We start from the raw sequence: 57,671 nt of genomic DNA, 5'->3' as shown, positions 1-57,671 counted from the left end.
TAAAAATCTTTAATTCCAGTATCAAAGTCCTGTAAAAAGTGTAAAAACCCTTCATCTCCTTGATATGGAATTACTAATTTAGCACCTGGGAAGAACAGAGTAATCTCAGTTGGGCCACAACTTTCTAATTGCCAGTTAGGAATTTTTTGTTGTGACGGGTAATTATAGTTTTCCAGGCTGTATTCTTTTTCCTTACACTCAACATGTAATACCGTTTTATAAGGCAGTACTGTTGCTTTCACATCTAGGTTTGTAGGTTGAGCATAAATCATTAAATTAACCGGGGAGCGCTCTTCAGGTTTTTGTTTCAAATGGCCTAATGCTTCCAGATCTTCATTAATTCTCATTCCAAAGGTTAACAACTGGTAATACTGCTCTTTAAACGGAAATTCATGACCTAAAATGTATCTGGGTAAGAAATGGGTTCCAATTTGTTTCATGAAAGGAAGGGCATATTTGTCATTAAAGATCCAGACAAGGCCACCTTTGGCAAATAAAGTTTGATTTAACTCTTCACCACTTAAAGCAATCGTTCGGAGATATACTTCATCGAGCCACTTTTGTTGGATATAGCATGATGCAAAACGATTTGTATAGTCAATGTAATAGTCCAATGGACCACGCATCAGTGTCCAAAAAGGATTAGAAGCGTCGAGTTGGTCAAAATGTTCAAGAGCTCTTCTCATATCAACTAAAGCCTGATATGCCTGCATAACTAATGAAGATTGCCTGTCGACTTCAATTTGACTTAAATACAACTCTCGAGCATTCGTATAAGCCTTAACTGATTGTACGTAAGGCTCCTTATAAAGTTGCTTTAATAAATCACGATATCTCATATAAGACTTGGCCGCATTCACTTGAGTGTTGAAATTTAACTTGTTAGCAACGCTCGGCGGTCTGTTATAAATATTACTCGGACTATCGGTTTTCCACTGAGAGGGCTTTTCCTGGAGTTTTTTCATCCAATCTGAAATCAGATCGGATAGCTGCTTAAATTCTATTCCCTGTTCGCTATTATGGCTGTACACCATGAGGTCGGAAAACTGTAAAACAAGTTGAATCCAACGAGGCTTGGCGAAGGGAAGGTTGCCCTGAAATTCCGATGCTAAATCTTGCAAGAAGGCATTATAAGGGCTGGTGGTTTGCAACATATCATTGAAGGTTTGATCCCATTCATATTGAAAGGCCAGAGTTTTAGTGCCTTTATAGAAATTAAGTGCAAAGTTTTTCCATACATTTAGACGGGTTTCGGCATACCATACATCAAAGCTGCCTTTGGATCGGCTCATATCGATGTATAGAGGTAGAGCATGGTTAATTTGAACTAATAACGACTGAATGGCTGCAAATCCTGCTTTTGTGTATGCAGGGGCAATGAGGTAATCCTTGACAATATTGGAGCCTATCCAGAAGCTGTTTAATCCAAGCTCAGATGCATTGTCTTGAGTATTCGCCCATGCAAGCAGCCAACGCAAATCCGATGCCAAGAGATGTGATTGATCAAGCCAGAGTGTTAATTTACCGGCCTCACCGCGTAGTTGCTCGGAATTTGAATTCCAAATGACATAATCCTTGTATAAGGGGCCAAAGGTATTGAGAAAACGCTCCGGTAATCGATTGTATCCCAAGTATTTTATTTGTGGATCTGGCATCTGCATTAGGGTAGTGGGGCTTACACCGCTAATTATTTTGGCCTGGATTAAATTAATCCGACTCACCATATTCTGGACCAAATAGGCTTTCTGTGTGTCAGTAAGACCTCCATGAGTAAGCATTTGCTCCATTCGCTTATCAAGAAGCGCTAAGATGTATTGTTTAAAATGATTTACATATTGCTCACTGTAATAAGCATATAATCGATTTAAACCGCCTCGGTAAGGTAATATTTTAATTTGCAACTGATTTCTAAAAAGATCAAGCTGACCCATCAAAACATGATAATCGCCAAACTGCAGTAAATTTTGTTCCAATTGATCCGAGAAGGATTCTTTTTTGGGTAAGGGCTTTATTAATTCAACTAAACGATTTGATGTAGCGTTATAGACATAAATTAGATAACCTGCAGCAATAGCACCCGCAAAATACCAAACACCTAGATACTCCCATCTCCGCTTATTACGTTGTTTAATTTCGGAGTTTAATAAAGACATGGGTCGGATGAGAGAGAGTTGTATTTGATCTATAAAATCATAATAAAAAACACTTTCTTCTTTGCCATTGTGCTGATATTCACCCAGCAAATAAACCCCATGCAGTACTGCGGGCTCTGTATAGGGTGAGGAAGCAAAAAATAAACTGGTAAATCTTGAATAGTTTTCTTCAAGTTTTCTTAAAGTTGAGGGAAAGTTAAATACCGTTACATCGATTGGCTTTTGAGTATCAAATAAAACAATATCAATCACCTCATCCGCACGATTGCTGATGTAATTAAGTGGCTCTACTGAAGTTGAATCTTTTAATGGATTGGTAACAATATAACCCATGGCTTGACTCCACAAGTTGTCAGGCATGAGTTCTACGTATTCATCAAAGCCGTTCAAGTCATTGCATTGGGTAATGCAAAAAAGTACTTGCTGGCGATAACCAGTCATAAGACTGACTTGATCCACTCTATCTTTCAATGTTCGAGCATGATGGGCAATATCTGATTTATCGTCATTTAAGAGCTTGGTGGCGGGTAGTTCGATAACAATTTGATCAATAGGTGTAATTGTTTTCTTTTGACTCTTAATGTACTTAAGGAAATCAAGCCATTGTTTTTCTACTTTCTTTGATGTGTTGGATTCTAGGAGTTCTGCATCAACACACCATATGGCAAAATTATCGAGAACATAAACTTGATTGCGTTGCAGGGCTTCGTCTTCAGCATCACCTACCATAAAGTGGGTATGTAATTTCAATCCATTAGAAAGAAGAATTGTTGTTTTACCAAAAAAAATAATCCAGGGCATTTGCCAAAAACGCTTTGCTCCACCGGCGATATGATTTGTTTCTATATGATTCAGCGCATTTTCCAGGGTTAAGCGTAATCCTTCCGTCTCAATTTTTTCGCCGCTTTCTTTTGCTTTCGTAGCTTTTCTATTTTTATACCATTTTCTAATAGCCCAGGTAATGCTATCGAGTATTATAAATCCCAAAAGCATTGCCAAGAAAATGAGTACTCCTACCCAAATTGGATAATCAAGATGAAATGTTATAAAAGTGGCATAGGCCCCCAAAATAACCACAAGCAAGATCCAAAAAATGATATGTCCTAATCGTCCCATTTGACTCTCTTGCTTACTTAATTAAATGTAAATAATTAGTTACTGTATTATTAATTACAAAATAAAAAAAGAAATAAATGATTAAAATCACTGGAATAGGTAACAACCACCAAAGTACACTTCGATACTGATCTAATTTTGGAGGGATAATTTGTAAATTATCATTCTTATAAGCCAAAGGAAATGCAACAAATTCAGAAGGGTAGTTTGTCATGTTTAACCCATGACTTAGTTGTTCTAATGCAAAATTTTTATATTTTAATAAATCAGGTTTATCCAGGGGTTTATGATAAACACCTTCAAATCCTAGGACCAAACATCGGTAATAAATTCTAACCAGGTCTTCTTGTTTGCTTGGGATCTTGCTTAAGCGGACAAAAAACTCCTCCCCGGCGCTTGTTGTATTAAAATACTCAGCTTGTAATAATTTGTCTTGCCACTGTCTAACACCGGACCAACTTGTTTTTTGTACCAATTCATCAATCCAGGCACAAACCGCAAATAAAGCGGAATTCAGATTATGCTTATCAACTTCATTTTCTTTTAATTTAATCTGAGCAATTAAAGAAGTAACTTTGCCCCTGAATTCATCATAGCTCACTGTCGCGAACTGATTTGTATTTAAACCCCAGACGTATTTAAATAATTCATAAAAAATAGTTTGAAGATTCACCTTACCCTCCTACCGCGACAATATCGATCACGATGTCTACAGGTGTTTTTCCAAGGTAAAAGGCAACTTTGCGTTCCAACTCGATTTTGGACCACATTACCGAATTATGATCAATATGATAATAAAGGCAGTTCGCACCTTTAGGTACTCCCTCTGGAGCTGAGATAAGTCTGGAAATCGGTGCTCCAGGTAAAGCAAAGTCTATATAATTTTCAATTTCTGAATGAGCACATAACTTACCAAAATCTTTTATCATTTCAGCAATTTCCTCTTGATCATTTTGTGCATACATAACTAAGAAATAATTTCTGTTTTTTTGGATAAAATTATTACCCAGATCGGCCCAATAATGATTTTTCTCTTTAACCATGCGTCGGATGCGATCGGGATCAGCCGTAATGGCGATTAATAGCTTATTCATTAACTCGATAATCAGGTTAAAACTTTTACTCAAATTACTGTGATCGTAGATAGGTATAGCCGATACATTACCACTCCCACCTTCGAAAAAGTTAATCTCCGTAGAATAAAAACTTAATTCACCAATCATATGCTGAAGCAGACCGAACACTTGCCATGGGTGAACCGTTTTGGCATTGAGATAATGTTCCATAACCGGGACATTTCGTAATAAAGAACGTAAAGAAAATAAACGTCCGAAGTTACTTTTATCTACTTGGGTACTGTATGAATCAAGTGGCTGTTTAAATTTTTCTAATTTACTCGTTGTCTTAACTAAATCACTTAGAAGATGATTCATTAATGAATTGAGATTTTTGTGTGCGGTGAGACTGACACAGGAAGGATAAAAATTAGGATCATAAACAACTTCATCTTTTGTTGTGCGTCTCAATTCTGCTACTTGGATGATCGAGTAATTATGGGTATTTTCAATTTCGAATTCCCAAAATAATTTGACAACATAGTATAAGCATCTCAGATGAGCTTGTGCTCCTTGATGATAGTAGTCTGGAAGTTCATCACCCGCATTCCAACTAATAAAACGAGTATTCACATTGCTTAAATTGTCCAGATTCTCTACAACAGTTACGTTGCCTATATTTTTCGAAAGCTCTTTCACACCGATATACACTTTCAGTGAGTTTGCATTCGCTGGCCATTCCGACATAAAAGAACGAGGTAAAAATTTAGCATTAACATCAATTTCGACAAACTCGCCAGAGGGTAAAAAAAAGGCCATTTTTTCCACGTCGAAAATGCCGCTCTTTAGTGATTTTTCATTAACTACTAAATCAGTAAATCCCCAAAAAAAGGGGGTTATATAGCGTAAAAATTGAGAGTGTATATAATGTTGATTGAGTTCAGTATATTGAAAATGTTGGGGCTGTAAAAAAAGTCCATGTTCCCAATCAATTGGTGTATTCCAAATCATATTTATTTATCCCAATATTTTTTTAAGGATTCACGATTCTTCTGTTTCGTGATTATTGTCTTTTTCGAAGAACTTTCAGTATAGTTAATTCCTTGTGACCCAAATTCAAGATAAATGGCAATTCGTCCCATTTGTTTTGTTTTTTTCCAAAAAGTAAGTGGATTCCATTTTTTAAATACAGGAATTTCATAGACGCGTACTGCATTTGCAGGAGTTAGGTTGAAGTATCCTGCAACAACAACAATTTTCTTGACCGCTGCCATGCGAGCAAGTGTAAAGGTTTGTGTCATACCTGGCGCAATAAAAAAGGTTTGAATATGGACTTTCTTGTTCGTTTGCGTGCTGTTATCTGCTTCCGTATCACCATCAAGCAATTGGCTGATACCTTCGGCATTCACTATTTGATTTTGTACATCTTCTATTTTCTCGACCTGGACTACAGCAAACTTCAACGTGTGCTTTCTATGGTCATACTGGTTCAAGTCCTTACTGGCTACAGCCCGAATAAGGATGGCATTATCTTGGTAGCTGCTTGCTAACTGCGGCTCTTTTTCCTTTCCACCTGTAGTGCATCCACCGATCATCAGAAATAAAATACAAAATATTATTCTTAGCATGACGTTAATTTTATTATCCTTAACATAAGATGAGCGTTAATTAGTAACAAAATGAATATTTATTCCATAGTATCAGAACTCTATAGGAAACAATAGATCCTCTATACGCTTTCCCAAAGTGAAAAAATTATAATTCAATCAATGCAATGAAATCATATATTACAATTCTAAGTTTGATTATTTTAGCCAGTAACGTATTTTAAACATGTCTATTTCTTTCTGTGGTGACAACCAACTGACAACCCCTAAAATACTTGTGGTTTCACAGGTCAACCGTATTGGTTTGAAGCAACCTTTATCTAAAATGACTTCAATAAAATAAGAGAATGGTTCTTTCACATAGAGCTGCAGGAGTAATTTTAATCGAGTTATATTTTCGGTATTTGCTAAAAATGTAGGAAAAATATCCGCGCTTAACGGACCTATAGAAATGAGTAGACTATTACTGTTCGATTTATACTGACTACCTAGATATGCTGTTTTGCTTAAGCAATGATTTTCTTTACCTATAAGACAATATTGCTCTTCAGGTATATCTTGCATTGACCGGAAAAATGAATAGACATTGAATGGTACTTTGAAGTAATCAGTTAATAGATTCTGTAAACTCCAAATTGACTTGGTATCAGAAACCCAATGACTGGCATACCGTAATAGGTAATTGTAATCAGGTATTTTTTCGCGTACCTCTTTGACTGCTAATCCAATAAATCCATAAAGTGCGTCTTTATAGAATTCATTATTTTGTTCAGAAAACTGTTCGAATAATCTGTTTTTTGACCATGCATCGTACAGCAGCTTGTAAAGTCTTTTATGAAGAATATCTAGTAAGCATTTCATTTCATCAGAATCCAGATCATTATCTTGGATTAATTGTTCCGTATAAAATGTAGGTAAGGGAGAGGTTGTTCCATAAAGACTAAAAAAAGTGGCTGTCAGTGTAAATTGATTATCTTTTTGATTTTTTTGGATCTCATGAATATCTGTTTTAGGGAAGGCTAAACTTAATAAAGGAATGATATCTAATGATCCTTTAAGCCCTTTTTTCGCTTCATAAGCCAAGAGATGGCTAATTAAGCGAATTGCCTGGTAAAAATTAAAACTTTTAGGCTCAGTGAGTAGTTTATCTAAGATATTAAGCTCGGGTTGTTCAACCTCGGTTGCCATTTCCATACCTCTTTAGTTCTTGCATTTTGCAAATGTAGTAGAGTAAATGTGTTGAAAGGCGCATTTGATCCAAAAAAAGCATCCATAATGCAGCCAAATAAATACATATCTCCAATGCATCTAAAGCAATCAGGGTCACAGATTAGGGTAATATGTGATCCTGGGATCATTTCTCCATAATAGAGGCGACGTGCTTTATCAACAATTATATTTTCGATCCCTTTTATCCGGCTCATATTCAGTTGATAATTTTCTCCTTTTTCATAGATGTATAAATTAAAAATATGCTTCAGGTGATTTTTATCTAAGAGTTGAAGTAAATTAAGCGCCAATAGGGACTGAAAGTTCCAGATTAAACCGCGATCATAAGTTGGGACCAAAAACGATGATGGCGGAATAAGATTGGTGTAAGTCAGATTCTCAGGTGAGCTGTCCGTAGGTAATATAATATCACCTTTATCCAGGAGCCTGGTTAAAGCGCCATTACTACATACGAGTTCAATTGATAGAGTTTCATCAACAGGAAACTCCTTCTCAAAATCATAAAAAAAACTAATATAGGTATTTCGACCCGGCCCAGTAACAGAAGGTCTGTGGTGATAAATATATTTATAATTTAGATTGAGTTCTTGATTAAAATTTAATAAGTGATCGTATTCGATCCGTTTCCTTTCCTGTTGGCGATAACCGGTAACCTGCTTTACATCATAGACTGAATAGTTTTCATTGAAATCATTACTGGGAATAATTTGATAGTCGGGCTGCTTATGATCAAGGTAAATGGGTTCTGCATGATGAGAAAACAAATTAATTATGGGTACGGCATGCAAGACCAATTGAAAATTATCTAAATTAGCCGCCCATGGAGGCGCTTCGCCTAACTCAAAGTTGATTTTAAAATCAAACCCATCCGTTTCTTTTTGCCATTGTTCCAAGCCGATTAAACGAAGAAATAGAAATTTATAGGGTTGATGGAGATACTCATATAAAACCCGATGAGGATGATGAATGTTAGGAGGTGCTGGGTATAAAGTTTCTTCATTTTCGAATGCACACGGTTGTAGATGCTCAGGTGATAAAACCAGTTTATCTTCTCCAGGTGCTTCAATGGTAATTCTGCGTACATATCGCTGAAGTAAATAAAAGGTATTGCTGGCATCATGCCAATTCTGATTAATAAAAAAGCGTAGGGAAGATGCTTGCCAATTTTTCAAGGTGATGCCGCAAAGATGACAATTAATTTCGATCTGACTTACGCCACTTATTGTGTCTTGAAAATTAATGTCTGTAATTATTACAGGTTCAACGGTGATGGGTACTGCAGTGCGAAAGAGGCACTTTACATCATTAATCGGGATTGATGCTAACTCAGTCCCTTTAGGCACCATGAGGGCCTCTCCCAAGTTGGCCTTAGGAATAAACTGGATCACTGACGTGCTTGGTACTGGTTTTGAGTACTGAGAAAAAAATAACTGTGTTAAATCATCTACCATGCCTGGTAGTTTTTCATCAATTACCATCCGTACCTGGCTCGTAAGAAAAGCAACTCCTTCCAGGATGCGTTCAACATCGGGATCAGTACTTTGCTCTCTGAGCAGAGGGGCAATTGCAGGATAATGCTCGGCATATTCTCTGGCGAGCTTTCTTATTTTATTTAATTCATTCTGGTAGTAATCGATTATCATGTCTCTACCTTGATTTACAACGTAACAAGTACGCGACCTTTACTTGTTAAAATAGTAGTAAAGAAAACCTTGAGGCCATCATATGACTTGTTCAAATGCGCTAAAATATCACAGGTAATGATTTGCTTGCCTGGATCAATTAAGATTTTAGACACTTGTACAGACTCCAGGCGCGGTTCATAACGAAGAATGGTTTCCTCCAAATGAGTCCTCAGCTCTTCTTGATAAGCAAACGAATAATCCTCAACTAGAGTTGGTAATTCGGATAATCCATATTCCCTGTCAATCGGGGCACTACCTTGTCTCGTAGATAGTATTTTTTCAATATGGTCGCGTATGGATTCAAGTAATATCGATGAATCCATTTTGGCTGACAAAGGAGATCCTTGACGAGCATAACGACGTACTCGTTCAGTTAAACGCTCTGCTCTCATTAACCAACCCGCATTAATTTAGTTAAATCCCAACCGAATTCTTGATTATTCTTTTTATCCATTACTTTATAAATTGTTGGACGCATGTCCACAATAAATAATGGGCCTGCTGGATGCGAGTAGGCATAATCTACCTCGAGTACTTTGGCATTTTCCAAGGTGATCTCGACAGCTACTTCAACCTCGCCTGAAGCACTGGAACGCAGGCAATGGATGAGGGCTGTATTTATATTTTCACCTGTGAATATACTTTGAGTATGAGGAACAACGCCTGCTTGATCCCATAATCCAGTAAGGCGAAAATATTTGCAATCGGGAACGCCGATCAGTTGGTTTTGCGCATCGAATGCTCGAGTGATGCGTTGTTTGAAGTCCAGGAGAGCGACCCAACCCTCATATCCTTTTACAGTACTGCCTCCTTTGACAACGCCTGAGGCTTGAGTGGTTATTTTTGCCATTAACTTATACTGAGTTCTGGCAACTTCACTGTCTGGGAGTATAGGTAACATGGCTATGTCATGTCCATCACTTTCTCTTGAAGCCACTTTTATTCTCCTTGTATAAGATCTAGACTACCAGTTAATTGGAGTGTGATATACGCCCCCATGAATTTGAAATGAGGACGAACAATTAATACACATTTATACCATCCAGGTTCGCCAGGAACATCCTCTACATTGACTTTGGCAAGCCTCAATGGTTTTTTTGCTCTGACTTCGGGGACTGGATTATCCATATCAACAACATAACCATTAATCCAGGTATTCAATTCACGTTCTATATCATCACGTTCTTTGGCTAGACCAATTTTTTCACGTTGTATTACTTTTAAGTAATGAGCAAGTCGGCAAATTATAAACATATAAGGAAATTGGGTTCCTAAACTATAATTCGTTTGTGCTGTTTTACCTTCAGGGGTATCTGGAAAATGCTTTGCTTTTTGGATTGAGTTAGCAGAGAAAAATGCAGCATTATCTGCACCCTTACGCATGGTGAGTGGAATAAATCCTTGTTCAGACAATTCATATTCACGTCGTTCTGAAATGAGTAATTCTGTTGGGATTTTTAATTGAATTTCACCCATTGCTTCAAAAAAGTATGAAGGTAAATTCTCAACAGCCCCTCCGCCTTGGGGACCAATAATATTGACGCACCAACGATATTTAGCGAAACTCTGAGATAAGCATCCAGCAAAAGCAAAAGCACTGTTTCCCCAACAAAAAGCATTTTCACCGGAACTTACATTTTCCTCGTAATTAAACGTACGAACACCATAAGTGTCTTTACCATAAGGCATCCGCAACATAAACCGAGGTAGAACCAGACCTATATAACGAGCATCTTCAGATTCACGCAGGCTGTGCCAGGGAATGTAAACAGGGCTTTCAAATATTGCTTCAATGTCATTCAAATGTGGCAACTCAGACATAGATTTGATGTTGAAAAACTCCGGGCTTGCTGCGGCAATAAAAGGAGCATGTGCCATGGCGCAAACTGCAGCGATATTTCTGAGTAAGGTTACATCTTTGTAACTTGGGCCAAATGAATAATTTCCGATGATGGCACCATAAGGCCTACCACCAAACTGTCCATACTCTTTCGTATAAACTTGTTTATATAAGCCGGACTTAGGTATTTCAGGTGCATCAATAAAATCATCAAAAAGCTCATCTTTTGATACATGAATGAACTCCACCAGGCTGTTTTCGCGGAAATCTGTGCGATCAACCAAGTACTTCAAGCTACGCCATGTTGATTCAAGTTTTTGAAATTCGGGATTATGGAGAATCTCATCCATTTGAGCAGATAACTGTTTATCCAGACTTGCGATAATGTCATCAACCAAAGCAGGAGTTACTGTTTCATCAGTAAGTTTGCTTTCGACAATATTGTCTATAAAAGCGAGCAATCCTTTCTGAGTGAGGGCATACTGTTCCTCATCATCAGTAATATTCGTTCCAGCAAATAATTTTTGCAGAGATTTTTCTTCTTTCTTCTTAGCGTTATCTTGTGCATCAGCCATGGCTGTCTCCTTGATTCAGCGACTCGATACTGCTTATTTTTTGTCTTTAATTTCTTTGACCAGTTCTTCGCGTGCTGCGGAATCTTTAACGATCGCATCCAATCTGCGTCGAAATTCTGGAATATTACCAAGAGGTCCCTTCAGTGCTTTTAGCGCTTCGCGTATCTCAAACAGTTTTTGTAACTGAGGGACTTGATGTAGAATCCCATCCGGATCGAAATCTCTCATCGTTTCAAACTTAAGATCAACACTTACGGTGTCGTCTTTGTTTTTACTAAAACGATTCGGTACGCGAACGGATAATTTGATGTTGTGTTCTTTTAGCACATCATTAAAATTATCTTTATTGATATTTACTGTTCGTCGTTTTTCTAAAGGGGTATTTATTCCACCAGGATAGAACTCTCCCAGAACGAGTTGGCGTAAAGGAAGTTCAATTTCCTCTTCAACACCTTCAATGAGGGCTTTATAAACAATATTAATGCGTTCTTTAGGAGCGACAGACTGTTCCTTATTAGTCATTTTTTATTTCCTTATCAAAGGGATGATAAAATAAAAAAAACTTCTCATATATAATTTAAGCTAGCATAAATCCCCAAATTTGCAAAATTATTCGATGTAATTATTAATTAAGTGGCTGAAATTGATAATAAATCTCGAGCATGTCAAATAGGTCCTTACATATCTATTAGTCCTCGTCATATTTAGCTTCATATTTAGGGATTGACATTCCTTGGCCTAATAGTTGGTACTTCGCCGCCAATGATGTAAAATAACCCCCATAAGATATTGTTGGGTAAATAGCCGATTGTTTTGCTATCGCTATGCCTCCCTTGACTTTCCCCACCCCGGTCTTTATTTTCTCAGTTATGGGCTCCGTTTTCTCAACTAAGGAAGATGCTTTGCCAATGAGTGGCTCTATTTCTGATTTAAATGCGCTACCCATGTCAACAAACGCGTCCGCTGCCGCTGTAAATCCTTGTTTGGCAGAACTCCATGTGGCTATCCCCGCCGCGTATAGAGGCGAACTTTTTGCTGCCTTCATAGCTGCATCTGCCATAACTTGAGCCATTGCGACAGCTTTTAAGGGGCCTGCAGGTTCTCCACCTGTAGCACCTAATTCCATCATAGGGCCACCCGATATATTGCCCAATATATTGACGTCAGCACTTGCTAAATTTATTGTCGCGTTAGTAGCCAACGTGATCGCCGCTTCTGATACAAGATCAATAGTAGGGGCGGTGATGGTAATTCCCTCTTCAGTGATGGTAATTGAAGAGGCTCCCACGGTAAGTGAAATAGATACCTCTGCTTCCTGCATAATATCGGGTGCTGTTTTCAAACTTGTCGAGGTATCTTGTTCATATCGCCAACCACCGCCTAATTTTACTTGAAAACCCGATGTAGAGTCGATTATTGCACCAGTTCTTGAAACAAAATCGAGTCCAAGCACGGAAACGGAACGAGCGCCATAGCAAGAGTAATAGTCAGCGCCATAAATGGTGTTCGACGAGGTGCCCGAAACACTCATCATATGATCTCCCCCAACACTCACCGCGTGATGATTAGCTATATCAGTAACCGAGTTTTTTCCAATACTCTGATATATGTTATTGTCTGTTCTGAGACAATAGCCGGCATCTAATTGTGAGTTAAATACATTATCAGTACCGAGTACCATCGTCGTATTATTGTTCGTTGTGGAAAATTGTATTCCTTTTGTCTTACCATCCTGTTCGTTTATGATGAATACATTGTTTTCTTTTGTGTACAGCCCCATATAATTTTGGCTATTAGAGGTAATGATGTTTCGATGAGTGGAGTTGCTCACTGCCCCAAGTATAATCGGCAAGTCTGGATTACCAAATTGAAAACCGATTACCACCTCATCGCCTTTACGAAGCGGCATATCAAATGCGTATTGATCGCCAATGTATGACTCCATTTTCCGCACCCAGGCAGAGCCTTTTCCTGGACTGTCATCACTCATTGCAAAGCGAAATTTATACATTCCTTTGCTATTAATTTGTACCGTATCATCATTTCCTTCATGATCAATAAACGCAGGAAATAAGCCATGAATACGGGGGATACTCTCCTGTAGGGCAGTCCTGTAAGCAATCGATTTATCAATGGCTCGATATTCGCATTTGAAATAATCCTCGGGAGAATGCTCTTCTCCTGAATGAAGGGATAAAAATGAACCTTTTTGTGAGCCTCTGTAGGTACTTTCAATAATCAACATTGGAATATTTAATGAGGCAATTTTGAAATTTTGGTGATGAATTATAGTACCTGGAATGATGAGCGAACCTGAAGAAATGCCTGTTAGAATTTCTTTTGTACATTTATAACTTTCACTAATAAAATTCGCGATTTGCTGGTTTTCTTTATTACTTTTAATGTTTTCTGTCCAAAACGATACTTCACCAGAACCTTGTGGATCGATTATCGCTTTCGAGGTATAGGGTTTGGATGATTGTGCATGATTGTATGATTTTACAGTGACTTTCTGTGGAAGAGCCTTGGTGGTAAGTTGAAAATTATAAACTAGATTTGCAGTGGGGTTCTTTTCACTGGCCAAGGTGTAGGACTGATAATAAATTTCGTTAATATCCTGGTTGTTTTTTAGCGTTGAGTTGCTGTCTGTAATCACCAGTATTTCGCCACTTTTATCTTGACTAAAATAATAAAATAGACCCTCACGCTCCATCCAGCGTGAAATAAAATTCCAGTCCGCTTCATTATACTGAAAAATAAACGCTTTGGGCTGGTGCTCCATCATCAAATCTAATTCAACTTGTGTAATTCCATTTTTATCTAATATCTTTTTAATAATCTGGGGAATCGATTTCTTAAGAAAAATTTCATTTTGTTTTGTATGTTGCAAGCGATTAACTTTGGGCATTAGGCTAATTTTGTACCTATAGTACTCATCGATCCCATCAAGCTGTGTAAAGGATACAACCTCTCCATGCAGAGGAGTCGTTCCACTTATTTTTTTAGGGAAGATTAATTGTGCTTTTTGATTGATTACTTGTTTTGCCAGAATTAAGCTTTTGCTCACAAATTCTATATTAAACTGATATAACTCAGAAATAGCCTGTTTGCCTTCGAATTCTAAAACAATGATTTCGGACGTGTTAGCTCCTGGAATTTCTAGTTGAGGCATCACTATTTGGGTTTTCATTAACACTCCTGTGCCTTGAAATGGTTAGGACTTCTAATGATGATGACAATATCGAAGTACTCTTGCGCCTGTCAAGCGGCATACTTTTGTTAATCCAGCTGATTCATTAATATCACTTTTTTTAATTTTACAACATTGACAATAAATTTTTCATCCATCATATTGTCATCAACTTGTTAAAGTTGATGTGCCGCATCAGGATTACTCTTCAAAGATGAAGATACTTAAAGATAAACCACACACTCTCATTACGTTCAACCACCGCCACAAGGGTAAACCGCAGTTAGCAGTTACGATTATGGCCATGTTTTCCTTTTCAAGAAGTGGTGAATTTCTGAGTTATGCAGATTTTTGGAAGGTTGCCAAAAAATCATTTAACTCCAGCCAGGGCGAATTTATCGATTTATACATGCCCAAAAAAAAAGCGGAGTTTTTTGTTAAAGGGTCTTGTTATGCCTATGACGACGATACCAGCACAAGTTTTGTGAAGGTAACGCTCGATGGCATGCAAAAGCAATTAACTGTTTTTGGCGATAGGCAATGGGTAGAAGTAGATTCAAACTACCATTTATCCAAACCAGCTTGCTTTCGCAGTATACCGATTAGCTTAACGAACGCTTACGGTGGTAAGGGACATGATATCAATCCTGATGGTAAAGGATTTATAACAACCAGTTCCTTCAAAGAAATAAAAGTGCCAAATGTTGAAGTACCGACACAACTGATAAAACAACCATCTGATACCCCTCAGCCGGCCTTATTGCTACCGCACTCACCTACGTGCAAGTACCAACTGGATAAATTTGGAACGTTTAACGAGGATTGGTTGTTAAACGAACGTCCTTATTATCCTACTGACATTGATTGGCTTTATTTTAATCTTGCAGAAGCAGATCAGCAAAATGAGCATTACTTTAATGGTGATGAAGCATTTACTTGTACCAATATGCATGCTGAACAATCAATAATTAACGGTCAGCTGCCTGGTTTGCGTGTACGTTGTTTTTATAAACGCATTGACAGTCCGGAGAGTTTGAGCGAATTAAATCTAAATTTGGATACAATCTGGTTATTGCCTGATGAAGAAAAAGGAGTCCTCATTTGGCATGGTATGCTTGATACTCAGGATATAGCCGCCAATGATATCGATTTTATCTACAGCGTTAGTGAATCTTTAAATGAACCGAAAAAGGATATCGATTATTACGTTAAACTCCGCAATAAACCCAAAGAAATGGCTATGCAAGCCAAGCCCAGAGAATCAAGAACCAAGGCTCGATCAGCTCCTCCGATTGGACTCGGTTTGGATTTAGATAAGGAGTTCCAAGACATTGCTAAAATTTTTCATCCGGACAAGAGCCTGGAAGAAATTGAAGCAGCAAAGATTTTTAAAGGAAAAACCCCACAGGAAATACTACAGGAAGTAGCACAGTTTTATAAAAATCAAAATCAACCAGTACCCGTATTTGATAAATTTACTTTTGCAAACGCTCAAAAGAACATAAACCCACAGCATATAAATCATTTAGACTATCTTAAAAAACAAATCATCAACAATGAGCTGCCGGAAGCGAAACAATCAGAAATATTAAAGAAGCTTGAACCATTTAAACAACAATTTACACGGCTAGATAAAGTCAGTGCTTTTACTCAATTTCGCACTGGGAGAGCTGGAAAATCAGCTTATTCCCGAGAAGATATTATTCGAGCGTTTCAAGAGGGAAAAGAATTTTCCAGTGAAAATTTGGCGGGTATCGATTTATCCGACTTGGATTTATCAGGTATCAATTTATCAGGCTGTAATTTAAGCGAATGCAATTTCACCCGCACCCGATTGGTCAAAGCGAATTTATCAACAACAACCCTGATTAATACCAATTTATCCGAAGCAATATTGGCTGATGCCGATTTATCGCAGGCTTTAATAAAAAATGCTGCTTTAAATCGGACTGATTTTAAAGAATGCGATATGCATAAAACACAGCTTGAAGGGTGTTCAGGGACGGAATGCAATTTTTCTGCAGCTTTTTTAAATTACGCCAAACTTAAAAATTGCCAGCTTGATGGAAGCGTATTTATCAGTCTAAAAGCCAATTTTCTTGATATTTCAGACAGTAGCTTTGATTCGTGTAATTTTTCTGAAGCAAGGCTGCAATTTGCCAATATTAATAGATGCGTTTGGATAAATCCCAATTTTGTTCAAGCCGATTTATCTCATGCACACTTTGATGACACAAAATTATCCAATGTGAGCGGGAACAATGTCCTTGCCCCTAAACTCTCACTAACTAAATGTACTATCGATAATCTAATGATGGAAGATAGCAATTTGGAGCATTTGAACTGTAAAGGAACAATTATTTCTAAGTGTCGCTTTTCCAACTGCTCATTGCCTGGTTTAAACCTGATGAATGCTCAATTAACTCGCGGCGATTTTATAAAATGTGTGATAACGAATTTGCGGGGTAATGATCATACTCACATATCAACTACCAATTTCGAGCAGTGTAATCTGAGCAAAGGGGCAATATTGGGCGGCGGTTATGAACAAATTTCTATTCGCGATTGTGATATCAACTCATCACAGTTTATTAATGGCACTGTAAAAAAATCAAATTTCAGCAAATGTAATGCTAAAAAGTTCAGGTTTGTTAATTGTAAAGTGGACTCCTGCCTCTTTCAGGACATCAATTTTTTTCAAGGCATTTTTCACAGTTCAACTTTTGCAAATACTGAATTCAATCATTGTAATTTATACAGCATACCATTTACCGATTGTCAGAAAAATGATGTGAAAATACTGGATTGCTTGGTGAGAAATATTTCGTTAAAACAAGAAGAGTCCTTATGAACGCCGAAGAGTTAGCAACTAAACTATCCAAAAGAGAGCTAATTAAAAACGTGTCGCTGGACTCCATAACCATTGAACATATTGAATCACACCGTGCTATATTTTTGGATGTTGTATTTAAAAATGTGGTGTTTAAAAATGTCCGGTTCGTTGCATCCGTCTTTGAAAAATGCCGGTTTGAACGGGTTACCTTTGAATCATGCACAATGCAGTTATGTACGATAATTTCCTCTACAATAAGTCAACTAAAAAGCCACAAGTCCAGCTGGATTGCTACGGATCTCCACTCCAATGAGGGCTCTATTGAAATTCGTGCCACCGAATCAGATTTTTCTAACAGCAAATTTCGTGGCCAGGATCTTAAAAATTGTGAGTTCATAAACTGTAATCTGACAAAAATCAATCTTTCAAAATGCGATTTATCCAAGGGTAAATTTATTGATAGTACTATGGAAAAAATAACTGCAAAAAATGCAAAATTTTTTTCAGTCCTCTTTGAACAGGTTAACTTGACTGCGGCAAATTTTGAAGCAAGCGAATTTAATCAAATTCAATTTGACCGTTGCAATCTCCATAGAAGTTTATTTATTGAGGCGAAAATTCAAGAAACAGATTTTTCAATCGCATCTGAAACAAAACACATCAATTTATTTAAAACGACTATAAAACAAACTACGTTTAAAGGAATGAACTTGTCCGCAGTATGTCTTCAGGAGGCTCAATTAGAGGGTGTTGATTTTTCTCAATGTCAATTAAACCCAAGTAATTTTAATCAGTCCAGGATAATAAATTGTCTCTTTGATTCTGCTAACTTAACGCAATCATTATTTGAAGAGTCGGAAATCAGTGATAGCTCATTTATACAAGCTGAACTCAGTTACGCTCGATTTAATAACAGTTTATTAACGACTTGCAATTTCGCTAAGGCAAATTTAAATTTAACCTCGTTGCATCATATTACCGAAGTTCGAGTCAATTGGGAGCATGCAGCTCTTGATACCGTACTGAAAACAAATCCTGAATTATTGGAAGCAGAACAATGGTCATAAAATTAAGGAATTCACCATGCTTGAATCTGATGTCGCCAGTATAAGTACCAACGGCGAGTTGCTGAAGGGAAAGATTAAATTCTTTTCAGATGATACCTACCATATCCTTCTCCAAGGACAATTGGTTAGTGCTCAGCCAGCTTTTTCCTGTTTAATAACCCCTTTAGTTGATGACGAAGTATTACTATTTAAAGACGCAAGTAATTATTATATTTTAGCGATTATTCAACGTTATCAATCAACTGCTTTATCGATTAAATTGGGAGATAATTTAAGTCTGGTTGGCGAGAATAACAATTTAAAACTTAATGCACCTACGATTAGCCTGACGGCAGATGACACTATTAATTTAAGTGCATCATCACAAAATATTGATTGTGATACGGGAAAGTTTTCGATAATACATGCTCACTTTCGAGGGGAAGAGTTAAAATTTTCCTATCAATCACTCAAGATGATTTGTCAGTATATACAAACAATTAGTGACACAATTAATACCCAGGCATTACGTGTTTATCACTGGGTAAATGAACTGGAACATCAATTCCTCGGTCGATTACGAACCATAGTAAAACACAATTACCGAATTGATTGTGATGAAATGGAAATTCATGCTGAAGGTGATACTAAAATTGCTGCAAAACAAATTCAATTAGGGTGAACAAATGACAATGGCGTGTATGATGGGGGGCGAAGTGCTCACTCCCGGTCCAATTGATATATGCAAAATGCCTCCTCGAGGTGTTCCTAATCCTTTTATGAATATTGGTACTTGGCTTATGAGTGTGGATTTCGTCCCAGTCGTATTAATCAATTCATCGCCAAGCTGTAATACAGGAACCATTATTCCCGAATCAAATGGGGATCAGGCTGGAACTATGGGCGGAGTGATTTCAGGGACGTTTATGCTTATAGTCACGCCCTTAACCGGTGCTTTTAATGTACTTATAGATGGTTTACCTGCAAATAACTTGGGTATGACTCTTACTTTTTCAAATGATACAAACACAACGGGGCTCTATTCCATACCTTCACAAACAGATGTGATTGCGCTTTGATGTAGAATGATTAGGTGATGCATAGCTCATGTCGCTTAAATGAAATGTAGTGAGACCCGGGAGCACTGTGCATCGTCCCTACATCACGCGGCTACCCTCGGGATGTAGGATAGGGAACAAGGCAATTAAAAACGCAGATTTAACTGTTTTTAATTGTGAATAGCTGTGGGGCTATGCTATTAAGATTGTTGTCGCTGGGTTTAAAGAATTGTTGTCCAGAAGATGTCGCTTGCTTATTTAAAACCTCTAAAAACTCATTCATTAGCGTTAATTGATTTTTAAAATCTTCTTCCAACTGAGGATTTGCTACACGCTTTTCTTCAAATATCTTAATTGAGAGTTTTAGCGCCTCTGCTGGCTCAAGCGGACCATTTTTATCTTGATAGGCACTCAATTCAGAAGAAATTTCACTTTGCAGGGCAATAAAAGGTAAGTGATTCTCTATGGCGGTATAAAGGTAGAGGGTAAATAATTGTTCTAATTGTTCTTTGAGTTCAGGTTGATCTTGGGCAAACTGGTTGAGAAATGCATTTTTTAGTGTCATAAAGCCCGTTAATATTTGTCCCATAGAATGTTGTTTGGAGATTAATGGCCGATGACCAAATTGTTTTAGATTTTGAGCAACGTAAGGATAATAATCGGCACTTTGACCGCCACGAAATTGCATTACTCCGTCACTATAAAGCCATGTAGTCAATTGCTCTTGGTCTAAAGACGTGGTATCGACAACCTTTTTTATGAATGCTCGCATTTCATTTTCATAAATGCTGAACGTAGAGAATTTTGTCATGAATAATCCTTATTCATCAAATTGAAAAAACGAAGACTATATAAAATACCAATAGTGGTAAAGAATTATTTTCAGGACTTCTAAATTTCAAGTAGACATTGGGAGTTATTTAGAAGTCCTAATTTTATAAAAAGCAGGATACTTTATATGCTGTTTAGATTGAGTTGGATTCATAATTAATTACTTTCAATCGCTTTTAAAATCCAAAAATCATGAACAAAACGATTAATAAAAGGGATTGGCAGCCGAAACATGGCTGCTTGAATACAATATCCTTGCATAAAGCGCTCCCAAGTAAACTGGCCTATACTCCCATTTTAGTATAGGCGCTACGCTACATTTTAGTATCGTCAGTTGCTAGTTAACGTAAAATGGATGGTTTAGTTAAATCAACGGATACAGAAGAGGGATCTTGTATGGTATTTGTTTTAAAAAAACCATGTTTTTTTAATGATATTCCGACTTCAATATCAACGTTCGGTTCAGATTCAGAGCTGTTATCGATTACTGCATCGTGCTCAAAAGTTAGGTTGCAATCTGTTTCTTCGTCAATTCCGGAGAAGCTGTCTATTTCTGAAATAGTATCAATTTCTGAATCGTTGTCAGTTCCTGAACTTACATCCATTTCCGGATCTATTTTTTTATGGCTTATTTTATTGTGTAATTGCTCATTTAAGTAGTTAGCAATTTCAGTTTGACCACTGGCAAGGGCCTTCCTATACGCTAATTTTAGTGATTCTTTTTGCGGTGAGTTGACAGAAAGTTCACATAAATATCGAACAATTTCTGGTTGTTTAGATTTAACTGCTGATTTTAACGCTTCTTCGATAGCACGCTGATTGAGTGAATTCATTTCATGACTACACAAATAGGCAACGATGCTCTGTTTGCCCCCTTTAACCGCGAGTAGCAACGCATCTCTTATAGCTGCTTTAGTCGGCGGATTCAATGATGAACGACATAGAGTAATCAATGTTTCCAGTTGATTGCATTTAACCGTCCAATTTAATGCTTGATTCACCGCATTATGGGTCGGTTTGATCTTGGTTGTCATGGAACAAAAAAACTCGACAAGCGCTGACTTTCCATTTTTTGCTGAGGTTATCAGTCCATGGTTTACCAAATTTTGATTTGAGGAATATGTAGGAGAATTATATAAGAAGGTAACAATTTCCATATGATCGTTTATGATGGCCTGGTCAACTGCATCTTCAAACCCTGCTCGCACTAATTTTCCAGGTAGCTCATTAAGGCATTGAACTACGGGTAAATGACCTGCCTGACACGCTTTTAAAAAAGCTTTCTGGATGACATGGGGCCGAGGTGCATTTATTGATAAATTACAAAGCCGTTGTATTGCCTCTACATGTATACTACTTGCTGCTTGATTCATTGCTTTTTCAATAGCAGCGAGAGAGGGGGCATATTGCTCTGAATCCGCCATAAACAGAGCAATATCCCAAAATCCCAATTCGATTGCCGAATGAAACAACTTATTGATTGTTGATTGGTTTGGCATATTGTCGGCAGAATTATAAAAATATTTAACAACATTTAGCTTGTCATTATTAATGGCCTGATTAAGAATTTTACTAATTTCTGTAGTAGAGGGCTCATAATCGTAAATGCTTAAGAGGCACTTTATAAGGTTTAACTGACCTTGCTCTGCTGCTAAAAGTATGATTTGTTCGAGTTCGTCCTCATTCAATTGCACTACATCGATTTGACACAGATGAGATACAACGTTCCATTGGTTTGCTTTTGCTGCTGTAATTATCGCTTTGTTAAAATCCTCCGGGGCAATTTGCTTTTCCAAAAGAGCGATTAAACCAAGATTGCCATATTTTGCTGCCTTAAGAACAATTGTTTTCCCTTCGTATTCTTTTTCTGCCCAGTTAAGTCGTTGTACTGGGGGGCTTTCCAGCTTTTCAATGATTTGTTTTCTGATTAATTCATTATCAATGGCCGCGAGAATTTCAATAAGAACACGCTCGAATTCACTTACCCCATTTTCTGGTATTATTGGAGGTAAAGAGAGCGCATCAATAAAGGCATCCAAATCAAACTGGGTCCTATGATAAAGAAAAGCAGTTTCAGCGATTTTTGCTTGCAATGCATACTTATGATTGAGATTGTATTTTGCTTGTGGTTTGATGAGCGTAAATACGTTAAGTTTGCGAGTTGCTTCAAGCCAAACATCTTCAATAATCTGATAATTGCGAGCGCTAAATGTAAGGTCGGCAGTTTGTTCTACTATGCAATCAGCGACACGCTGTTTTATTTGTACACTTTGTTGGGAAAGTATGGCCTCGCAATCCGGGTATCTTCTTAGCTGACGCAATAATTTTTCATCTTCAAATAGAAGGGGATGTTGCACAAGATTATCGATAATTGCTTGGAATACGAGTTGGGTTACAGGACCTTTTTTCTTTGAAAGTAGCGAGAATAATGCCGTTAATTGGAAAATAAGTTCAGGGTCAGAAGTATGCTTTTGGGTGATTTGATGAATAAACTCAGTAACATTTTTTTCGTTGATGTATTCAGAGAGTTTTGGTTTATAGGGTAATAGATAAAATACAGCTCCTTCATTATTGGATAAAAGCTCTTGTGCATTTCGATCGTCAATTAAATGAGCTAAATTTTCCAAGATTGTGGGGGAGGACTCGCGGGCAATAACATTAATAAGACTGGGTAGTTTCTTTGAGAGCGTTTCGGATTCATTCAGACTGTGGCGTAAGGCATCTAGCCATTTTGAATTGCTATGCTCTTCACAAGTAATTACTGCTGCGATTAGGAATTTTTGTCCAAACAGTTCGTATAAGGCTGAAAAATTCGTTGCAGTTGAGGAAAATTGTAAAGGCCATTCCTTTCTAGGAATATTCTGAAGTTGTTGCTCACTCAAGACTCCATCGAGTGCATAGTTCTGGAATCCTCGTTCATCACTACCCGTTTTTTGAGCCTCTTCCAAAAGTAACTTGGCTTGAGGAAAATGATTGAGCAAAGCATATAAGTAAAAAACTTCATTGTCTTCGGAATGTAGCGTAAATAAATTGTATTTCAAGAAATCATGAAGTAAATAGGTTTTTAGAATTTGTTCAGGGCTTACATTGAGCTGTAATAACCAGAGTATTAATGCGGCAAATTGCTCTGTATCACCAATCCAATCTCTGCATAATCCAATGATTCCCAAAGGATTCTTTTGATTGGATAACTTGTTGCTTAAGTGGTCTAAATAGTGTTCAACTCGTTTGGTTGCGTCATTATATTTCTGTTGACGCAACTCAGATTCAACGCGTTTTTGAATTTCTGGGAGATCTTTGAATAATGCTTCATTTTGTTGATAAAAAGCAAGCGTATTGTCCTTGTTATCCTGCAATAAAGCCTCAAATAACTCATTCAATTTAGCACTTGGAAATGGGTTTTCTTCATTAGATTTGGACAGCAGATATTTTAGCGTAATTAAGTATAACGAGTCTTGCGAAGCCTCATCAAATCTTTCTCTGCAAAATTGAAGATAATCCATGAATAAGATGTGTTGTTCTAACTTACTGGTCTCATCGCGTGGATCATGGCCTTGTAACTTGGCAAGACGGACATTACTCAGAAGCATACGGTTTGTCTGATTTGCTTGAAGTTGTTCCAATTCGAGAAGATCTCGAGACAGGATTTGATTGGATAGATGAAAAATTTTTTCATCGCTTTGAAGCCAGTTAAATAGCTTAGTGATCATCTTTTGGCTCGAAAGGATAACGTAAATATAAGATCTACTACAAACGATCTTGAGTCAAGATATTATTTATACTTTTGGCTCTCAATTTGATCTCAATGGCATTTGAATATCAGTGTTGAGAAAAAAACATTAATGGCTTAAAAATAAGGCAAATGGGGCAATATTGCGCTGTTAAACAAAGCGATTGGATTGAGTATATTTTTCTTGGCTGGATTTTTGATAGAAAGAAATTTTTACTTAAGTATCATGCCAAATAATTGAATTAAAAATAAGAAAAATGGAATAAGTCTGATTAATGGGCTCATAATCAGACTTATATGCAGACTAATACGAGGAGGGTAACCACAATCCTTGTGGTAATAGCGTCTTCCATGATGCTATAAATTCCTTTTAAGACATCCACTGTCATTCCTCGTTTAATTAAGCATAACAAAATGTTTTAAATTATCATCGCCTTTTTATCTCATATTCGTGTAAGAAATTTCTCAAACTGAGATAAACCCGCAAAAGAACAGAATGTGCTGATCGTCAAAATGTAAGTCTTAAGCTTTTTTCCATTTCGCTCAATTCAAATTGCTCCATGGAAAATTAATTACCCAGGTTGTACGGTAAAAAGGGTAGAACTAATATTTTCTTAATGAGAAAGGTGTATAATCCGGCATCAGTTCACCAACAATTTGATAAAAGTGCGCGACAAATTATTTTATACGCTCGAAGAAGAACAATCTATTACTCGTATTCAAAGTACAATCCGGGGAAGACTACATCGAAAAAAATTAGGTATTTATCATGCGCGAGATGTGGGTATGACTTATGAATCCACATGGTTGGTAGGCAATGATCCTAAAATCGAAGGCTTAGAGCCCTATGTAACTCCAACAGGAAAAATTGCTTTAGTAGGAACTTCTGGCTTACGTTCGCTTGGTTTAATCTGCGAGCTTGCTAATCAAGAGAATATACCTAAGCTTATTATTGTTGATAATAGTCTCAAAGTTATTCGTTTTTGGAGGCTACTGAGGGACTTGGCAGAACGCGTCGCCCCCCCAAATTTTCAAGTGTCTTTTGAGTCTTTTTTGCAAGAACATTCCTCTTTATTTAGAACCATTTCTGAAATAATTGACCCCAATATTAAGTATGAAAATCAAGATCCAGTAAGTTATATGAATAGCTTGATAGCTCAGTATGGTTTGGATTATGTCTTGTCTGTAATCAAAAACATGGTAATAATTGGTCAATCATGGGCAGAATCAAGTTTATTTATAGCCCTAAATAATATCTTAAAATTACATGGAATTGAAAAAACCTATACCTATCCTTCAAATATTGAAGCTTGCGTAGATGCCACTACAAGAGCTCAAGTTGCGACTAGCATAAAACTATTTAAACCTTGTTTATCCATTGCTTCGAATAATCAAGGTGGGATGCCAACCAAGGTTTTTCTTAAAATACCTGAGACACTAGAACAATCTCAGTTATCTCAAATTTCATTCGCTGCGATTCAAGAAATTATTGATGAAGAGCCTTACCGTGATTTGATAGCATCTAGTGCTAATTTGACGGTTAATATTCAGGAACTACTTAAGAAGCTTTTTTCTGCTATTCCTGGGCACGATAACAAATTATCCATGATATCAAATATAATATTGAGAAATATGAACGCAGCATTCTCAAACATTAAGGGAATAATTCATCCTGATAAACAAAAGCAAATGGTTTGCTTGTTTTTAGGAGGCGTTATTTTTGCCATGGCCTGTGACAACTTAAAATACGGTTATCGTTGTAACGATGAATTTAAAAAATATATTGTACACCTTGTTTCATCTGTGCGAGAAGAACCAGTATCTAATTTACATTGTATTCTTGGCGACAAATTGTTCTTTGGCGAAGACCCTTCTTTTTTACAAGAAGTTGGTAATAAAGTCCTCTCAAATTTGTCTGGGGCGTTTCTTTGGAATCTCTTTACTCAGACTTTAAATATGGGCTTTGGTACACCAAGAGCTTTTTTGCCTAAGCTTGATGCGACTAATCTAGCGTTGTTACTTAATTTTTGTGAACAACATTCGGATAATTTAGAGCGCGTTGATTTTGAAGTCAAACCTTTGGGTACAGAATTAGGATGCCGCATATAGTACGGTGATAGCTAAGATCATCCTGATAGTAAAACCTACTGACTAATCTGATGTATAAATTAGTTGAAGATGAATAGAAAGCAGGCCTAAACAATTAGGCCGCAATTATATTATAAAATCGTAATAGGTTGGATTGGTGTAGTAAAAATCAAAGATTTTTGCCCGGAAAAATGGATTCAAATTTTTTTTCAACTTACTTTTTGAAATCCTGCGTTGGGGGGGGGATGAATTTGATAAATTATTATTTAAAAGGCGAAAAGAATTATATTAAATGTATTTAAAATCAGTTGGTTATTTCTTATTTTTTCCTTCTTTCTTTCAAAAATTGTCCGGCACAAAGGATTTTTTAGGTGAAATTTCTCTTTGTTAATCAATCCTTAAGCTTCTTTGTTTTACACTGGAGAAAAGTCAAGAGGAGACTAGCATGTCAAACAAGAAACTATCTGAACGTTTAAATCAAGAGCTTGATGAGCTTGGTGTTCCTGCCCTAATGACCGAGCGAGTCCACGTATGCTCTAAACTGTTCCAATTACCTAAATTTAAAATTGAGGCACTATTACATGGTGTCGTTGCTGTGGATTCTAACTCCATGCAAAAAATTGCCAATGAGCTTGAGGTAAGTATGGATTGGTTGTTTGGTGAGGCTAAAGGAGAAACAACGCACTAGTCATATTTTAGAGTAGCCTGGAGACATGCAAAACCCAGGTTGCTCACTAGAGCTCTATTGATTAAGGTTTGAACAAGAGCGACTCATTATGCAATACCCCTACATTGGCAACACCTTGCTCAGATAACCAACGGTTTACTTTTTTATAGTCGGTGTAAACAGGTAAATCGGTACGCATTGCAGCTTCATGTATTTCTTTTATTACTTCATTAGATAGAAAATACTCAGGATAATATTTTTGGAGATGATTTTTCAGTTTTTTTCCTTTGTCGGATAACCAAAATCCACCATCAAGGGATGCTGAAATACAAATTTTTTGAATGTCTCCAAAACGTGAAAAACTAATAAGCTTATGCATAGAGTGCTTTCGTATGTAATGAGCAGTATTTTTGCCAAAAAATTGAGTTTTGCTATAGCGCTCCTTAACAAGCGCATTAGGTTTTATTAGCCAACTCCATGAATGTCGATTGTTTTTCTTTTCTAATATCCCGCCAAAAAAAAACCAGGTTCCTGAATACCCTGAGTTTCTGCCAGTGGATTGGTACCATGGAGTGTTATTAATTACCGTGATCAGGCGATAATGATCTTTTTTCCATAAGTTTACTGCGATCATATTGTTTCGCGAGTGTCGGTTTTTTTTTGTGCTGTTCTCTACAGATTTCATTGAAAATGAACTAGGTGAGTCATGAATATAACAATAAGCCAGACAGCATGTAGATTTCAATCGCTACCACCCAATCTACACTCAAATCTGGCTTTTCCCCAAGATTCTTCACTTGCGACTAAGAGACAAAACACGCATGGGCGAGGGGGTAATGACACACCCTAGGATAATCGATGATAAATATTAACCCCATGGTTGAATACGTCAGTAACATTAGCGACGCTGGGAATAGTTGAGTTACCTGAAAAAAAGGCGAGTCCTGCTTGTATACCGCGAGCAAAATTGGCACCTGCGGCTAAATTATTTAATGCATTAGGAGCAATTGCCTCGAATGCATGAATTGCGACATCGGGAAGATATTCTATTGCTGCGGCTTCTGGGTTATTGACGTATTGAAACATAACAAGTGTGGCCACCAGTGCATTGTAACCACGATATATTGTGCTCCAATTTAAAAGATTGTGCATAGTTACTGGTTTTGAGGTTGTTTGAAGTTGTTTTTCATAAGCCATTTTTAGTACTCCTTGTTTTTGTAAAAACCAAAAATCATACTTTCGCTCACCGTATTATAAGGTAAATTATAAATTTTAAAATGAACTAAATTTTTTGATTGATCTCTCTTTGATTCTTTTTTACTCATGACATTGAAGTAGAAAAAAAACAAGTTAAAATAATAAGTTACTTATGGAAAACCTTAATTCAAATATTTGAAGAGTTTTCATTAGTTACAATCAACTCACGATTAAATTCTAATTTGATCCAATCTATTTTATCTTTTAAAAGGATTTTAAAAATGCCACAAGGAACAACTTATTCTACTGTATTAGAGCGTCTTCAGGCGCGGGCGCCACAGTCCTCATCTGCCCATAGAAACGCACAACGTGGTAACGCTGGACTGGCTGTGACTCAACTCTCAGTACAAGCCGGCATGCAAATTGTTAACGCAACCAGCCCTATTCCTTTAATCCCTATATCTTTTGCCCAGGTACTCAATTCCGGTTATGCTCTATGTCGCGAGGATACCCATCTTAATGAAAAAGTAATTCAAGGGCTTCAAGCGATTTTTTCTGCCGTTATCTTGGGTTTAGCGATAACTTTGGTGTTTGATGATGAGCAGATAGTTGGACAAGTCATGTACTTATTTCAACTTCTCTATAGTTCTCTACTTCTGGTTTCATGGGGGGGGAGTGAAGTTTCAAAAGAGCCCACCCCAACGTCTACAGCTAACGCAGTTGCTCCTCGTATGCTTAAAAGCATAATTAAGAATCCCATTGAAGATGATGAAGAAATGGGCAAACAAAGTGAGCATGAAGATGATGCAGAAAACGATGAGGAGATGCAGTTAAGTAACAGAAAAAATACTTCTTCGCGATAACAGGAAAAAATGTATGCTTGGAGGCAAACGCAAACTGTTTCCTATCTGAATAGTCCCAAGAAAATACTGGGCCTATTTTAAGGCGAGGGAGTATGTGATTTAGCGTCGCCAAGCGGCATGTCATTAAGTGTTTTTTCGAATACGTCGTAATTATTGGAGTTTGACTCGGTATTAAGTATGGGAAAAAGAAGGTGTTGAAAAAAAACGGCTCTTTTTTCAATTTCTTCGGCATAGATTTCTGCTACAAGTTCGGGCTCATTTTTAAAAGCGCCACAACCCCAGGCGCCAAGGACTGCATGTGATTGTCCTGCAAGAATTAATGTATCGAGTTGGGCCGCAATTCGTCGGCGTAGATCTTCCCTGTGTTCTTTTAATACCTGAGGGTCTGTTGATTGGGACTCAGCAAAGTGCTCGGGAGCCGCTGACCTTAATTCATAAAAAGGAAAAATACTGTCCGCCGGAAGAAGTGCATAACTCAAATCTGGACTTACAACGTGTCCAGATGCCCCAAAGTCCTCCATCGTCGAAGGCAGCATTATTTCCGGGCCTCTAAAACATATTCTAGGTTCTGTGTCATGGAGGGTTTTATAGATTTCCTCAGGATAAATTATGGGGCAACGTTCCTTTAGAATGTCACGCTCTTTGGCGGTCATTTTTTTTCTGGCTTCTACTAACGCGGTTCCCTCCTCAGTATATACAAACAGGTTAGTCTCCTTATCCAATGTGACTATTTTATCCACTAACGAAAGTATGCATGTACTTCGATGCCATATATTTTCTTCTAGAGCGCTGCCACCTTCTAATGCTGCCCCCCCGGGATAGCGTTTATTTGATGGATTTAATAAGGTATAAGTTACGGCATTGTCCTTAGTTGCTTTTAAAGTTGCATCACCCCAATCTTGATATTTGACTTCAACTCTCGGGACAAATGCAGAGGTTGTTGCAGAGTTTAATTCTTTCCAACGCTTCATATTACTTATGGCAGTTTTCTGTAAGTATTGATATTCATCGGCATTGGTTACCTTAACTATTGTTTTATAGATACTATCATGACGCCAAAGATCCCCAGATAAGCTTCCTTTGAGAAAGCTGGGTCTATGTGATTCGTGAACTGTATAAATGGAAGAATATACTTCATTTGAAGGCATGCGACCTCTGAAAAATCTTATCCTACCGAGCATAATTTAAATCCTCAATGTAACTAGCAGCCGCTTGAATTCGATTTACATCGGCCTATTACTTTAAATGTCCTTTAGTCAAAAGCACAATAATGGCAATTAAAATAATCAATTAGAGCATATATTTATCATAGTGTATCTAGGTTGGAATTCAAGAATGCCCATAGCTATTCAGCGTATTTCATTAAACGATATGAAAATTTGTTTAGTTTTTGGGACGGTTATTTAATTGGAAAAAGGCATGAAAGAGAATCCATAATATATTATCTATAATTTAATTCATTAAATGAGGTATATTAAAAGTTCATAAAACAAGGAGTGTTTATTATGAGAAGAAATTCCATAAAGAATTTGAGTGGTTTCGTCATCCTTTCTTTTTCAATTCAAGCCGTAGCTAATGATACGATTCGAGTGCATGTCAAAACAAATGAAAAAACAGCGGCCGCATTAGGATATACTGTGGATGGTAAAAAATCAGGGTCTCGCGGAAAATCCTATGAAGGAAAAGGGCCTATAAATAAAGAATATGTATTTGGATATAGAAAAAACTCGGCATTTGGTCCCGATGTTTTATGCGGTTCACACGTTCTAACCAAAGACAGTATTGTAACGTTAATCACTAAAGGTGAACATTGCTCTATTGTAGTAAATAAAATAGGAACCTAAAGAAGCACTTTTATTGTGCATGATGGGTGCGTTTGAACTTTGTCGAAATGGAGCCTATCGGACAGATAGTGCTGCATCCTCCATCATTTGTTCATAAATCAAAACTAAAACGGAACCGTGCTGAACCTCCAAAAAGATTTCCGGCAAGTGAGTTCGATTAAAACACGAGGTTTTTCCTGGAAAGGAAAGATGTGCGTCATTGAGCTCCCATTGCAGACCAATTGAAGATAGGGTTGCCTCAGGTATTCCCATTAATGAAATTTTTGTCTGTACTGGCAATGAAAGATTCATTCTGGAGTGTTCATTAAGCACAAAACCTCTTATAGGTGGAGCATACAAAAGACAGTTTGTTTCCATAAAGATATTCATGTTATTCAGTATATGATCCAAATGCCCACCATTTATGCCAACGATAATAGCTGGCAATAAATCATTATCTTTTAAATAACACAGAGCTTTTTGGTAATCACTGCTGTTTTGATCCGGTGTATGAAGAAAAGGGTGATTTTCCAGAAGAGTTGGGTGTACAGAATCTAAATCTCCGGTAATTAATTGAGGACGAATTCCAAGCTCATATAAACTGTTTGCGGCGCCATCAGCTGCGATAATGGGCAAATTCATCGTCACAAAAAAAGATGAATCGGGTAATTCTCCATTGAGGCATAAAATAGATTGATAGCCGCTTAAATTAATTACATCGTGCATCATAATATCTTTTTAACAAAATAAGCAGCAAACTGACAATCAAACCCACCACATTAGAACTGATTACAAAGAAGGAGTCCGTGCTACTCCCATAAATAATCCAAGCTAAAGAACAAATGAGGTAATTGACTAGCATGATCATGGAAAGATCTTGGGTTGATCGCGTTTTTAATGATTTGATAATTTGTGGTAATAAACCAATAAACGAAGTAACAAAAGCAACACAGCCTGAAAACAAAACAATAGACACATTTTCCTCCGCTCAGACGAATGAGATCAGGTTCAAAGGGTTGGTTTAATCCTCTCAGCCATATAACAGGCACCCCCAATGTACAAATATTATTCTAGCATGAAAGAGCCTAACGACAAAGGTATATTTAGGAATGGCGGGCTATTTTTCACAATTAATTATATATAAAAACAACATATTGTTAATATTTTGTTAAGGTTAAGGATTTAAAATTTGCTCATAGAGTGTTCAATTAGGTAGTGCTTATGGGCAAAGTTATTCTTATTCATGCTAATTGCTGCAATCCTACTGCTAAAGGTGATTTTGCTTTTGCAGCGAATATCGCAAAGGACCTTATTCACGAACTTCAAAATAGAAGTGTAAAAGATATTGATGTCGTTTTAGTGAGTACTCTTGATGGAATAGGTAAATTTACAAGCATGTATGGTGCTGCTGTTAACAGACGTATATCCGTAGAAGATTGCAGCGTTGGATTTTCTTCTTTGGAAGAGTTTGATGCAGTTGAAAATACAGTTGTAGCCTTTATTGATGCGAATCGATGTAAAATTCCGGCAGCAGACCTAGTCAAACGAGTTCTTTCTCCTGAGAGTAAAATATTATTTGTAGGGAATGTCAACCAGCCTCGCCTTGCAGATTCAAATTCACAAACTGGATATCGTATGCAAGCCAGGCTGGAACAACCAGGCCTTTACGAATCGTTTAATGACCGAGATATGATGGTTGGTAGTGCTGGTCTTGGTCAAGATCGATTAGGAGTACCCACTATTGCTAAAGCGGAAGATTTACCAGCGTTAACTAATAATGAGCAGGTTGTCCAGGCATCTCTTCCCAAAAAAAACTATGGATTTATGTATCTTGCAGCGGTAGCTCCTTCTAAAGATTACAAATTAATCGCGCAATACATTAAATTAAGTGGTCAAGACACATATGTTCTGGTTGGGGATTTCACGAGCAAAAAATATGATATTAAATACGCATATGAACATGATACAACTTTAGCCACTCCTAAGCCTTTACCACAAATTGAATACCATCAATCATTACCCTATAAAGTGATGCGTCAAGCAGTGGCTCACGCAGAAAGCCCATTGGTTTTATCAACTGGAGCTACAAGCACTCTGGAAGCCATGCGCGACAAAAAGCTGACTTATTATCAAGATATTTCGAACAACACGGAGTTTGTTGCAGATTATTTACTTGTGTTGAAGTCAATGGTTGCAAGTGATACTTCCCTGTTTGGAGCAATGCCCGATATGATTATTGAGTTATCTGGCTTGCTTTTTGCTAACAAACCCCTTAACCGTCAGGAGATGGAACGAACCCATGAGCTGTTGGAAATATCTCCTGTAAGTTCAAGATTGGCCGATATGAATCAGGCCATTATCGAGCAGGCGAGTGGAAAAATCGCGCCAAAACTTCTTGGTTTTTTAGGTAATTCACGGAAAACCCAAGATCCCATTCAACTGGCTACGGTTTGTGCCTCATTACGTAAATCAGGTGAAATGAGCAACCCAGTGTATGATCAAGCTTTAAGAAGAGCAGCTACATGGGGGCGATTATTTGAACTCAAGGTATTGATTAAATCGATGTCGCTCTCGGAAATGGACAAAGTAGATCCAGCTCATGAGCGTACGGCACTTCATTGGGCCGTTACAAGCAAGAATTATGATTGTGCCAAGGCATTGGTCAAAGCAGGGGTATCTTTAGATCGTCAAGACAAAGAGGGACAAACTCCATTACACAAAGCGGTAAAAAATGGCGATAGAAAGATGATTAAAATGCTTATGGAAGCTGGTGCGTCTGTAGATATTGCTGATAAACATAAAAGCAGTCCTCAAGACTGTGCTCCTGATAGTGGCACCTTATTATTTTTCAAGGATTGCCATGCTCATCTCTATCAACAGACTACTAATGTAGGGTCATTGTAAGTTTTTAACATCGATCTTTTCGATAAGAATGGGAGTACTTAAAAGCCAGTTTTAAGTACTCCCTATATCACGTTGTAATCTACCTTTTTCCCGGATTTATACCCTGGCGATTTTCAATAGGAACTAACTTCTTATCATTGGGTCAATTTGTTTTTATTCTGATCAAATGGTAATGTTTTTTAATCTGTTCAAATGGATTTTTTCTTAGGATAATGGGACCGCGATGTCAGTTTGGTAAAAATTTTTCCTCCGGATTGACATTAGAGTAGGTTATCGATCCTTAAAGACACGTTCCTTGAGGATGTTTTTTTCAGATAAGGAATAAAAAATGAAAAGAATTACTTTATTAATCATTGGATTGACTCTAACTGGTTTAGCAGTTGCGAAAAGTGGGCCCAAAGAGGAGGTACGCCATATTGTGACACTCAATGGCCTAACTCAAGGTGATGGACGATATATTCGAACTGATGTTACTGAGAATGGCCAATATAAATATGGCTATTATTTTTGCGGAACCCGCCATACTGTTGTATATGGTGATATGGTGTTTGCTGATGAGGTGGGTGAATCTTATCGTGTGGAACGAGCTATTAAATTTTCGATTTGTCAGGATGAAACCTTAACTGAGTGTCAAGAATTTGCATCGGATCAGTTCACTATTTTTAAGAATAAAGATGGATATTTAGAAACCGATAGTCGTCCAGTTTTACCTATAAGTGTTGCATCAGTAAAAGATGCGTTTAAAGCATGTCAACCTAATCCAGAAGAAGATAATCGGATGAAAAAAATAATTCATGCGGGGAGCAATTATCTGATTCGTAAAGGTTAATTGGATGTAATCTGGGTTATACACGGCCGCACTGCGACTATGTTGAGAATTTTTGCCATTCCCGAGAAGGCGAGAATCTATTCTTAAATTGGCGCTACGCCTTGCTAGAAATGGGTTCCGCCTTCGCGGGAACGACAGTTTTCCCTTAACTTAATGGTCATGAAGCGCAGCCATAACCCGGTTTTTTTACCGCCAGTCCCGAGTGTAAAGAGGGGCTCTACGTTGTGGCTCTTCACCCTGTCTACAAAAAAATCGATGAAGGCTCCAAATTTTTTCCTAAATCTAGAGCAAAAATAAACAGATTTCACTATAATGCTCCACTGCTTTTTATAGAATGAATATTATGTCCCAACCAAGAACTTCGATTTTGCTTATTGGCTTATTATCTGCCTTTTCATTACTCACATTTGATCTTTATCAACCTTCGTTGCCTTACATCACCAATTTGTTTGGTACAACGCATAGTTTAAGTCAATTAACCTTAAGTATTTATCTGTTTGTTTTTGGTGTGACTCAATTAGTTTGGGGGCCGTTAATTGATCATTTTGGACGACGTCGTTTGTTACCTGGCAGTTTAGTTCTTGCTGTTCTTGCCAGTTTAATTTGTGCTTTTGCGCCGAATATCTTTGTACTCATACTCGGTCGGGCATTACAGGGATTTGCTTTATGCTGTGCAAACCTGATTGCTTTTTCAATCTCGCGAGACTTTGATGATACAGTAGAGCGTGCCAAGGTTCTGTCGTATGTTTCGATGATTGTTTCAATATCGCCTATTCTTGCTCCTGTAGTGGGTTCTCTTATCTTTACTTATTACGGTTGGCAAGCTAATTTCATATTAATGGCGGTGATTGGGATAATACTCTTGCTACAGTCGCGTAAAGGATTATTTGAATCACCATTTTGGACGCAACCCCGGGAACCCTTGATTGTTAAAAAAGTAATTAAAGCCTATCAAGAGATCATTCCATCTCCTACCCTACGGAGTGGTTCTTTCATTATGATGTTTAGTTTTGCAGCCGTAATGCTTTCAGTGATTAATTCGTCCTATATTATTATTGACCAATTTGGTTTTTCACCGTTGGTGTACGGTATTATTTTTATTATTAATGGATTAAATATTATTGTTGGCAATTATTTAGGTATTTGGCTGCGTAAATATTTCAGCATGGCATCGACCATTTATCTTGGGAGTTGGTTTATTATAAGTGGTGGTTTTGCGATGTTAGTATGCGCAGTTTTTTACGAATTCAATTTGTATGCCCTATCTTTTGCTTTAATTTGTAATTTAGGCATTAGTTTAACTGCACCAGCGACTATGTCGATCATGCTTGCAGATTATAAAGAGAATACCGGTCTTGCATTGGCTGTAATTCATACCGTTCGGATGTTTGGTTCATCTGTTTTAACAATCTTAAGTGCCTATTTACTGATGCAAACGCTTAACGCGTTGCCTTTGGGGCTAATTGCTTGTGGTCTTGGTGCGCTTTATAGTTCCTGGCACTTTAACCGTATAACAGCAGAGTCTAATGACTCAGAATTGGGTGAGGTGGAAGCCGCCTAGTGCCTAGCTCAAGCTATTTACCAAAAGTAACGCTGTTTTTTGTATTCCTAAACTAGGTAAATAGCTTCCAAAATTCTTGTCATCAGGGATGAATGATTCCCTTCTATATGTAATTTTTAGAATTTCAGCAGACGCATGTGATATCATTTTGTTTTCACATGTAATTAGTGTAAGCAATGAAAATAAAAATTTTCTTTTATGGATTATTAATAAGTCTTCAGGCTTTTGCAGCTCCTCGCTTTGTACCTGCTGAACCATCTCCAGCTTCTCAATATCAGATCAATGGTCCTGCATTATGCGCAACCGCTAAAGAAACTCTGGCTTATTTAAATAAGGGTAACCGTTATGATCCCCATGTTATTCATGAGGGGAGCGTTTTTCCAGTACCTTTAGCGCGAGTCAAAGCAACTTTGATATTCATTTGCCAACACCAAAACGAATTGAACAATCCTGCATTTATAAAAAAACACTTTGATTTTGTTCGCTGGTATCCCGATCTGGAACAAGTTAAGCCCCTAAAGATGAAAAAACCGCTTCTTGCTCATTTACCTCAAGATAAAATTTTAATGACCAAATATTATGTACATCGTGCAAAGGCGTCAATGAAACGCAGTGCGGCTTATCCGTTTGCTCTTTATGGGCTTCCTCGAGATGAAGAATCACTCACACTCGAAGAAGCAGATGCAAAACCCGAACTGCTACGTTTCCACTATGGTAAGCAAGCCATATTAAAAGGTGCATTGGCGAATAAAAATGTTCCAGTCTTAGCTTATCTCAATCGAGATGACCTGGAGGCGGCATTAATGCAGGGTACGCTTATCGCAGATTTTGGCCCGAATCATCAGACAAAAATCTTTAATGTTCATCGTTGTAACAATATTGCATACGACAAAGCGAAAAACCCCTATCAACAAGAACGTTACTGGTATTTTAAACCGGTAGCAGGGATCAAAGGATATGGAAAAGATGCAGATCATAAAATTACGGTAAATACAGAAGTCACTTTTGCCGCAGATCTCGAGCATTTTGGTTTAGGAAAACTTTTGTTGGTACAATACCCAGATCGAACAGGAAAAATGGTGTCGCGCGCCGGTATTTTTGCTGATACAGGTGGTGCGTTCCAGAATAATTTGTATCAAGTTGATTTTCTAGCGGGGAGTTATTCAGGCAGAGAAGCATTTATCCAAGCGACTCGTTATTTGCCCGATTATGTGGCTGCCTATTTTATGGTATTAAAAAAATGAAAATGGTCCTATTCTGCATATTTTTTATGAGTTCTCTGGCGCATGCATTTTCTTGTTATGATTCACAGAAAATTCATCAGAAACCGATCCAGTTTGATAAACAACGGATTACTTTAACACGGCAGTATCAATTAGCTCATTATGGCATTGACTCAAAGTCAATTGACATTGAACCCAAAATGATCGTCTTGCATTGGACTTGTATTCCTACGCTCAAGGCAACTTTTCGTGTATTTGACCCACCTACATTTCCGCAAAATTCACCGCGGATTAAAGAATTGCCAGGTACTTTGAATGTCTCAAGCCATTTTTTAGTAGATCGCGATGGTAGTATTTACCAGCTCATGCCTGAACACTGGATGGCAAGGCATGTTATCGGGTTGAACCATTATGCAATTGGTATTGAAAATATAGGGGGAATAGATGGTAAGGATGATCTAACCGAAGCGCAAACAAAAGCAAATGCATTTTTAGTGTGTTATCTCAAAAAGAAATATCCTGAAATAAAATATGTTATTGGCCACAATCAATATTTGAATTTTAAAAACACTCCTCTTTGGCTTGAACGAGATCCGAATTATCAAACCGATAAAGAGGATCCTGGCCCCGATTTTCTTAATCGAGTCATGAAATTAGTTTATGGTAGTAAAAATATGCCACGCTGACATGGACTATCGACTTAGCAAAAGAATCAAAAACGTAACCTGGGATCAGCACCATAAAATCCGGGTTTAATGACATAAAATCAATTAATGAGAAAAAATTTATAGGTCACCGTTATGGTAAATCATCCTAACCCCCCTTGTTTTTTTATCTTTGGCTTTGGTTATACCGCCGAATTTCTAGCAAGAGAACTCGCTCAATTGAATTTTAAAGTGGTTGGTACGACGCGAGATAAGCATAAAATTCTAAACAGCACCCAAAAGGAGTACAAACTTATTGATTTTGATGGGGATGAAGTAGCATTCTACTTAAGTAAGACAACCCACATTTTAGTCAGCATACCCCCATCAGAACGAGGAGAGCCCGTCCTTTCCCGCTTTAGCGATTTAATCATACAAAGCAAAGCGCAGATTCAATGGTTGGGGTATCTTTCCTCTACGGGTGTCTATGGAGATCATCATGGTGCGTGGGTAACGGAAGAATCTGATTCTATAGCGGCTGGACCCCAAGCTAAATTAAGGTTGGTTGCTGAGAATAATTGGATGGATTTTGCTAGAACGCAGGGAATTCCACTGCATATTTTGAGATTGGCAGGAATTTATGGACCTCATCGAAATGCAATAGAACGGATCATCGGCGGAAAAAAAGTCAGTATTTATAAAGAGGGACAGGTTTTCTCAAGGATACATGTTGCGGATATTGCTGCAGTAATTCGAGCATCGATAAAGAATCCGCGTCCTTATTCGATTTACAATGTTGCTGATGATGAACCCACGCCGGCACATATTGTGGATGCTTTCGCTGCATCATTACTTAATCGAGCGCCTTTGCCGCTCCTATCCTATGAAACAGCAACCATGTCCCCAATGGAGCAACAATTTTATGCAAGTAATCGTCGAGTTTCTAATGCTAAAATTAAAGAAGAATTAAAGATAAACTTGCTTTATCCTTCTTATCGTGAAGGATTAACTCAACTTTTTAAAGATAGTTATAAGGGAAAAAATTCAGACCTGCGAACTTGGGATGAATAAAATTGCTACAATAAATAAGTAATGCTTATTTGAGTCTGATTCAATGCATGGAGCGATTATGTCTGATGAATTATTGGATGTACTGATAATTGGGGCTGGACCAGTAGGTTTATTTTGTGCAAATGAACTAACTCGTCAGGGTTTGAATTGTCGGATTATTGATAAAAAATCAACAACTAGTGATAAATCCAAGGCATTAGCTATTCATATTCGCACACTCGATCTTCTTAGAGATTGCGGTTTTATCGAAGGAATTCTTATTCAAGGACAAAAGGTACATGGAGTCTTGTTTAAATCCAAAGGGAATGAGTTAATCCATGCAACCTATGCAAATGTTGAAGCAGATTATCATTTTGTTATCGATCTTCCACAAAGTAAAACAGAACAGATTTTCAATCAAGGGTTAATTGATAGAGGATTGCACGTTGAATGGCAAACAGAGCTTACGGAAATAGAACAAAAGTCCAATCAGATTATGTCTACTCTAAAGCATGTTGATGGCCGTATCGAAAAAGTTCAGGCGAGCTGGGTTATTGCGTGCGATGGTTCACACAGTACTTTGAGAAAGCAAGTGAATGCTGAATTTATAGGCTCTTCTTACAAACAAACATGGTGGCTTGCTGATGTGCTGATTGATTGGGAATTACCTGAAGATAAATTTATTCTTTATGTAAGTGACAAAGGTCCCGCTGCGTGTTTTCCAATGGGTGAAAAACGATACCGTATCGTCATGACTGCACCAGAAAAAATTATGAGCCAGGAACCTACAATGGAAGATATAGTGCATACTTTTAAATTGCGATGCACGGATCAAGCCATACTTCATGATCCTGTGTGGATCAGCCAATTCGGTATCGATCATAAACAAATCCAAAAGTATCGTTATGGGCGGGTATTTTTTGCAGGTGATGCAGCTCATGTTCATAGTCCTATGGGGGGACAAGGTTTAAACACTGGGCTACAAGATATCTATAATTTGGCTTGGAAACTGGCACTCGTACACAAAGGATTGGCGCATGACACGTTACTCGATAGTTACCACAGTGAACGTCATCCCATTGCAGCAGGAGTATTAAAAAAAACGGGAGTAATGACTCATTTAATCATGATGACCAATCCATTGCTGATTGCTTTACGCAATTTTATCTTTCGTACAGCCATGTCGTTTGATGTCATGAAAAATTTGATCCTTAACGATCTGGCTGAGTTGACAGTGAATTATGCTAAGAGTCCTATAGTAAATGTTCTGGGTCAAAAGACACAGTTCAAAGTAGGTGAGTTTCTTATTGATTTTCCTCTGATTGATGCCCAAAGTAAGGAGAAAAAGGAGTTACACCAAATAACCCAGGGAACACGACATCATTTATTTTTGTTTACTGGACTTGCCCCTAATAAATCATCTCTCTTATTTGAAATAGCAGTCGCAATGGAGCAGCGATTTAAAGGTTTAATCAAAACGCACATTGTATGCTCCAATCCTGAAATGACATTACCTGCTGAAGATATGTCGCTATTAATTGATGAAAATCAAAAAATGCATCAGTACTTTAAAATCAAACAAGCCACTGCGGTACTGATTCGTCCTGATAAATATATTGGCTTAACCCAGCTGCCAGTAAATAAGGAGGCGTTATTGGGGTATATGGATCATTCTTATTTGCACGTAGGCGGTGGGGATGAATTGTAAACACGCCCTAGTCCTATCGAAGATATTTTATTAAGGTTATTATCTCGGTCGTGAATGTGATTACTTTTAAAGAAAAAATAATGAACAGATTGTGCTTAATGAGCATAATGGGTTGTAATCAACCTAAAAATAGAATAAAAATTGACATGATGCTTTGTATAATTTATTGCATAGGCTGTGACAATCAGTCAAAAGTGCAGTACAAAAGAATTTAACTCCCTTATCAAGGTCACAGACCCTCATAGAACTATGGACTGTTACATGCTGATAGGGAAATGTCTAAACATACATTGAACATATGAGTTGAAATATGCCGTATGAAACATATTTACTGATATGTACGCTAAAAATATTGAATAAAAATAATCAGAAATGGATTAAATACTTTATGAAAATAAAATTACTGGCGCAATGCGTCAATATTTTAAGGAAAAAAAGTACCTTACTATGTTGGCTTTTGGGTTTTGTGTTTTCAGTGAATGGCTTTGCTACTCCAAGTGATGCAGAGCTGATTAAAAAATTACGAGCTATCGAAAAAAACTCGAATACCGTAATGGGGCTTACTGCCATTTATATAGAGAAAAATAAGATCATTGAACATAATAGCTCAGAGCGTTTTTTCATGGCGAGCACCATCAAATTACCCATTGCGATGGCTTTTTTACATCGGGTTGATGAGAAGAAAGATTCATTAGATCGTGTGATTAAAATGGATTCACGTAATTCGGTTCCGGGTTCTGGAGCATTGCATTATTTATTTGAAAAGAAAAAACTGAACATTTCCTTGAAACAAATATTGATGTATACCCTCAAAAATAGTGATAACAGTGCAAGTGATGCATTATTGCAGGCAGCTAGTGGACCTAAATATGTAGCAAAACGAATGAGCGCATTAGGATTCAAGAATACTTATATCAATCGATCGATTATGGAAATGTTTTTGGATACAAATCACGTCGATCATTCATTTTTAAAAAATCGTCAACCGGTCTATTCCTGGCAAAAAATATCGAATCGTGTGCCTCTTAAAGAAAAGCAACAAGCATGGCAACGTTTTCAAAAAGATATACGTGACACCACAACACCGGATGACATGGCAAAATTACTCGTAAAATTATATAAAAAGCAAGCACTCTCAGAATCGAGTACCGATCTTCTAATGAAAATTATGGAGCAATGCCGCACGGGCCGCAGTAGAATAAAAGGGTTACTGCCACCCAATGTGAAGGTAGCTCATAAAACAGGAACTTGGTCAATTTATGAACGGGATTATTTAAGATATCCCGGATCTAAAAAACTGTATCGTTTTGTCAGTGATGTTGGGATTATTACTTTGCCCAAAAATAAAGGACATATTGCAATTGCCGTGTATGTCAAATCAAAATCAGCCAGTGATTACCCACGCAGCCGGGCGATTGCCCTTGCAAGTCGTGCTATTTATGATCATTTTATGAAGTCATAATCTTAATCACTTCAATGCCGTCATCCCTTGTTCCGCTCGGGATGACGGACGCCTGATGCGTTGCACCCAAGCCACAAACTGCTCAAAAAAATATTAGAAAAGCTTCCTTATTTCGTATACTCTGTCACAAAAATAAACTTTGATGGCAAGGAGGTTAGGATGCGCCGTTGTTTGACTTTGGTATTAAATGGACTCATTTTTTTGCTCATGAGTTTTGGTTTATATGCGCAGTTACCCTGTAATTATCAGGATTTATCTGCTGCAGAAAAGCAAAATTTACTATGGAATGAAATCATCTTAAGTAATGCAGAAGACTCATTACCTCCATTAACGGGCAGTAGCTTTAATGAAGTACTCGAAAAATTAAAAGGTCTGTTTAACTTAAAGCCTACATTTGATTATGCCAGTGATGAGCTGCCTGAAGGGCGAGTAAAAATTATTCATGCGAATGGTTCGGTAGGGAAAATCGCTTTGATTCCTGCAGAGGGCCATCCATTCACCGGCATTTATCAATCCGGTGGAATTGGGGTTGCGCGCCTTTCTCTGGCAACTCCGCCCGCTGATGATAATTACATTCCTGGAATGGCAATTAAAATTTTAATCTCCAAGCATTCTTCTCTTAATTTGCATGTAATGAATTTGCTTGAAGGACAAAAAGAGAATTGGAATTATTTTGCAAAAGATTTTTCCAATCAAATCCCGCATCCTACCAGTTGGACTTTGACTGCCATTGAGAAAATTTTTGAATTTACTCGTGACCCGGCGAATAATCTGCCTCTATGGCATTTAGCGGCTTGGACAAGTGAAGGTAAATATAATGGCATTCCAGTTTTTCCTGAGCGACTTTATTTCAGACCAACTGGCTTAGTCAAAGATTTGATTCCTGAAACCTCCAGGGAAGATTTCAGAGTCTCTTTATTACAAGTACCTATGGGACCAATCTATGAAGTATATGGCGAATATCAAGGTACAGAGTACCATATAGGAACATTAATGTTAGAAAGCCCTTTATTGGCATCAAATTATGGTGATAAGACATTATTTTTTCAACACCAACGATAATTTGGTATAGGTCTTGATCTGTATCGACCACAGATCAAGACTTATCCCCTTTAAATAAATACGGTTTTTCATCCTTCACACCTTATTTTGATTTAACAAAAATCATTATCAGTTAATGATCAAACCATTTCTAGAAAGAATGACTTCCAAAGACGAAGCGCAGCGGCCAACAGCCCAGGAATGCAAAGATTTTTTTTTGCAAATTGAACAAAAAATGAAGTTGGATATTGAGCAACCAGAAAATAAAACTCGTTTGGAGTTAAGTAAAAAAATAATTAATCTGGAAGTTTATGCAAATGACTTACAAACAGAAATCAATAAGGAAAGCTCGTTCAGCTCCAAACTGTCTGCAACAGGTTTAATTGCAGATAAACATAAAAAATATGAGGAGACACTGAAAACAATTGCCCTCTTAACTCAAATGTTATCTGCCCCTAAAATTGATGCAAAAGCGCTACAGAGGCAGCAGGACGCATTGTATGAAACAAATAAAAGTGCAAGCGGATTCTTTAATTTTAAAGATCGTTTTCAGCAGATTATTGAAGATATAATGGATGTGACAAAAGAAGAAGGCGATGAGCATATAAGCAATAAAGGCAAACAGATTTGATAGTTGACTCTTAATTCAAAAAGAAAATAACCTTACCTTCTTGTCCTCCTTCCTCATTAAAAGAAAAATAATGATTTCAATCAACGAAATCAAATCAAGACGATTCTCAGCGAGTAATCGGGAACAAGGTAATTATCTTGAAAATTGGGCTTGTCATGAGTGTAATAGGCTTGTTTCGTCAAGCCCACACAAGGGATATAAATCCCTATACATCAGGACTTACGCCCCCCCCCAATCTCTTCGTTAAAAAATGTTTCTAATTCGGTCATTTAGTATATCTTAACCCCCTCATTAAAAACATTTTTTGCCTCGACCTTGGTTTTTTTCGTAAGTACTGTACATGTCATTTTAGAACGAGCATACCTAAATTTAAAAATGAAAGGCAGCCTATCACGCCAAAGGTTAAAGTCATTCCACGGACACGAAATTTAAAATGATGCTTTTCCTGAAGAAACGCATATGCATGGAAAAATCGCCCCAAGACAAAGAAAAAAACCAGGATGGATAGGAGTATCCAATTTGCTTTATTTATTTCTGCACAAAGAAGCAATATTAACGTAAGCGGCACATACTCGCCAAAATTGCCATGCGCTCTTATTGCTTTTTCCAAATCATTACATTCTTTACTGCCAATAGAAATTTTATGTTTTCGACGCAGGGTCACAACATAGATTGAGAGATAAACATAGGCTAGAGCCAACAATGAAGCACTTATGGTTGTTACCGGATACATTTTATTCCTCCAATAAAAATGAAAATAACACGTTCTATAAATCCGTTGTTGCAGAATTTAGGTTTATTATAAAATCATCAAAACACTGCTGAACTTGTTCAAAAGCAAGTAACCATGGCAAATGGCCGACTTTAGTAATTATTTTATTGATATTGTTTTTTCCTTGGAAGCTTTGGTTTTCAACGAATATTTTGGGCGGACAAATAAAGTCATTTTCGCTGGCAATCGTCATTGTTGGTATTGATTCTGGAACCCATTTGCAGGAATAATCCGGATAAAAATGTTCAATAGCATGATAATAAGCCGCATTATTAAAGGCAAAAAGAGCAATGAGTTTCTCTCCTTCCTTCAATTCATCGGCTGTAAAGCAATAATATTTATAAGTCTTCCAAAATTCTTTATAGGTATCATTTGAGGGAGTCAAATGATATTGACTGGCAGCTGGAACCAAATCGGGTAACTGATGCAGCTGTTGCATGGTACTTACATGCTGGAAAAAACTGTTTTTGGTCGTGGTATTCATTAATACCAATCCTGTCAGATGGTGTTTTAGCTCGGGTACGTTTAACGCCAACATTCCTGAAAAACTATGGGTGACCAATACCGGTTTGGGAAAGGATTTTAATAAATCAATTAAACCGCCTTGCCAATATTGAATATCCAGTTCACCTTGAGTATTGGTGCCATCTTTGGGGAAGTCTAAAAGAAAAATAGACCCAGGCAAATGCAATTTGTTACATAAATCAGTGAGGTATTCCGATCCCAAGCCTGGACCTCCAGGTAAGAAGAGCCAGGAATAGCCCAAACCGTTCGTCAATTGCTTTATCCTATACCCGAATTTAGTGTAGTTCATGTATTGCATTACCTCTATTTATCAAGGTGTTATCATAACATATAGATTAGTTGAATTAATGTTGCATTAGCATTTATAGTGAGTTTAAGGAGTTCCATCAACTCGACAGAAGTACGGAGCCATCCATTAAAACAGGGAGTGTATTGTGAAAAAAACATCTCATATCGTTTTTTTATTTCTTTTTTTAATTTCGGCTCATGTACATGCAACTTATCTTAGATACAGTGGTAAATGTCAGTTTACTCTTACTCGCGACAGGTATGCCTATTGCTTGGAGAAAGAAATGGTTTTTTATGACAATAAATTTAGCCAGCTCTATAGTCATTTAACTCCCCATGAATCCCTCGCCGCATCAGAAGCACTGGCAACACAGGTTGTAGAACCCGATTGTGATGCTATAGCAAAGAAAATTGGTGCCGGTTTGGAATATCATATTGCGTTTCGAACCTGCATGATTTACATCACCAAAGAAAAAATTGCCTGCATTAAGAGATTTATCCCCTGCCAAATGTGTTGGGGGAGAAAGTGGGTTAACTCACTAAAAAAACCTTATTTATTCTTAGAGAACGTTTCGATTAATGTATCTGACCCTACTTGATTGATGAGCAAAAGGAAAAGCAATGAGAAAAATTGTGGCCCGGGTTTGGCTACGCTTCACCCAGGCAATTTACCCGCTACTTAATTTGCAGGTGCAGGTTTGGAAGAAGAGGCTGTACTTTCGGCACAAGTATCAGCAACACCATCAATTTCTGCATAATATTGTTTGTCCGTCATATCATTGGATTTTTTGAGCAAATCTACTAATTTGGGTTTAGCACAATCACAAAAAGTATTTATTAATTTTTTATCGTCATCAGTTTGTTTGGGGATGACCAGTGCCCATCGGTTCTGACAATAATCCGCTATATCACTATCTTTTGCTTTATCTAAGCCAACATCCTCTTCTATAGAGTCCATCGCATCATGAAGCAATGTTCTTGATATACAAAGCTGAGCTGCTTTTTGAATGGCGGCTTCATTATCTAATGCTTGTTTTGCTGCACAACCACAATATTTTTCACCAAAATTCTTAAAATCTACTTTGTCTTTTACTTCATCTGCTTTTTTCATCCAGGCATTTGTACAACGAGATTGAAAGTCTTCTGCAGTGTCAGCATAAGTTGATAAGGAACACAGCATTGCAAAAACGGAAATACCGATTCCTTTTAAAAAGAAACGATTCATAGTGAGACACTCCTTGTGATTGTAAATGGTATTATTTCCCTATTGAGAATAGCCAATGTCTTGTAGGTAATCTATATAATTTTTATAAATTTAGTTTTTTATCTTTTTTAGATAGAATTATTTTTTTAAATAAAAAGACAATAAGCATGATGCAAACGGAAGATAAACACTGGTCTCGAGTAGAGTACCTACACGAAAACGTAAAAAATCCCAATATTCACATAAAAGGTTCGCACAGTTACTACAGTGATGCCTGGACAGGTAGTTTTGAAGAAACGGTGGTGAGGTACCTCTATGGGGATGAATTCAGTTTAAGAAGTTGGCAGCCCCAATGGAATATTGATCAGCTCTACATAGGTGATTATGTTTGCATAGCCGCTGAGGTGATTATTATGTTGGGAGGAAATCATAATCACCGAGCCGATTGGTTTTGTCTGTATCCATTTGCAGACAATTATGTCCAGGCATACCAAGGCAGGGGTAATACAATTATTAAAGATGGAGTTTGGCTTGGTATGCGCTCGATGATTATGCCGGGTATTACTATTGGGGAAGGCGCAATTATTGCTGCCAATAGCGTGGTGACAAAAGATGTTGAACCGTACAGCGTTGTTGCGGGTAGTCCGGCTAAACTGGTAAAAAAACGATTTTCAGACGATGTGATTCAACGTCTTCTCAATCTAGATATCTACTCGTGGCCTGAAGAAAAATTTAATCACTTAAAACAGTATATTTGTAGCAATGATATAGCCACTCTGGAAGACCAAAGTCGCGGGTACGATGCGTTAGCCCAGAGGTAAGTGATAATTCGCTTGGAGAAAATAGGCACATTAAACTTGGGCTGGAGTATTCCAGCCCGTATTTAAGCTAATTATTCGAATTACAGATTGCTCTTATTGGATAAGCGCCTAAATTGTTAACCTGTGCTTGAGTGCCAGCTTCTGCCAAGACCGGAATTTGTTGCAGGTTGCTTAGCGTTGAGACTAAAAAATCTCCTTGTTTAAATGTAGTTCCATTGAATGTGCCTTTTCCATGAATTATCTGAATGGAAATTTGGCTTTTTGCGCTTGAAACGGCATGTACCTCACAGAGCATAAAGATTTTTTGATTATTGGTATTCGTTAAAATAGTTGATTGATGAGGGGCAAGATTGATTTCAATTGGGGAAGCAAAAACAGAGGCGCTCACTAAAAACAGGATGTTACATAAAACTTTATTCATAAATCGGTGCATAATCGTCCTTATTACTTACAGGACTTACGAAAAACCCCAATCTCTTTGTTAAAAAATGTTTTTACTTCGGTCATTTAGTCTATCTAAACTCCCTCATTAAAAACATTTTTTGCCCCGACCTTGAGATTTTTCGTAAGTCCTGACTTAATCGAAAATAAAGCTCTTGCCTAAATGGAATTGTTCCATTCATTGCTGCGGTATCTACAAATTGTGCTAGAGCTTTAATTAGTATCCAGAATATATCGTAATTTTGAATATGGGGAAATTAAAAACTTAAATGCTCTTTCCTCGAGTGTTTTTTGAAAAGTTGGTGGTTCAGACTCGATATTTTTGATGCATTCTGCTATCGATTCTGGCTCGGTCTTGTATGAATCAATTTTAAACCTGCAATTGCAGATTTTGTTTCCGTTGCAGCGCATCCAAAAAATCTCTAACAGTATGAACTTCCTTACTAACGAGTTCATCGGCTTTACCCGCTTTAATAAATGCCCTTAATTCTTTACCTAAATTACCGTTTCTTAAAACTGAACAATGATTGGGTTTATTGTACATCGGTCGAGCTTACTAGTCGATTTGAATTTTTATCGAGGAGCGTGAATTAATAAATCAAGAAGATTGAAAAGTTGAATATCTCATGTAAGAATTCGGTGTGAAAATTTTGGACTTAAATTGATAAAGGATGATCAAATGCTAAAAAAACTTCTTATCATTACTTCTTTTTTCTTATTATCCTGCTCAGCCTATAGTATGCCTGAAGAAGAAAAAGCCTATCTTGCCAATCAATGTCATGACGTGTCTCAAACAATCGAAGCGTTAAGCGTTGATCAAACAAACTCTTGTTCATCCATAATCCACGAATCTGCGAAGCTAGTTGATCGCAGTGGGCAGTTCATATTAAAAGAATATTGGTTTAACGCAAGAACGGATTTGCATCGCTCCTATAGATTGTTAACGGATACAACTAAAATGAATTGTAAATCAGCTACAGAACTTTCTAATGCACAAAGAGATATCGATGACATCTTAGAACAATTATATGGGCTAGAATGAGATCTTATTGAAAAGGGTATCTGTATATTATTTAATGTTTTTGATGGCTCGATTTTTAGCAAAGGAAAAGCAAATGAAAATTATTGTAGTCGGTGGAACTGGCATAATAGGAGAAGCAGTTTGTAAAGAGCTGGCACAGCGTCACACAGTAGTCATCGTAGGACATACACATGGCGATTTTCAAGTGGACATTAGAGATACCCATTCAATCGAGACGCTCTACCAATCAGTAGGCTCGTTCGATGCAGTTGTTTCGGTAACCGGGGAAGTGTACTTTGAAACATTAACGAATTTTACTGAAGAACAATATGCTGTCGGCCTGAATAGTAAATTGATGGGACAAATCAGACTGGTATTAGTTGGTCTTAAATACATCAATAAGAGCGGTTCATTTACTTTAACAAGCGGTATTTTAAGTCATGATCCAATTTTGATGGGCACATCTGGCTCTATGGTCAATGGTGCAATCAATTCTTTTGTTAAAAGTGCCGCGATTGAAATGCCACATCATCTTCGTATTAACGCAGTAAGTCCCACGGTCATCACGGAATCAATGAGTCGATATGCACCTTTTTTTCCTGGTTTTGAATCAGTGCCAGCAAGTCGCGTTGCGCTGGCTTTTTGCAAAAGTGTCGAAGGTGCGCAAACAGGGAGGGTTTATTCTGTAAAATAAAATTCAAGAACGTACCACATGATTGCTTTTGTGGGCCGAGAGGCTTAATTGATTGAGGAATAATTTTAAAATGCTGCTTAGAACATTTGGTTTCTTTTTATTTTCATATCTATTTACTGTAAAAATTTGGGCAGCTGTTCCTGCTGATTTTATGTTTCATGACAAGCCTATCGACGCTTTGTGTTTCTTTAATATGGAAGGAACTGTAATTGATCTGAATCAATGCGGGCTAGCAAAAGAAAAATATGTGATGAAAGGACAAAATTCCAAGCTCATTGCAAACGGTTATATAGGTTATGATTGGCAAGATCCCGAATTTTCAGACTCATCACAAGGCTACAGCTATTATAAATTCTTTAATGCTGGAGAGAGAACATATTGGCTTTACACTGTTAATAGTGGTGGCGGCACAGGACACTTTACTGCCATCCATCGAGTAAAGAGAAAAAATGCAGATATTTTGGATCTTGAAACTTTGGCTGGCGGCGATCGTTGTAATGGAGGCTTGCAAGACGTGTCAGAAGTCAATAATCACTTAATCTTTAGTCAAAATCTTACCGCCTATGATCTGGTTGCATTATCTAAAGGGGCTGATCCTAGTGTTAAAGCATATGATGATTTGGCCGCATGTGCCATTTGCTGTGTTGCTAAAGCATATTATAACGTGGACTCAAATGCACAGCTGAAATTGGATTATATTGATTTAGGGACTATTGCTGATACCAAAGAAATGCCTGATCAGGGGGCGCTCCAGTCATGCTTTAACCAATTATTCATTTCTTATGTCGCTGCAGGTAACACCAAGTTGAAACAAAATATGTTGGATGAATTTGCAGCAAAATTTAATCAAACTTGTAAAAAATCTGATTAAAAGCAAGAGAAAAAGTTTTTTAGGAAGATAGGATCTCTAATGAATTAGTTGAGCACTTTGCCCTTGGGATCCTTAACAATTTCCTTGCCATTAGGATTAATTTGTACTGATGAACCGTCTGCATTGGTAATAATCTTGGTTCCATCTGGTTTATAGACTACGGAGGAATGATCCACATTAGTGATAATTTTGGTGCCATCAGGATTTTTTTGTACCATAGACCCATCAGTATTAGTAATAATTTTGGTACCATCTTTTTTCTCTACCACGGAAGAATGGTCTGCATTGGTAATAATTTTGGTGCCGTCAGCCTTAATTTCTACTGAAGAACCGTCAGGATTTTTTATTACCTTAGCTTGATCTGCGAACGATGTTGCACTCAAGAGACCTAAAAACAAAAAAATTACCATCACTTTGAAAAGAAACCTGATTAATTCTGGAAAGTCCAAACGATGAGTGTTCATATGCTATCCATTTCTTGACTTAAAGTACTATTAAGTATAGCCATAAAACTCTGTTGGAGTATTTTGGGGACATGATGGTTTCAATTTAATCTAAACGGGGTGGTACATTAAAAGCGTATGACTTTTCAGCACTCTCTTTAATTCTTAATTTGAGCTATGCTTAGTTCAAATAGGTCAGTGCGCAATATTGAGGTCTAGAGTCATCCAGGGGGAATACCAAGAATGAGTTATTTTAATGCAAAGGACCCGGTATGTGAAACTCAAGGATGTCCGCAGCAAATTAGTGTAGCGTTGCTCCCGCGAGCGGTTGATCTGGGTGGATTTAAAGTGGATCGCATAATTCCCTCTAAGGAGAAAAAGACAGTAGGTCCCTTTGTCTTTTGGGATCAAGCAGGCCCCGAAGAACTGCTTCCGGGCAAGGGAATTGATATACTTCCACATCCACATATTGGTTTATCAACCATGACTTATCTATTTTCTGGGAAACTGGAACATCGGGATACACTTGGCAGTCATCGAATTATTATTCCTGGTGAAGTGAACATAATGACTGCTGGACGAGGGATTGCTCATTCAGAGCGTACACCACAAGAAGCTCGTTTTTATCCACATCATTTTTTTGGAATTCAATGCTGGCTAGCATTGGCTCTTCACAAAGAAGAAACCAATCCTTCATTTACGCATTATGATAAAAGTGCCATTCCTACATATAATGATGATAAAAATATGAGTTTGCGGGTTGTTACTGGGGAATGGATGGGATTGAAATCATCAGTTATCACTCCCAATGACGCACTTTTTGTGGAATGCAAACTAAAACCTGCTACTCAATTTAGCATTCCATCCACAGTAGAAGAGCGAGCAATTCATCTTTTAAGTGGCACGATAACTGTAGAAAATACTCAATATAACGCTACAAGAATGCTTATCCTTAAAACAGGAGTTGAAGTCAAAATAACCGCTACCTCTGATGTACATATGATTATCCTGGGTGGCGCGACACTTGAACAACGGCGATATCTTTGGTGGAATTTTGTAGCCAGTTCTAAAGAACGAATTGAGCAAGCAAAATTGGATTGGAAAGAAGGAAGATTTGGGAAAATACCTGGCGATGATAGAGAATCGATACCTTTGCCAGAATAAACAGTTTTTTGCAGTTCCAGTTATAGATACTTCATTAAAAAGGACCTTGAAAAATGAAAAAATCAGATCAGGAAACTCAATATCTCAAAGAAGGAATCATTAAAACCAAATTGACAGGTTATAATTTGCTGAATAATTCCAGATTAAATAAGGGGACTGCATTTACAGAAAAGGAACGGGATGACTTTTCTCTTCACGGTTTATTACCACCCCAAGTGAGTACTTTGCAAGAGCAGCAAAAACGTCGCTACGATGGATTGACTGAGTTGTCCACTTCATTAGAAAAATACAGTTTCCTACGCGGTCTCCAAGATAATAATGAAACACTTTTTTACTCGTTGATTATTAATAATATCGAGGAAATGCTGCCTATTGTTTATACTCCTGTGGTAGGAGAGGGATGTCAAAAGTTCAGCGAAATATTTCGCAAACCTCGAGGTCTTTTTCTTAGCTATCCAAACAAGAATTTGATTGAAAAAATTTTATCTCATCCACGTTATGATTTAATTAAGTGCATTGTTGTGAGTGATGGTGAGCGTATTCTGGGTCTTGGTGATCAAGGCGCCGGAGGTATGGGAATACCCATTGGTAAAATGGCACTTTATACGGCGTTGGCTGGCATTCCACCACAATATTGTTTGCCTATTTTACTGGACGTAGGAACGGACAATGAAGAACGATTGGCGGATCCTCTTTATGTTGGATGGCGACACAATCGTGTTCGTGGCGCAGAGTATGATGAATTTGTGGATACATTTGTATCTGCAGTGAAACGTCGTTGGCCGCATGTTCTTCTACAATGGGAAGATTTTGCTGGCGTGAATGCGGCACGATTATTGGCGCGTTATCGAGATCAATTATGTACGTTTAATGATGACATTCAGGGAACTGCAGCGATGGCAACAGGGACCTTACTTTCTGCTATTAATGTCACTGGAATTCCGCTGATAGAGCAAAAAATCGTTTTTGTTGGTTTTGGTGGCACGGGGCATGGAATTGCTCAATTAATACGTGGCGCCCTTAGAGATGCTGGATTAAGTGATCAGGAAGCCGGTGATCGCATCTATGCAGTGGATAGATATGGACTTCTTGTTGAGGGGGGGATGGGATTGACTGCAGATCAGGCCGCTTTTGCGCGCAAACGCTCTGAAGTGACTGGATGGCAGGTGACCAATTCTGAGGAAATCGGATTACTCGATGTGGTTCGCAATGTTAAACCCACGGCCCTTATTGGCGTTTCAGCACAACACGGTGCATTTACTGAAGAAGTAGTGCGTACTATGGCGAAGTATACAGATCGCCCTGTTATTTTCCCACTTTCCAATCCAACCTCTCATAGCGAGGCAGTGCCACAAGATCTGCTTAATTGGACGGAAGGTCGTGCTTTAATTGGGACAGGAAGTCCTTTTGAGCCAGTGAAGTACAATGGGAAAGAATTTCATATTGACCAAACAAATAATTCATACATTTTTCCCGGTTTAGCTTTAGGTATTATCTCCTCTAAGGCAAAACGAGTTTCCGATGGCATGATTAAGGCTGCCGCACTAGCTCTTGCCGAATGCTCTCCAGCGCGGGAACATAAATCAACTAATTTATTACCTCCGTTGGCAAATCTCCGCTCAATTAGTCTTGCTGTAGCAAAGGCGGTAGGGAGGCAGGCGATATTGGAAGGTCTTGCTGGAGTTAATGAAGCAGGATTTGAGGAGGAGCTTGCTGACAATGTATGGGAGCCAGTTTATAAACCCTACCAGCTTGCCGATTAAATAGTCCCTCCATGATGGTTTGGGTTAACCTAAATCATCATTGAATCACTTTCGCATGCGCTAAATTAAAAATTTCTATAAAAATCATTGTGTTAAATATTAATTCATATTTTTGCACTTATATGATAAAAATACTGTGGTATTATTTTCAAAATTGAAGAAATAGTTTCCTTGTTTGATACAAAATAGAGCAGGCTCCACTCAAGTTCATAGGGGATACATCATGATGAATTCCAAGTTGTCTTTGGATTTAAAAAGGAAATATTTTGAGGATCTATTTTCAAACAATCTCACCTATGAAATCTCCCATACGTACTTAATGGAATTATTGGATGTAGGCAAATTAAATGTATGGCAATGGGATTTGAGTACAAATGAAATAATTGATTTTGGTTATTCTGAGTCGTTATCCGTTTTAAAATTAGACAACAAAGTAGGCCATATTGATCATTTCATAAAACGGCTTCATCCGGAGGATCGCGAAAAAATAGCCAATGCATTAATTAATTCTTTAACCCATTTTGAGGATCATTACTCAGATTTTCGCATTCTATCTTCTAAAGGACATTATGAATGGGTATCGGCTCGTGGTCGTTATATTCGTGATGCAGAGAATAATCCAGTTAAAATGATTGGTACCTGGCATTTTATTACCGAACAAAAACAAAATCAGGAGTTGATTAAGCTGCAACAAACAACGCTTGATCGTATATCAAGATGTTATTTTTCAGGAGAAGCTGCCTCTTCATTATCTCATGAAATTTCTCAACCCTTATTAGCCCTGAACTCCTATCTTCTTGGTAGTATTTTGCGTTTACAGCAAGAGGATAAAGGCTCAAATGAGTTCATTGACGTACTCCAAAAAGCATTAGAACAAGTTGAACTAATAAGTACTCTTGTTAAGCGAATGAAACGGTTTGTTACCCATGGAGAATTACACTTTGAGCGAGTTAATTTGGCTTCATTGGCAAAACAGTCTGTTATCTTGTCAAAATTTTATTCGAGTTTTTCCGGAGTAGTTCAATATGAGTTTGATGAGCATTTGACCGAAGTTTATTTGGATCGCAATCAAATGCGACAGGTATTCTTAAACCTTATTAATAATGCCTTTGAAGCAATGTTCGATGCCCAAACCAAGAATCCTTCATTACTGATTAAGATAGCAAATCTTGATACGGACGTACTGGTTTCTATTATTGATAATGGACCTGGTGTGTCACAAGGTGTACTCGATAATCTATTTACTTCATGTTATAGCACCAAGGAGTATGGCTTGGGTCTTGGGTTAAGCATTTGTAAAAAAATTATAGAAGCTCATGGCGGGAGCATTAAGATAGAACAAAATATTGCTGGCAAGGGAACCGTAAGTTCTTTTAGATTGCCTAATCATATTTGGGAGTCACACCATGAATAAGACAATTTATATTGTTGACGATGATGAACATGTATTGCGTGCTTTGAAATGGCTTTTTGACTCAATGAGTTTTGAAGTAAATGTTTACTTAGATGCAACAAGTTTTTTAGAACAATATGATCCCAAACATATGGGATGTTTGATTACCGATGTGCGCATGCCTGATATGGATGGTCTAGAGCTCCTCGAAAAATTAAAAAGACAAAATAGCTTACTCAAAGTCATTATTATTACTGCTTATGGTGATATCCCCATGGCTGTAAGAGCAATAAAAGCAGGAGCAATTGATTTCATAACCAAGCCTATAAATGAGCAAGATTTGTTGAAATTAATTAAAAGATGCCTTGAGCACTATCCAAATCATGTCACCCGTGCAATGGATCAATATGAACTTTTAACAGAGAGCGAGTTGCGGGCTCTTGATCATATTTGGAATAAAAATTAATCCTATGCTTCTTTGTGGGGATATCAATAGCCCCTAGTATCCAAGCAACTCTCTGATTTTATTGATGTAATTTTTTAACGGAGTTTGCATTATAAAATCCTTAAGTGGCGTTTCAATTTCAAAATAGAGAATATTGGCTAAAAATCCATAGCAACAAGCATCCAGTGTATGTACTTTATTTCCAAATATATAATCTTTATCTCCTAAAATATTAAGTATCGCTCGCAGATCATCAATTCCCGATTGATAAATATCCTTAGTGGAATATCTACCAATCCCCTGGTAATGATATTTTTCAATATTATATTTTCTTACTTGTTCAAGAGAGGCATCTGATAATTCGGAAAGTTGTTTTAAGAATTCAGCTTTGAATAAAGGCCAACATTGTTCATCTTGCCAACGCGAATAGGACATAACCCAATATAAATGATTATCCAACATACGAGTAATTAAAAAATGGATGTTTTTTTGTTCCTCTGTTAAATCTTGATCTAAATTCACATATTTTTGTGAAAGGTATTGCAGAATATTATTACTATCTGTAATGGTTTGCTCGTCGTCAATTAGATAGGGTAGTTGTCCTCGTGGGGCATTTTGAGTGTTAATAATATGTTCATGCTGGTAATTGATTTGCGTTAATCTAAGAAAAGTTTCCACTTTTAGGCCAAAAGGATTGTTATCAGGTAGACCAAAGAGCTCTGGGTACGAATATAAAATTATCATTGAAAATCTCCTTAACTTAAGAAAGTAATTCAGGAACTTTGATTAATTTTTTGGGCATGATTATTCCTTTATCGTAGCGGTGTCACATTCCTCTTAACTATCCGAATCCATCGGTAGGAAAAGGTCCAAGTTTTTATATGTTCTCACAAACAGCTCAAATCAGCGAATAAAAATAATGACTCCTTATTTCCTTTGGTGAACGCATAAATGTGTTTAAATTGCGCTTTTTTAACAAAATAAATACTTATTACTGCATTTACTTATACCATTTAATATTTGGTTAATAAATAGCCAGTATTATATATGCTATTCCCTTATCGCTTGGGAAAAACAAATAAGCCCAGAAATTTAGGGGGAGGCGATATGACCGGTCCAGTTAAACTGAATCAAACGATACTAAATTTAATAGTACAATTAGGAGCAATCAATCCAACTCTCGTTACAGTATTTGCAAACAAAACAGATATTGATGTACAGACTATAATTGATTGGTTTGCACAAACTCGATTTATTAAGAGTGATGAGAATACCTTTTTTTTAGTCACTTCCTTACGGGCCTCCTTATTAAAAGAACTGAATAAGTCATTAAATCCAGGGACAAAGGAAGAAGAAACTACAAATACCCCAATCTCTGCAAAAGCTAAATATGCCTTACTTGCTCTTGCGGGAACTATTTATTTCGGCTGTGAGGGGTTTGATGGTATCACCGCATTCATGGGAATTTTTTCCTCTATTCCTACGATCGCAATTTTGGTGGGAGGCCTGGCATTTTCAATTGTTTCCATGATTGTATTTTGCAGTTTTGATTTAGTTGAAATTTCCAAGAATCTGGGGGTTAAATCTTCAGAAACGCCCCAGTTAATTGATGCGGCACTCGAAGAGTTCAAAGAAATAAAAGCGATTCGGGCACGCCTTACCCGCCTTGCTAAACAAGATAATAAAACACAAGAAGAGCTTGAAGAATATCGCAAGCTCGCACTTATGTTACTCCAAAGACATGTGGAGTTAAATAAAGTCCGTGGGGATCTAACTTTAGCCTCCGATAATCCATACTTGGCCACTGCGAAAAAGTTAACGGCAATTTTTGCAGGTTTTATCTTTTTCAGTGGGGGTTTTTTTGCCGGTCAAACTGTATCCTTGGCAATTGCCAGTTTATTCGTCGCTACAATGTCTGCAACAGCATGGCCTATTGTTGTTGCAGCTGTTGGTGTAGGTTTAGCAGCACTGGCTGTGTACTGGTATGTTGAGCGCCCGGGGATTGAAAATCTGATTAGCCGTTGGAAGGGACTGGATAAAGAAAAAATTGATGAATTATGCAAATCAACTGTTGTGAATAAAGAGACAGAAAAACTGGGCGAATTAATTCATGACATTAATACTCAGATAAATGCGCTTGAGGAGAAGGCAGCAGATAAAGCGCAAATTAATACAATGCAAGAAAA

At 37.5% G+C, this 57,671-nt stretch carries 53 protein-coding genes and 1 riboswitch (2 of these 54 cut by a window edge); of the genes, 28 read left to right on the top strand and 25 right to left on the bottom strand.

The features are described from left to right. The 11 genes from ELY20_RS06830 to ELY20_RS06780 form a co-directional block, all read right to left on the bottom strand. Positions 1-3,269, bottom strand: the 5' portion of a protein-coding gene (locus ELY20_RS06830; RefSeq protein WP_110141819.1) for a type VI secretion protein IcmF/TssM N-terminal domain-containing protein. 223 nt of this gene lie to the left of the window's left edge; the window shows 3,269 of its 3,492 coding nt (coding positions 1-3,269); its start codon is at positions 3,267-3,269; its stop codon lies beyond the left edge, outside the window. A gap of 13 nt (positions 3,270-3,282) precedes the next feature. Further along, entirely contained in the window at positions 3,283-3,942 is a 660-nt protein-coding gene (locus ELY20_RS06825) for a DotU family type IV/VI secretion system protein (RefSeq protein WP_110141820.1), read from the bottom strand. A 1-nt stretch (position 3,943) separates the two neighbouring features. After that, complete coding sequence (gene tssK / locus ELY20_RS06820; RefSeq protein ID WP_110141821.1) at positions 3,944-5,335, bottom strand: type VI secretion system baseplate subunit TssK; 1,392 nt, start codon at positions 5,333-5,335, stop codon at positions 3,944-3,946. A 2-nt stretch (positions 5,336-5,337) separates the two neighbouring features. Next, the gene (locus tag ELY20_RS06815; RefSeq protein ID WP_110141822.1) at positions 5,338-5,952 is read right to left on the bottom strand and encodes a type VI secretion lipoprotein TssJ; all 615 of its coding nucleotides are present in this window, start codon (positions 5,950-5,952) and stop codon (positions 5,338-5,340) included. Positions 5,953-6,129: 177 nt separating this feature from the next. After that, positions 6,130-7,119: a type VI secretion system baseplate subunit TssG gene (tssG, locus tag ELY20_RS06810; protein WP_158618868.1), complete on the bottom strand. Its 990-nt coding sequence runs from the start codon at positions 7,117-7,119 to the stop codon at positions 6,130-6,132. Then, complete coding sequence (tssF, locus tag ELY20_RS06805; protein ID WP_110141824.1) at positions 7,080-8,804, bottom strand: type VI secretion system baseplate subunit TssF; 1,725 nt, start codon at positions 8,802-8,804, stop codon at positions 7,080-7,082. The genes tssG and tssF overlap by 40 nt, the downstream gene beginning before the upstream one ends. A gap of 14 nt (positions 8,805-8,818) precedes the next feature. Further along, the gene (gene tssE, locus ELY20_RS06800) at positions 8,819-9,238 is read right to left on the bottom strand and encodes a type VI secretion system baseplate subunit TssE (protein ID WP_110141825.1); all 420 of its coding nucleotides are present in this window, start codon (positions 9,236-9,238) and stop codon (positions 8,819-8,821) included. Next, the gene (locus ELY20_RS06795; protein ID WP_110141826.1) at positions 9,238-9,783 is read right to left on the bottom strand and encodes a type VI secretion system tube protein Hcp; all 546 of its coding nucleotides are present in this window, start codon (positions 9,781-9,783) and stop codon (positions 9,238-9,240) included. Before ELY20_RS06795 ends, tssE begins: the two co-directional genes overlap by 1 nt. A 2-nt stretch (positions 9,784-9,785) precedes the next feature. Further along, the gene (tssC, locus tag ELY20_RS06790) at positions 9,786-11,261 is read right to left on the bottom strand and encodes a type VI secretion system contractile sheath large subunit (protein ID WP_110141827.1); all 1,476 of its coding nucleotides are present in this window, start codon (positions 11,259-11,261) and stop codon (positions 9,786-9,788) included. Between the two features lie 33 nt (positions 11,262-11,294). After that, the gene (gene tssB, locus ELY20_RS06785) at positions 11,295-11,783 is read right to left on the bottom strand and encodes a type VI secretion system contractile sheath small subunit (protein ID WP_110141828.1); all 489 of its coding nucleotides are present in this window, start codon (positions 11,781-11,783) and stop codon (positions 11,295-11,297) included. Positions 11,784-11,949: 166 nt separating this feature from the next. Further along, positions 11,950-14,451 (bottom strand): type VI secretion system Vgr family protein, encoded by a 2,502-nt coding sequence (locus ELY20_RS06780; protein ID WP_110141829.1) that lies wholly within the window; start codon positions 14,449-14,451, stop codon positions 11,950-11,952. Between the two features lie 214 nt (positions 14,452-14,665). Here ELY20_RS06780 and ELY20_RS06775 point away from each other — a divergent pair, with 214 nt between their 5' ends. The 4 genes from ELY20_RS06775 to ELY20_RS06760 are packed head-to-tail and all read left to right on the top strand — an operon-like array spanning position 14,666 to position 19,409. After that, the gene (locus ELY20_RS06775; RefSeq protein ID WP_110141830.1) at positions 14,666-17,302 is read left to right on the top strand and encodes a DUF2169 family type VI secretion system accessory protein; all 2,637 of its coding nucleotides are present in this window, start codon (positions 14,666-14,668) and stop codon (positions 17,300-17,302) included. Beyond that, positions 17,299-18,351 carry a pentapeptide repeat-containing protein gene (locus tag ELY20_RS06770; RefSeq protein ID WP_110141831.1) on the top strand — a complete coding sequence of 351 codons (1,053 nt, stop codon included), beginning with the start codon at positions 17,299-17,301 and terminating at the stop codon, positions 18,349-18,351. Before ELY20_RS06775 ends, ELY20_RS06770 begins: the two co-directional genes overlap by 4 nt. 16 nt (positions 18,352-18,367) lie before the next feature. Beyond that, a complete protein-coding gene (locus ELY20_RS06765; protein ID WP_110141832.1) occupies positions 18,368-19,012 on the top strand; it encodes a DUF3540 domain-containing protein in 645 nt (214 codons plus the stop codon). Positions 19,013-19,016: 4 nt separating this feature from the next. Continuing rightward, positions 19,017-19,409 carry a PAAR-like domain-containing protein gene (locus tag ELY20_RS06760; RefSeq protein ID WP_110141833.1) on the top strand — a complete coding sequence of 131 codons (393 nt, stop codon included), beginning with the start codon at positions 19,017-19,019 and terminating at the stop codon, positions 19,407-19,409. 139 nt (positions 19,410-19,548) lie between these two features. Here ELY20_RS06760 and ELY20_RS06755 read toward each other — a convergent pair whose 3' ends face one another. Together ELY20_RS06755 and ELY20_RS06750 are read right to left on the bottom strand one after the other, a co-directional pair. Beyond that, on the bottom strand, positions 19,549-20,199 hold the full coding sequence (locus tag ELY20_RS06755) for a hypothetical protein (RefSeq protein ID WP_110141834.1): 651 nt from the start codon (positions 20,197-20,199) through the stop codon (positions 19,549-19,551). A 361-nt stretch (positions 20,200-20,560) separates the two neighbouring features. Next, positions 20,561-23,929: an ankyrin repeat domain-containing protein gene (locus ELY20_RS06750; RefSeq protein WP_110141835.1), complete on the bottom strand. Its 3,369-nt coding sequence runs from the start codon at positions 23,927-23,929 to the stop codon at positions 20,561-20,563. Between the two features lie 686 nt (positions 23,930-24,615). Between ELY20_RS06750 and ELY20_RS06745 the strand changes: the two genes are divergently transcribed. Together ELY20_RS06745 and ELY20_RS06740 are read left to right on the top strand one after the other, a co-directional pair. Then, positions 24,616-26,058 (top strand): hypothetical protein, encoded by a 1,443-nt coding sequence (locus ELY20_RS06745; protein ID WP_126955502.1) that lies wholly within the window; start codon positions 24,616-24,618, stop codon positions 26,056-26,058. 424 nt (positions 26,059-26,482) lie between these two features. Then, positions 26,483-26,725: a hypothetical protein gene (locus tag ELY20_RS06740; RefSeq protein WP_110141837.1), complete on the top strand. Its 243-nt coding sequence runs from the start codon at positions 26,483-26,485 to the stop codon at positions 26,723-26,725. A gap of 61 nt (positions 26,726-26,786) precedes the next feature. On the opposite strand, the gene ELY20_RS06735 is transcribed toward ELY20_RS06740, so the two are convergent. Next, entirely contained in the window at positions 26,787-27,338 is a 552-nt protein-coding gene (locus ELY20_RS06735; protein WP_110141838.1) for a hypothetical protein, read from the bottom strand. A 212-nt stretch (positions 27,339-27,550) separates the two neighbouring features. Then, positions 27,551-27,901 carry a hypothetical protein gene (locus tag ELY20_RS06730; protein WP_110141839.1) on the bottom strand — a complete coding sequence of 117 codons (351 nt, stop codon included), beginning with the start codon at positions 27,899-27,901 and terminating at the stop codon, positions 27,551-27,553. 281 nt (positions 27,902-28,182) lie between these two features. On the opposite strand from ELY20_RS06730, the gene ELY20_RS06725 reads away from it, so the two are divergent. Next, entirely contained in the window at positions 28,183-28,764 is a 582-nt protein-coding gene (locus ELY20_RS06725) for a hypothetical protein (RefSeq protein WP_110141840.1), read from the top strand. Positions 28,765-28,841: 77 nt separating this feature from the next. On the opposite strand, the gene ELY20_RS06720 is transcribed toward ELY20_RS06725, so the two are convergent. Further along, the gene (locus ELY20_RS06720; protein WP_233590514.1) at positions 28,842-29,912 is read right to left on the bottom strand and encodes a poly(ADP-ribose) glycohydrolase domain-containing protein; all 1,071 of its coding nucleotides are present in this window, start codon (positions 29,910-29,912) and stop codon (positions 28,842-28,844) included. Between the two features lie 357 nt (positions 29,913-30,269). Between ELY20_RS06720 and ELY20_RS06715 the strand changes: the two genes are divergently transcribed. Further along, positions 30,270-30,608: a hypothetical protein gene (locus tag ELY20_RS06715; protein ID WP_110141842.1), complete on the top strand. Its 339-nt coding sequence runs from the start codon at positions 30,270-30,272 to the stop codon at positions 30,606-30,608. Positions 30,609-30,662: 54 nt separating this feature from the next. Here the strand turns inward: ELY20_RS06715 and ELY20_RS06710 are convergent, their stop codons facing one another. Both ELY20_RS06710 and ELY20_RS06705 read right to left on the bottom strand, forming a co-directional pair. Then, complete coding sequence (locus tag ELY20_RS06710; RefSeq protein WP_110141843.1) at positions 30,663-31,313, bottom strand: thiamine diphosphokinase; 651 nt, start codon at positions 31,311-31,313, stop codon at positions 30,663-30,665. Further along, complete coding sequence (locus ELY20_RS06705) at positions 31,297-31,563, bottom strand: SemiSWEET family sugar transporter (RefSeq protein ID WP_110141844.1); 267 nt, start codon at positions 31,561-31,563, stop codon at positions 31,297-31,299. The genes ELY20_RS06710 and ELY20_RS06705 overlap by 17 nt, the downstream gene beginning before the upstream one ends. Continuing rightward, positions 31,550-31,650: riboswitch (TPP riboswitch) on the bottom strand. It overlaps the preceding gene by 14 nt. A 158-nt stretch (positions 31,651-31,808) precedes the next feature. Between ELY20_RS06705 and ankY the strand changes: the two genes are divergently transcribed. The 10 genes from ankY (at position 31,809) to ELY20_RS06655 (ending at position 43,640) form a co-directional block, all read left to right on the top strand. Next, positions 31,809-33,491 (top strand): Dot/Icm T4SS effector AnkY/LegA9, encoded by a 1,683-nt coding sequence (ankY, locus tag ELY20_RS06700; protein ID WP_110141845.1) that lies wholly within the window; start codon positions 31,809-31,811, stop codon positions 33,489-33,491. A 328-nt stretch (positions 33,492-33,819) separates the two neighbouring features. Continuing rightward, positions 33,820-34,320 (top strand): hypothetical protein, encoded by a 501-nt coding sequence (locus ELY20_RS06695; RefSeq protein WP_110141846.1) that lies wholly within the window; start codon positions 33,820-33,822, stop codon positions 34,318-34,320. Positions 34,321-34,663: 343 nt separating this feature from the next. Further along, entirely contained in the window at positions 34,664-35,881 is a 1,218-nt protein-coding gene (locus ELY20_RS06690) for a multidrug effflux MFS transporter (protein WP_110141847.1), read from the top strand. Between the two features lie 176 nt (positions 35,882-36,057). Further along, positions 36,058-37,125: a hypothetical protein gene (locus ELY20_RS06685; protein ID WP_110141848.1), complete on the top strand. Its 1,068-nt coding sequence runs from the start codon at positions 36,058-36,060 to the stop codon at positions 37,123-37,125. Further along, a complete protein-coding gene (locus ELY20_RS06680) occupies positions 37,122-37,790 on the top strand; it encodes a peptidoglycan recognition protein family protein (RefSeq protein ID WP_110141849.1) in 669 nt (222 codons plus the stop codon). Before ELY20_RS06685 ends, ELY20_RS06680 begins: the two co-directional genes overlap by 4 nt. A gap of 114 nt (positions 37,791-37,904) precedes the next feature. Continuing rightward, entirely contained in the window at positions 37,905-38,819 is a 915-nt protein-coding gene (locus ELY20_RS06675) for an SDR family oxidoreductase (protein ID WP_110141850.1), read from the top strand. A 58-nt stretch (positions 38,820-38,877) separates the two neighbouring features. Further along, positions 38,878-40,506 (top strand): FAD-dependent monooxygenase, encoded by a 1,629-nt coding sequence (locus tag ELY20_RS06670; protein WP_110141851.1) that lies wholly within the window; start codon positions 38,878-38,880, stop codon positions 40,504-40,506. 388 nt (positions 40,507-40,894) lie between these two features. Further along, complete coding sequence (gene bla, locus ELY20_RS06665; RefSeq protein ID WP_110141921.1) at positions 40,895-41,968, top strand: class A beta-lactamase; 1,074 nt, start codon at positions 40,895-40,897, stop codon at positions 41,966-41,968. Between the two features lie 159 nt (positions 41,969-42,127). After that, complete coding sequence (locus ELY20_RS06660) at positions 42,128-43,030, top strand: hypothetical protein (protein WP_110141852.1); 903 nt, start codon at positions 42,128-42,130, stop codon at positions 43,028-43,030. 139 nt (positions 43,031-43,169) lie between these two features. Next, positions 43,170-43,640: a hypothetical protein gene (locus tag ELY20_RS06655; RefSeq protein ID WP_110141853.1), complete on the top strand. Its 471-nt coding sequence runs from the start codon at positions 43,170-43,172 to the stop codon at positions 43,638-43,640. A gap of 343 nt (positions 43,641-43,983) precedes the next feature. Here the strand turns inward: ELY20_RS06655 and ELY20_RS06650 are convergent, their stop codons facing one another. Both ELY20_RS06650 and ELY20_RS06645 read right to left on the bottom strand, forming a co-directional pair. Continuing rightward, the gene (locus ELY20_RS06650) at positions 43,984-44,373 is read right to left on the bottom strand and encodes an MAPEG family protein (protein ID WP_110141854.1); all 390 of its coding nucleotides are present in this window, start codon (positions 44,371-44,373) and stop codon (positions 43,984-43,986) included. Between the two features lie 34 nt (positions 44,374-44,407). Then, complete coding sequence (locus ELY20_RS06645; RefSeq protein ID WP_165831580.1) at positions 44,408-45,235, bottom strand: alpha/beta fold hydrolase; 828 nt, start codon at positions 45,233-45,235, stop codon at positions 44,408-44,410. A gap of 136 nt (positions 45,236-45,371) precedes the next feature. On the opposite strand from ELY20_RS06645, the gene ELY20_RS06640 reads away from it, so the two are divergent. Then, positions 45,372-45,824 carry a lysozyme inhibitor LprI family protein gene (locus ELY20_RS06640; RefSeq protein WP_233590513.1) on the top strand — a complete coding sequence of 151 codons (453 nt, stop codon included), beginning with the start codon at positions 45,372-45,374 and terminating at the stop codon, positions 45,822-45,824. An 80-nt stretch (positions 45,825-45,904) separates the two neighbouring features. Here ELY20_RS06640 and ELY20_RS06635 read toward each other — a convergent pair whose 3' ends face one another. Beyond that, the gene (locus ELY20_RS06635; RefSeq protein ID WP_110141857.1) at positions 45,905-46,450 is read right to left on the bottom strand and encodes a hypothetical protein; all 546 of its coding nucleotides are present in this window, start codon (positions 46,448-46,450) and stop codon (positions 45,905-45,907) included. Positions 46,451-46,596: 146 nt separating this feature from the next. Here ELY20_RS06635 and ELY20_RS06630 point away from each other — a divergent pair, with 146 nt between their 5' ends. Then, on the top strand, positions 46,597-47,250 hold the full coding sequence (locus tag ELY20_RS06630) for a CatB-related O-acetyltransferase (protein WP_110141858.1): 654 nt from the start codon (positions 46,597-46,599) through the stop codon (positions 47,248-47,250). 67 nt (positions 47,251-47,317) lie between these two features. Here the strand turns inward: ELY20_RS06630 and ELY20_RS06625 are convergent, their stop codons facing one another. Continuing rightward, positions 47,318-47,683 (bottom strand): hypothetical protein, encoded by a 366-nt coding sequence (locus tag ELY20_RS06625; protein WP_110141859.1) that lies wholly within the window; start codon positions 47,681-47,683, stop codon positions 47,318-47,320. A 378-nt stretch (positions 47,684-48,061) separates the two neighbouring features. Next, on the bottom strand, positions 48,062-48,235 hold the full coding sequence (locus ELY20_RS16760; protein WP_158618867.1) for a hypothetical protein: 174 nt from the start codon (positions 48,233-48,235) through the stop codon (positions 48,062-48,064). Between the two features lie 135 nt (positions 48,236-48,370). Here ELY20_RS16760 and ELY20_RS06620 point away from each other — a divergent pair, with 135 nt between their 5' ends. The 3 genes from ELY20_RS06620 (at position 48,371) to ELY20_RS06610 (ending at position 50,277) form a co-directional block, all read left to right on the top strand. Further along, positions 48,371-48,733, top strand: a complete 363-nt coding sequence (locus ELY20_RS06620; RefSeq protein WP_110141860.1) for a hypothetical protein — start codon at positions 48,371-48,373, stop codon at positions 48,731-48,733. A gap of 73 nt (positions 48,734-48,806) precedes the next feature. Further along, entirely contained in the window at positions 48,807-49,406 is a 600-nt protein-coding gene (locus ELY20_RS06615) for a short chain dehydrogenase (protein WP_110141922.1), read from the top strand. Between the two features lie 70 nt (positions 49,407-49,476). Next, positions 49,477-50,277, top strand: coding sequence for a hypothetical protein (locus ELY20_RS06610; RefSeq protein WP_110141861.1), 801 nt, complete (start codon positions 49,477-49,479; stop codon positions 50,275-50,277). 44 nt (positions 50,278-50,321) lie between these two features. Here the strand turns inward: ELY20_RS06610 and ELY20_RS06605 are convergent, their stop codons facing one another. Continuing rightward, a complete protein-coding gene (locus ELY20_RS06605) occupies positions 50,322-50,741 on the bottom strand; it encodes a hypothetical protein (protein ID WP_110141862.1) in 420 nt (139 codons plus the stop codon). Positions 50,742-50,963: 222 nt separating this feature from the next. Between ELY20_RS06605 and ELY20_RS06600 the strand changes: the two genes are divergently transcribed. From ELY20_RS06600 to ELY20_RS06585, 4 genes are all read left to right on the top strand, one after another. Then, positions 50,964-51,884: a pirin family protein gene (locus tag ELY20_RS06600; protein ID WP_126955500.1), complete on the top strand. Its 921-nt coding sequence runs from the start codon at positions 50,964-50,966 to the stop codon at positions 51,882-51,884. A gap of 53 nt (positions 51,885-51,937) precedes the next feature. Further along, on the top strand, positions 51,938-53,647 hold the full coding sequence (locus tag ELY20_RS06595) for an NAD-dependent malic enzyme (protein WP_110141863.1): 1,710 nt from the start codon (positions 51,938-51,940) through the stop codon (positions 53,645-53,647). Positions 53,648-53,870: 223 nt separating this feature from the next. Further along, on the top strand, positions 53,871-55,061 hold the full coding sequence (locus tag ELY20_RS06590) for a sensor histidine kinase (RefSeq protein WP_110141864.1): 1,191 nt from the start codon (positions 53,871-53,873) through the stop codon (positions 55,059-55,061). After that, a complete protein-coding gene (locus tag ELY20_RS06585; protein ID WP_110141865.1) occupies positions 55,054-55,506 on the top strand; it encodes a response regulator transcription factor in 453 nt (150 codons plus the stop codon). Before ELY20_RS06590 ends, ELY20_RS06585 begins: the two co-directional genes overlap by 8 nt. A 33-nt stretch (positions 55,507-55,539) precedes the next feature. Here the strand turns inward: ELY20_RS06585 and ELY20_RS06580 are convergent, their stop codons facing one another. Next, on the bottom strand, positions 55,540-56,229 hold the full coding sequence (locus ELY20_RS06580; protein ID WP_110141866.1) for a glutathione S-transferase family protein: 690 nt from the start codon (positions 56,227-56,229) through the stop codon (positions 55,540-55,542). 363 nt (positions 56,230-56,592) lie between these two features. Between ELY20_RS06580 and ELY20_RS06575 the strand changes: the two genes are divergently transcribed. Continuing rightward, positions 56,593-57,671: the 5' portion of a coiled-coil domain-containing protein gene (locus tag ELY20_RS06575; RefSeq protein WP_110141867.1), read on the top strand. 322 nt of this gene lie beyond the right edge of the window; 1,079 of the gene's 1,401 nt are visible here — the first part of the coding sequence; it begins with the start codon at positions 56,593-56,595; its stop codon lies off the right edge, out of view.

This window comes from Legionella qingyii (assembly GCF_003990155.1).
GTDB classification, from domain to species: Bacteria; Pseudomonadota; Gammaproteobacteria; order Legionellales; family Legionellaceae; genus Legionella; species Legionella qingyii.
Note: the sequence above shows the minus strand (reverse complement) of the source record. Positions and strands in the feature narration are given on the sequence as shown.

Bases quoted from the DNA above. Each gene is read 5' to 3' on its own strand.
- tssK (WP_110141821.1), bottom strand. From the start codon at position 5,335: ATGATTTGGAATACACCAATTGATTGGGAACATGGACTTTTTTTACAG.
- ELY20_RS06815 (WP_110141822.1), bottom strand. From the start codon at position 5,952: ATGCTAAGAATAATATTTTGTATTTTATTTCTGATGATCGGTGGATGC.
- tssG (WP_158618868.1), bottom strand. From the start codon at position 7,119: ATGGCAACCGAGGTTGAACAACCCGAGCTTAATATCTTAGATAAACTA.
- tssF (WP_110141824.1), bottom strand. From the start codon at position 8,804: ATGATAATCGATTACTACCAGAATGAATTAAATAAAATAAGAAAGCTC.
- tssE (WP_110141825.1), bottom strand. From the start codon at position 9,238: ATGAGAGCAGAGCGTTTAACTGAACGAGTACGTCGTTATGCTCGTCAA.
- tssC (WP_110141827.1), bottom strand. From the start codon at position 11,261: ATGGCTGATGCACAAGATAACGCTAAGAAGAAAGAAGAAAAATCTCTG.
- tssB (WP_110141828.1), bottom strand. From the start codon at position 11,783: ATGACTAATAAGGAACAGTCTGTCGCTCCTAAAGAACGCATTAATATT.
- ELY20_RS06780 (WP_110141829.1), bottom strand. From the start codon at position 14,451: ATGAAAACCCAAATAGTGATGCCTCAACTAGAAATTCCAGGAGCTAAC.
- ELY20_RS06775 (WP_110141830.1), top strand. From the start codon at position 14,666: ATGAAGATACTTAAAGATAAACCACACACTCTCATTACGTTCAACCAC.
- ELY20_RS06770 (WP_110141831.1), top strand. From the start codon at position 17,299: ATGAACGCCGAAGAGTTAGCAACTAAACTATCCAAAAGAGAGCTAATT.
- ELY20_RS06765 (WP_110141832.1), top strand. From the start codon at position 18,368: ATGCTTGAATCTGATGTCGCCAGTATAAGTACCAACGGCGAGTTGCTG.
- ELY20_RS06760 (WP_110141833.1), top strand. From the start codon at position 19,017: ATGACAATGGCGTGTATGATGGGGGGCGAAGTGCTCACTCCCGGTCCA.
- ELY20_RS06755 (WP_110141834.1), bottom strand. From the start codon at position 20,199: ATGACAAAATTCTCTACGTTCAGCATTTATGAAAATGAAATGCGAGCA.
- ELY20_RS06750 (WP_110141835.1), bottom strand. From the start codon at position 23,929: ATGATCACTAAGCTATTTAACTGGCTTCAAAGCGATGAAAAAATTTTT.
- ELY20_RS06740 (WP_110141837.1), top strand. From the start codon at position 26,483: ATGTCAAACAAGAAACTATCTGAACGTTTAAATCAAGAGCTTGATGAG.
- ELY20_RS06735 (WP_110141838.1), bottom strand. From the start codon at position 27,338: ATGATCGCAGTAAACTTATGGAAAAAAGATCATTATCGCCTGATCACG.
- ELY20_RS06730 (WP_110141839.1), bottom strand. From the start codon at position 27,901: ATGGCTTATGAAAAACAACTTCAAACAACCTCAAAACCAGTAACTATG.
- ELY20_RS06725 (WP_110141840.1), top strand. From the start codon at position 28,183: ATGCCACAAGGAACAACTTATTCTACTGTATTAGAGCGTCTTCAGGCG.
- ELY20_RS06720 (WP_233590514.1), bottom strand. From the start codon at position 29,912: ATGCCTTCAAATGAAGTATATTCTTCCATTTATACAGTTCACGAATCA.
- ELY20_RS06715 (WP_110141842.1), top strand. From the start codon at position 30,270: ATGAGAAGAAATTCCATAAAGAATTTGAGTGGTTTCGTCATCCTTTCT.
- ELY20_RS06710 (WP_110141843.1), bottom strand. From the start codon at position 31,313: ATGCACGATGTAATTAATTTAAGCGGCTATCAATCTATTTTATGCCTC.
- ankY (WP_110141845.1), top strand. From the start codon at position 31,809: ATGGGCAAAGTTATTCTTATTCATGCTAATTGCTGCAATCCTACTGCT.
- ELY20_RS06695 (WP_110141846.1), top strand. From the start codon at position 33,820: ATGAAAAGAATTACTTTATTAATCATTGGATTGACTCTAACTGGTTTA.
- ELY20_RS06690 (WP_110141847.1), top strand. From the start codon at position 34,664: ATGTCCCAACCAAGAACTTCGATTTTGCTTATTGGCTTATTATCTGCC.
- ELY20_RS06685 (WP_110141848.1), top strand. From the start codon at position 36,058: ATGAAAATAAAAATTTTCTTTTATGGATTATTAATAAGTCTTCAGGCT.
- ELY20_RS06680 (WP_110141849.1), top strand. From the start codon at position 37,122: ATGAAAATGGTCCTATTCTGCATATTTTTTATGAGTTCTCTGGCGCAT.
- ELY20_RS06675 (WP_110141850.1), top strand. From the start codon at position 37,905: ATGGTAAATCATCCTAACCCCCCTTGTTTTTTTATCTTTGGCTTTGGT.
- ELY20_RS06670 (WP_110141851.1), top strand. From the start codon at position 38,878: ATGTCTGATGAATTATTGGATGTACTGATAATTGGGGCTGGACCAGTA.
- bla (WP_110141921.1), top strand. From the start codon at position 40,895: ATGAAAATAAAATTACTGGCGCAATGCGTCAATATTTTAAGGAAAAAA.
- ELY20_RS06660 (WP_110141852.1), top strand. From the start codon at position 42,128: ATGCGCCGTTGTTTGACTTTGGTATTAAATGGACTCATTTTTTTGCTC.
- ELY20_RS06655 (WP_110141853.1), top strand. From the start codon at position 43,170: ATGACTTCCAAAGACGAAGCGCAGCGGCCAACAGCCCAGGAATGCAAA.
- ELY20_RS06650 (WP_110141854.1), bottom strand. From the start codon at position 44,373: ATGTATCCGGTAACAACCATAAGTGCTTCATTGTTGGCTCTAGCCTAT.
- ELY20_RS06645 (WP_165831580.1), bottom strand. From the start codon at position 45,235: ATGCAATACATGAACTACACTAAATTCGGGTATAGGATAAAGCAATTG.
- ELY20_RS06635 (WP_110141857.1), bottom strand. From the start codon at position 46,450: ATGAATCGTTTCTTTTTAAAAGGAATCGGTATTTCCGTTTTTGCAATG.
- ELY20_RS06630 (WP_110141858.1), top strand. From the start codon at position 46,597: ATGATGCAAACGGAAGATAAACACTGGTCTCGAGTAGAGTACCTACAC.
- ELY20_RS06625 (WP_110141859.1), bottom strand. From the start codon at position 47,683: ATGCACCGATTTATGAATAAAGTTTTATGTAACATCCTGTTTTTAGTG.
- ELY20_RS16760 (WP_158618867.1), bottom strand. From the start codon at position 48,235: ATGTACAATAAACCCAATCATTGTTCAGTTTTAAGAAACGGTAATTTA.
- ELY20_RS06620 (WP_110141860.1), top strand. From the start codon at position 48,371: ATGCTAAAAAAACTTCTTATCATTACTTCTTTTTTCTTATTATCCTGC.
- ELY20_RS06615 (WP_110141922.1), top strand. From the start codon at position 48,807: ATGAAAATTATTGTAGTCGGTGGAACTGGCATAATAGGAGAAGCAGTT.
- ELY20_RS06610 (WP_110141861.1), top strand. From the start codon at position 49,477: ATGCTGCTTAGAACATTTGGTTTCTTTTTATTTTCATATCTATTTACT.
- ELY20_RS06605 (WP_110141862.1), bottom strand. From the start codon at position 50,741: ATGAACACTCATCGTTTGGACTTTCCAGAATTAATCAGGTTTCTTTTC.
- ELY20_RS06600 (WP_126955500.1), top strand. From the start codon at position 50,964: ATGAGTTATTTTAATGCAAAGGACCCGGTATGTGAAACTCAAGGATGT.
- ELY20_RS06595 (WP_110141863.1), top strand. From the start codon at position 51,938: ATGAAAAAATCAGATCAGGAAACTCAATATCTCAAAGAAGGAATCATT.
- ELY20_RS06590 (WP_110141864.1), top strand. From the start codon at position 53,871: ATGATGAATTCCAAGTTGTCTTTGGATTTAAAAAGGAAATATTTTGAG.
- ELY20_RS06585 (WP_110141865.1), top strand. From the start codon at position 55,054: ATGAATAAGACAATTTATATTGTTGACGATGATGAACATGTATTGCGT.
- ELY20_RS06580 (WP_110141866.1), bottom strand. From the start codon at position 56,229: ATGATAATTTTATATTCGTACCCAGAGCTCTTTGGTCTACCTGATAAC.